This window comes from Rhodococcus sp. IEGM 1351 (genome assembly GCF_030056875.1).
Classification (GTDB): Bacteria; Actinomycetota; Actinomycetes; order Mycobacteriales; family Mycobacteriaceae; genus Rhodococcus_F; species Rhodococcus_F opacus.
This window is the reverse complement of sequence record NZ_JASHKU010000003.1, coordinates 1-57,671: the sequence shown is the minus strand read 5'-3', so window position 1 is coordinate 57,671 and position 57,671 is coordinate 1. Positions and strand designations below refer to the sequence as shown.

General features: G+C 67.8%; 50 protein-coding genes and 1 pseudogene (1 of these 51 running past the window's edge). 21 read left to right on the top strand and 30 right to left on the bottom strand.

Annotated features, from left to right (window positions below; genetic code table 11):
• Positions 1-241 carry the 3' end of an ABC-F family ATP-binding cassette domain-containing protein gene (locus QM806_RS06250; RefSeq protein ID WP_005569197.1) on the top strand. It extends 1,358 nt beyond the left edge of the window, so 241 of the gene's 1,599 nt are visible here — the last part of the coding sequence; the start codon falls outside the window, past its left edge; it ends in the stop codon at positions 239-241.
• Positions 242-273: 32 nt separating this feature from the next.
• Here QM806_RS06250 and QM806_RS06245 read toward each other — a convergent pair whose 3' ends face one another.
• Both QM806_RS06245 and QM806_RS06240 read right to left on the bottom strand, forming a co-directional pair.
• Positions 274-1,230 (bottom strand): isopenicillin N synthase family dioxygenase, encoded by a 957-nt coding sequence (locus tag QM806_RS06245; RefSeq protein ID WP_283290758.1) that lies wholly within the window; start codon positions 1,228-1,230, stop codon positions 274-276.
• Positions 1,227-1,706, bottom strand: coding sequence for a nucleoside deaminase (locus QM806_RS06240; protein WP_052024015.1), 480 nt, complete (start codon positions 1,704-1,706; stop codon positions 1,227-1,229). The genes QM806_RS06245 and QM806_RS06240 overlap by 4 nt, the downstream gene beginning before the upstream one ends.
• A gap of 104 nt (positions 1,707-1,810) precedes the next feature.
• Between QM806_RS06240 and QM806_RS06235 the strand changes: the two genes are divergently transcribed.
• On the top strand, positions 1,811-3,340 hold the full coding sequence (locus QM806_RS06235; protein ID WP_054247419.1) for a PucR family transcriptional regulator: 1,530 nt from the start codon (positions 1,811-1,813) through the stop codon (positions 3,338-3,340).
• Here the strand turns inward: QM806_RS06235 and QM806_RS06230 are convergent.
• Positions 3,305-4,729, bottom strand: a complete 1,425-nt coding sequence (locus QM806_RS06230) for a purine-cytosine permease family protein (RefSeq protein WP_269591436.1) — start codon at positions 4,727-4,729, stop codon at positions 3,305-3,307. The genes QM806_RS06235 and QM806_RS06230 overlap by 36 nt on opposite strands.
• Positions 4,730-4,868: 139 nt before the next feature.
• Here QM806_RS06230 and QM806_RS06225 point away from each other — a divergent pair, with 139 nt between their 5' ends.
• From QM806_RS06225 to QM806_RS06215, 3 genes are read left to right on the top strand one after another with little or no spacing between them, the layout of a single operon-like run.
• Positions 4,869-5,300, top strand: coding sequence for a MerR family transcriptional regulator (locus QM806_RS06225; RefSeq protein WP_005569188.1), 432 nt, complete (start codon positions 4,869-4,871; stop codon positions 5,298-5,300).
• Positions 5,297-6,310 carry an aldo/keto reductase gene (locus tag QM806_RS06220; protein ID WP_054247417.1) on the top strand — a complete coding sequence of 338 codons (1,014 nt, stop codon included), beginning with the start codon at positions 5,297-5,299 and terminating at the stop codon, positions 6,308-6,310. Before QM806_RS06225 ends, QM806_RS06220 begins: the two co-directional genes overlap by 4 nt.
• Positions 6,311-6,313: 3 nt before the next feature.
• Entirely contained in the window at positions 6,314-7,117 is an 804-nt protein-coding gene (locus QM806_RS06215; RefSeq protein ID WP_283290974.1) for an alpha/beta fold hydrolase, read from the top strand.
• A gap of 3 nt (positions 7,118-7,120) precedes the next feature.
• Here the strand turns inward: QM806_RS06215 and QM806_RS06210 are convergent, their stop codons facing one another.
• The 5 genes from QM806_RS06210 to QM806_RS06190 all read right to left on the bottom strand — a co-directional run bounded on the left by QM806_RS06210 (position 7,121) and on the right by QM806_RS06190 (position 11,328).
• Positions 7,121-7,498, bottom strand: coding sequence for a VOC family protein (locus QM806_RS06210; protein WP_005263638.1), 378 nt, complete (start codon positions 7,496-7,498; stop codon positions 7,121-7,123).
• 70 nt (positions 7,499-7,568) lie between these two features.
• Positions 7,569-8,807: an acyl-CoA dehydrogenase family protein gene (locus QM806_RS06205; protein WP_005571433.1), complete on the bottom strand. Its 1,239-nt coding sequence runs from the start codon at positions 8,805-8,807 to the stop codon at positions 7,569-7,571.
• 56 nt (positions 8,808-8,863) lie between these two features.
• The gene (locus tag QM806_RS06200) at positions 8,864-9,274 is read right to left on the bottom strand and encodes a cupin domain-containing protein (protein ID WP_005571431.1); all 411 of its coding nucleotides are present in this window, start codon (positions 9,272-9,274) and stop codon (positions 8,864-8,866) included.
• Positions 9,271-9,996 (bottom strand): ABC transporter substrate-binding protein, encoded by a 726-nt coding sequence (locus tag QM806_RS06195; RefSeq protein WP_005571429.1) that lies wholly within the window; start codon positions 9,994-9,996, stop codon positions 9,271-9,273. The genes QM806_RS06200 and QM806_RS06195 overlap by 4 nt, the downstream gene beginning before the upstream one ends.
• A 27-nt stretch (positions 9,997-10,023) precedes the next feature.
• Positions 10,024-11,328 (bottom strand): alpha/beta hydrolase, encoded by a 1,305-nt coding sequence (locus QM806_RS06190; protein ID WP_005571427.1) that lies wholly within the window; start codon positions 11,326-11,328, stop codon positions 10,024-10,026.
• A gap of 67 nt (positions 11,329-11,395) precedes the next feature.
• On the opposite strand from QM806_RS06190, the gene QM806_RS06185 reads away from it, so the two are divergent.
• Complete coding sequence (locus tag QM806_RS06185; protein ID WP_005571426.1) at positions 11,396-11,983, top strand: phosphoribosylanthranilate isomerase; 588 nt, start codon at positions 11,396-11,398, stop codon at positions 11,981-11,983.
• Position 11,984: 1 nt separating this feature from the next.
• Here the strand turns inward: QM806_RS06185 and QM806_RS06180 are convergent, their stop codons facing one another.
• From QM806_RS06180 to QM806_RS06170, 3 genes are read right to left on the bottom strand one after another with little or no spacing between them, the layout of a single operon-like run.
• Positions 11,985-12,881, bottom strand: a complete 897-nt coding sequence (locus QM806_RS06180; RefSeq protein ID WP_005571425.1) for an alpha/beta fold hydrolase — start codon at positions 12,879-12,881, stop codon at positions 11,985-11,987.
• A gap of 41 nt (positions 12,882-12,922) precedes the next feature.
• A complete protein-coding gene (locus tag QM806_RS06175) occupies positions 12,923-13,561 on the bottom strand; it encodes an alpha/beta hydrolase family protein (protein WP_005571424.1) in 639 nt (212 codons plus the stop codon).
• Positions 13,558-13,995, bottom strand: coding sequence for an alpha/beta hydrolase fold domain-containing protein (locus QM806_RS06170; protein ID WP_245371752.1), 438 nt, complete (start codon positions 13,993-13,995; stop codon positions 13,558-13,560). Before QM806_RS06170 ends, QM806_RS06175 begins: the two co-directional genes overlap by 4 nt.
• On the opposite strand from QM806_RS06170, the gene QM806_RS06165 reads away from it, so the two are divergent.
• From QM806_RS06165 to QM806_RS06135, 7 genes are all read left to right on the top strand, one after another.
• Positions 13,995-14,531, top strand: coding sequence for a hypothetical protein (locus tag QM806_RS06165; protein ID WP_005571422.1), 537 nt, complete (start codon positions 13,995-13,997; stop codon positions 14,529-14,531). The two genes, QM806_RS06170 and QM806_RS06165, sit on opposite strands and share 1 nt — an antisense overlap.
• A 72-nt stretch (positions 14,532-14,603) precedes the next feature.
• Positions 14,604-14,810: a hypothetical protein gene (locus QM806_RS06160; protein WP_005571421.1), complete on the top strand. Its 207-nt coding sequence runs from the start codon at positions 14,604-14,606 to the stop codon at positions 14,808-14,810.
• A gap of 31 nt (positions 14,811-14,841) precedes the next feature.
• Positions 14,842-14,997: a DUF6131 family protein gene (locus QM806_RS06155; RefSeq protein WP_005263616.1), complete on the top strand. Its 156-nt coding sequence runs from the start codon at positions 14,842-14,844 to the stop codon at positions 14,995-14,997.
• Between the two features lie 116 nt (positions 14,998-15,113).
• Positions 15,114-16,280: a dihydro-p-hydroxycinnamoy-CoA dehydrogenase gene (gene couH, locus QM806_RS06150; protein WP_133986183.1), complete on the top strand. Its 1,167-nt coding sequence runs from the start codon at positions 15,114-15,116 to the stop codon at positions 16,278-16,280.
• Positions 16,281-16,406: 126 nt separating this feature from the next.
• Positions 16,407-17,735, top strand: coding sequence for a p-hydroxycinnamate MFS transporter (gene couT / locus QM806_RS06145; RefSeq protein WP_007299241.1), 1,329 nt, complete (start codon positions 16,407-16,409; stop codon positions 17,733-17,735).
• A 55-nt stretch (positions 17,736-17,790) separates the two neighbouring features.
• On the top strand, positions 17,791-19,326 hold the full coding sequence (gene couL, locus QM806_RS06140; RefSeq protein ID WP_054247412.1) for a p-hydroxycinnamoyl-CoA synthetase: 1,536 nt from the start codon (positions 17,791-17,793) through the stop codon (positions 19,324-19,326).
• A 45-nt stretch (positions 19,327-19,371) separates the two neighbouring features.
• Positions 19,372-19,956 carry a DJ-1/PfpI family protein gene (locus tag QM806_RS06135; protein ID WP_005571416.1) on the top strand — a complete coding sequence of 195 codons (585 nt, stop codon included), beginning with the start codon at positions 19,372-19,374 and terminating at the stop codon, positions 19,954-19,956.
• A 43-nt stretch (positions 19,957-19,999) separates the two neighbouring features.
• Here QM806_RS06135 and QM806_RS06130 read toward each other — a convergent pair whose 3' ends face one another.
• The 5 genes from QM806_RS06130 to couR form a co-directional block, all read right to left on the bottom strand.
• Complete coding sequence (locus QM806_RS06130; RefSeq protein ID WP_210460753.1) at positions 20,000-21,769, bottom strand: CocE/NonD family hydrolase; 1,770 nt, start codon at positions 21,767-21,769, stop codon at positions 20,000-20,002.
• Positions 21,766-23,091, bottom strand: coding sequence for an MFS transporter (locus tag QM806_RS06125; protein WP_120659624.1), 1,326 nt, complete (start codon positions 23,089-23,091; stop codon positions 21,766-21,768). Before QM806_RS06125 ends, QM806_RS06130 begins: the two co-directional genes overlap by 4 nt.
• Positions 23,092-23,263: 172 nt before the next feature.
• Positions 23,264-24,172, bottom strand: coding sequence for a LysR family transcriptional regulator (locus QM806_RS06120; RefSeq protein WP_005571413.1), 909 nt, complete (start codon positions 24,170-24,172; stop codon positions 23,264-23,266).
• 6 nt (positions 24,173-24,178) lie between these two features.
• Positions 24,179-24,655, bottom strand: a complete 477-nt coding sequence (locus QM806_RS06115) for a DUF3237 domain-containing protein (RefSeq protein ID WP_005571411.1) — start codon at positions 24,653-24,655, stop codon at positions 24,179-24,181.
• Positions 24,656-24,661: 6 nt separating this feature from the next.
• Positions 24,662-25,102 carry a MarR family transcriptional repressor CouR gene (gene couR, locus QM806_RS06110; RefSeq protein ID WP_005263606.1) on the bottom strand — a complete coding sequence of 147 codons (441 nt, stop codon included), beginning with the start codon at positions 25,100-25,102 and terminating at the stop codon, positions 24,662-24,664.
• Positions 25,103-25,216: 114 nt separating this feature from the next.
• On the opposite strand from couR, the gene couN reads away from it, so the two are divergent.
• Genes couN through couM form a run of 3 tightly spaced genes read left to right on the top strand, consistent with a single transcriptional unit; the run spans position 25,217 to position 27,521 of the window.
• Positions 25,217-26,128, top strand: coding sequence for a 4-hydroxyphenyl-beta-hydroxyacyl-CoA dehydrogenase (couN, locus tag QM806_RS06105; protein WP_247252528.1), 912 nt, complete (start codon positions 25,217-25,219; stop codon positions 26,126-26,128).
• Complete coding sequence (gene couO, locus QM806_RS06100) at positions 26,125-27,015, top strand: 4-hydroxyphenyl-beta-ketoacyl-CoA hydrolase (RefSeq protein WP_005566783.1); 891 nt, start codon at positions 26,125-26,127, stop codon at positions 27,013-27,015. Before couN ends, couO begins: the two co-directional genes overlap by 4 nt.
• Positions 27,016-27,047: 32 nt before the next feature.
• Positions 27,048-27,521: a p-hydroxycinnamoyl-CoA hydratase gene (gene couM / locus QM806_RS06095; protein WP_005243848.1), complete on the top strand. Its 474-nt coding sequence runs from the start codon at positions 27,048-27,050 to the stop codon at positions 27,519-27,521.
• Positions 27,522-27,573: 52 nt separating this feature from the next.
• Here the strand turns inward: couM and QM806_RS06090 are convergent, their stop codons facing one another.
• A complete protein-coding gene (locus QM806_RS06090; RefSeq protein ID WP_005253084.1) occupies positions 27,574-27,753 on the bottom strand; it encodes a hypothetical protein in 180 nt (59 codons plus the stop codon).
• Between the two features lie 345 nt (positions 27,754-28,098).
• On the opposite strand from QM806_RS06090, the gene QM806_RS06085 reads away from it, so the two are divergent.
• The 3 genes and pseudogenes from QM806_RS06085 (at position 28,099) to QM806_RS06075 (ending at position 31,260) form a co-directional block, all read left to right on the top strand.
• Positions 28,099-28,863, top strand: a complete 765-nt coding sequence (locus tag QM806_RS06085; RefSeq protein WP_054248839.1) for a pirin family protein — start codon at positions 28,099-28,101, stop codon at positions 28,861-28,863.
• 94 nt (positions 28,864-28,957) lie between these two features.
• A pseudogene (locus QM806_RS06080) lies at positions 28,958-29,263 on the top strand (peptidase associated/transthyretin-like domain-containing protein); the annotation flags it as partial.
• 47 nt (positions 29,264-29,310) lie between these two features.
• Positions 29,311-31,260 carry a M13 family metallopeptidase gene (locus QM806_RS06075; protein WP_283290744.1) on the top strand — a complete coding sequence of 650 codons (1,950 nt, stop codon included), beginning with the start codon at positions 29,311-29,313 and terminating at the stop codon, positions 31,258-31,260.
• A 3-nt stretch (positions 31,261-31,263) separates the two neighbouring features.
• Here QM806_RS06075 and QM806_RS06070 read toward each other — a convergent pair whose 3' ends face one another.
• The 11 genes from QM806_RS06070 to QM806_RS06020 form a co-directional block, all read right to left on the bottom strand.
• Positions 31,264-32,328, bottom strand: coding sequence for an ABC transporter ATP-binding protein (locus tag QM806_RS06070; protein WP_283290742.1), 1,065 nt, complete (start codon positions 32,326-32,328; stop codon positions 31,264-31,266).
• Between the two features lie 17 nt (positions 32,329-32,345).
• Complete coding sequence (locus QM806_RS06065) at positions 32,346-33,665, bottom strand: ABC transporter substrate-binding protein (RefSeq protein WP_005566793.1); 1,320 nt, start codon at positions 33,663-33,665, stop codon at positions 32,346-32,348.
• Positions 33,666-33,683: 18 nt separating this feature from the next.
• A complete protein-coding gene (locus QM806_RS06060) occupies positions 33,684-34,583 on the bottom strand; it encodes a carbohydrate ABC transporter permease (RefSeq protein WP_054248867.1) in 900 nt (299 codons plus the stop codon).
• Complete coding sequence (locus tag QM806_RS06055) at positions 34,580-35,551, bottom strand: carbohydrate ABC transporter permease (RefSeq protein WP_375154209.1); 972 nt, start codon at positions 35,549-35,551, stop codon at positions 34,580-34,582. The genes QM806_RS06060 and QM806_RS06055 overlap by 4 nt, the downstream gene beginning before the upstream one ends.
• 57 nt (positions 35,552-35,608) lie before the next feature.
• The gene (locus QM806_RS06050; protein ID WP_283290740.1) at positions 35,609-36,529 is read right to left on the bottom strand and encodes a L,D-transpeptidase; all 921 of its coding nucleotides are present in this window, start codon (positions 36,527-36,529) and stop codon (positions 35,609-35,611) included.
• Positions 36,530-36,698: 169 nt separating this feature from the next.
• Entirely contained in the window at positions 36,699-38,378 is a 1,680-nt protein-coding gene (locus QM806_RS06045) for an FAD-dependent oxidoreductase (RefSeq protein ID WP_043789887.1), read from the bottom strand.
• A 93-nt stretch (positions 38,379-38,471) separates the two neighbouring features.
• The gene (locus QM806_RS06040; RefSeq protein ID WP_005253074.1) at positions 38,472-38,693 is read right to left on the bottom strand and encodes a dodecin; all 222 of its coding nucleotides are present in this window, start codon (positions 38,691-38,693) and stop codon (positions 38,472-38,474) included.
• A 17-nt stretch (positions 38,694-38,710) separates the two neighbouring features.
• A complete protein-coding gene (locus QM806_RS06035) occupies positions 38,711-39,916 on the bottom strand; it encodes a serine hydrolase domain-containing protein (protein ID WP_169695349.1) in 1,206 nt (401 codons plus the stop codon).
• A 93-nt stretch (positions 39,917-40,009) separates the two neighbouring features.
• Entirely contained in the window at positions 40,010-40,525 is a 516-nt protein-coding gene (locus QM806_RS06030) for a DUF6764 family protein (RefSeq protein ID WP_133986178.1), read from the bottom strand.
• 53 nt (positions 40,526-40,578) lie between these two features.
• On the bottom strand, positions 40,579-41,607 hold the full coding sequence (locus QM806_RS06025) for a DNA polymerase domain-containing protein (RefSeq protein WP_283290737.1): 1,029 nt from the start codon (positions 41,605-41,607) through the stop codon (positions 40,579-40,581).
• A complete protein-coding gene (locus tag QM806_RS06020) occupies positions 41,608-42,651 on the bottom strand; it encodes an ATP-dependent DNA ligase (protein ID WP_005561960.1) in 1,044 nt (347 codons plus the stop codon).
• Between the two features lie 148 nt (positions 42,652-42,799).
• On the opposite strand from QM806_RS06020, the gene lppU reads away from it, so the two are divergent.
• Positions 42,800-43,396, top strand: coding sequence for an LppU family putative lipoprotein (gene lppU, locus QM806_RS06015; protein ID WP_043787480.1), 597 nt, complete (start codon positions 42,800-42,802; stop codon positions 43,394-43,396).
• A gap of 46 nt (positions 43,397-43,442) precedes the next feature.
• Here the strand turns inward: lppU and QM806_RS06010 are convergent, their stop codons facing one another.
• Positions 43,443-44,573, bottom strand: coding sequence for a magnesium and cobalt transport protein CorA (locus QM806_RS06010; protein ID WP_005253068.1), 1,131 nt, complete (start codon positions 44,571-44,573; stop codon positions 43,443-43,445).
• Between the two features lie 304 nt (positions 44,574-44,877).
• Here QM806_RS06010 and QM806_RS06005 point away from each other — a divergent pair, with 304 nt between their 5' ends.
• Positions 44,878-45,573 (top strand): 3'-5' exonuclease, encoded by a 696-nt coding sequence (locus tag QM806_RS06005; protein ID WP_133986176.1) that lies wholly within the window; start codon positions 44,878-44,880, stop codon positions 45,571-45,573.
• 6 nt (positions 45,574-45,579) lie between these two features.
• Here the strand turns inward: QM806_RS06005 and QM806_RS06000 are convergent.
• Positions 45,580-57,671, bottom strand: a 12,092-nt coding sequence (locus QM806_RS06000; protein WP_283290734.1) for a non-ribosomal peptide synthetase, incomplete at its 5' end; no start/stop codon positions are given.

Sequence of the window (57,671 nt, the reverse complement as noted above, 5' to 3'; positions counted from 1 at the left end):
GTTGCGGGCGGCGCTGGCGACCATCTTGCTGGCCGAACCCGCCCCGCGGCTGCTGTTGCTGGACGAGCCGACGAACAACCTCGACCTGCCGAGTCTCGCCCACCTCACGCAGGCGCTCCGCAGCTACCGCGGCGCGCTGATCGTGGTCAGCCACGACCGGCAGTTCCTCCACGACATCGGCGTCACCCGGTGGCTGGAACTGACCGACGAGGCCCTTCGGGCTTGTGCGCCTTTTCGGTAGCCCCGGCTACCAGAAAGGCGCACGGGCGGAGCCTAAAGCGTGATCGCGTCGAGCCGGGTCTTGATGAAGTCGGCCGACGTGACGGGCCCGAGCCCAGCCACGGTTCCGATCGGCGGTTCCAGAGGTGTCACCTGCGCGTCGTGGTTGAGTTCGTAGAAGTAGATGAGCGACACCAGGTCTTCTTCGGGGGCGTCGGCCTGCGGCGGCAGCACGCGGTGCCGGCCCGACGGCCAGCGCTTGCCGCTCCAGTACTCGAGGAGGTCGCCGATGTTGACGGTGACAGCGTCGGGGTCGTAGGGCGCGTCCTCCCAGCCGCCTTCGTCGGTGTACACCTGGAGTCCGCCTGCGCCGGGTTCCCGGTCCAGGACGGTGACGGTGCCGAAGTCGGTGTGCGGCCCGATGCGGAACTGGCCCGGCTCAGGCTCCCCCACCGACGACATCGGCGGGTAGTGGTTGATGTTGCACGTCCACGTCGGGCGGTCCGCGAGCCCGTCGAAGGGGTTGACGGGCAGCGCGAGTGCCGACGAGAACAGGGCGAGGAGGTCGTCCGAGAGCCGGCGCATCGCCTCGGTGTAGGTGGTGAGAAGGGCGCGCAGTTCCACCACTTCGGCGGGCCACACGTTGGGCTTGAACCACACGTCGTCGACGAGGGGATCCCCGGTGCACGTCTCGGCCCCGACGGCGAACGTCTCCTTGAGGTCCGGGGGCGTCTCGGTGCCCTCGGCATAGCCGTTGGCCTCCATCCCGGGCCCGATCCAGCCGCGTTCGCCCACGATCGCCGAGTACCGCGCCTTCACCTCTTCGGGAAGTGCGAAGAACCGGCGCGCTGCAGTCCGTACGTCCGCGGCCAGTTCGCGCGTCACCCCGTGGCCGCGGACGAGGAGGAAACCGGCGCGCTGCAGTCCCTCGTCGACGTCCCGGGCGACGGCCGCGGCGGAGGGTCCGCCCGCCCGCCAGAGTGCGATGTCGACGGTGGCGATCGGGGTCATTCGGCTACTCCAATGTCTTCGTTCCAGAGTTCGGGCTGGTTCTCGATGAATTCGGTCATGAGGTCGATGCAGTGTTGATCGCGCAGGACGGTCACGTCCACGCCGTTCTCGCGGAGCCATTCGTGGCCGCCGGTGAACGTGACGCTCTCCCCCACGACGATCGCGCCGATGTTGAACTGCCGGACCAGACCGCTGCAGTACCAGCACGGTGACAGGGTCGTCACCATGATCGTCGAGCGGTAGTCGCGCTGGCGCCCGGCGGCCCGGAACGCGTCCGTCTCACCGTGGACGGACGGATCGGCGTGCTGGACCCGTCGGTTGCGGCCGCTGCCCAGCAGGGTTCCGTCGCCGGCGAAGAGCGCGGCCCCGATCGGTATCCCGCCCTCGCGTTTGCCGAGTTCGGCTTCGGCGATCGCCACGGTCAGCAGTTCCTCGGGGTCGAGGGCCATCCGCGCAGAGTTCACAGAGATCGACATGCCTCTACCTTGCGTCTCGGACGGCGCGACCACAACGGACACACTGTGGTAACGAACGGGCCTTAACCTGTACAGACTGTCCGCCTCCCGAGGAGGGTTCGACGATGTCGTTGACCGTGCGCGAGTTGCTCCGGAACCAGTTCTTCAGCGCGAACCCGCAGGTTCTGGCCGGGAAGTCGCAGCTCGGCCGCACGGTGCGCTGGGTACATTCCAGTGAAATCTACGAGATCAGCCCGCTGCTGTCCGGGGACGAGTTGCTGCTGACCACCGGGCTGGGTCTGTCCGGTGTGGATCCCGGCACCCGCAGGCACTATCTCCGCGAGGTCGGGGAACGCAATGTGGCGGCCGTGGCGATCGAGTTGGGCCGGACGTTCGACGCCGTTCCGGGCGACATGATCGAGGAGGCGGCCGCCCTGGACCTGCCGCTGATCGCGCTACGGACAGTGGTCCCGTTCATCGAACTCTGCCAGAACGCCAATACGGAGATCATCTCCCGGGAGGTGTCGGCCCTGCGGACCCAGAACGAACTGTCCCGCGTCCTGGAGGCCGAACTGATGGCAGGCAACGGGGTGGCCCGGTTGCTCGAGCGCATCAGCGAGGCGAGCGGCTGCCCACTGATCGTCACCAGCGGCAGCGGGGCGCTGGTCGCGGCGCACGGCGTCGACGACGACCGCGCGGCCTGGGCAGCAGCCGACGCCGGAACCGTCACGGCCACAATCCATTCGCGGGACGGTGCGTGGGGGACGTTGACGGCCGGGCCGGGTTCCACGATGAACTCGCCCGTGTTGCGTGCGCTACTCGAACGGTCGACGGCGTCGCTCGGGCTTGCACTCACCTACTCGGGCAGCCTCGCGGGACGTCCGCAGCGCGCCGCAGCCGCGCTGGTGTCGGACTTGCTGGACCGCAACGACGTTCGGCAGATCGACCTCACCGTGCGGTCCGCCGCGGCGGGGTTCCATCCCGCGCCGGGCAACCGGGTGGTCGCGGTCGCCATCGATTCGCCGGGTTCGCGCATCGCGACCCGGTTGCTGGATTCGGCCGCCAAACTGCTCGGGCAGCCGTGCCTGCGTGCGGAGGTGCACGCGAGCACGTTCGGCCTGATCGCGGTCCCCGCACCCGTGGTCGACCCGGTGGGGACTGCCGTCGACTGCTTTCAGGAATCTTTGGCGTCCAACATCACCGACGGGGTGACGGTGGTGGTCGGCGATCCGTGCGACTTCGCTCCCGGAGACGTCGGCACCGCGCTGCACACCGCCCGCTCGGGACTGCGCCTCGCGATGTCTGCCCGGCGGTCGTGGCTGTCGGGCCGGGTAGTGACGACGACGCGGGAACTCGCCCCGGAACTCGCGCTCGATCGGCTGCCTCCCGACGTCAGGGAGCGGATGGTCGCGACAACCATTGCGCCGCTGGTGGAGTGGGATCGAACCCATTCGAGCGACCTGGTCCGTACCCTGGAGGTGCACCTTCGGCACGGGTGCAGCGCCACCAGTTCGGCGTCGGCGCTGCATCTCGGCCGGCAATCGCTGTACCAGCGACTCGAGCGTATCCGGACCCTCCTCGGATACGACCCGGGTTCGCCGTCGATGTACGGTTCGCTGCTACTTGCCCTGTGCGCCAACAGGTTGGCCACGTGAGATCTTCGCACCGTTGATCGCGAGGTACAGCGCTCCGGCCAGCACGAAGCCGACGAAGAACGTGATGTCGCCGAGTTCGGGTACCGCGCGCACCACGTAGCCGACGAACTTCTCCTGATTGGAGAACAACAGAACAGAGCCGACGAGGGCGATCACGAACGCGGTCAGACCACCCCAGTTGCTGTACTCGCGGTTGTACAGGAGGTTGTCGATCCGCTGTCCGCGGCGCAGATACTGGTCGGCGAACATGATGCCCAGCCACGGTCCGATCCAGTAGGCGACGATGAGCAGGAAGGCCTCGTAGCTCGCGGCGGCGTCGGCGAGCGCCCACCACGCCACGAGGAATCCGACGACTCCGAACATCATGGTGACCACCGCCCGCTGCGTCTTCAGCGGCAACCTCAGCCCGATGGTCACGAAGGCCATCGACCCGGAATACACGTTGAGGGCATTGGCGGCGACCGCCCCGAGTGCAATGGCGAGCAACGTCAGATTCGCCAGTGCCGAGGGCAGATTCGCGGTGAACGCGTCGGTCGGGTTGTGGGAGGACGGTGCGCCGATCGTCACGGAGGCGGCGCCGACGACCGACAATGCGACACACGAGACGAACAGCCCGGCCGAGGCGAACAGCCCGGTGCGGACCCTCGACACGGTGGCCGGCAGATACCGGGTGTAGTCGGCGGCGTACGGCGTCCAACCGGCCGCGTAGCCGAACGCCGTTCCGACGGTGAGGAGGAACCCGCCCATTCCGCCGACACCACCCTCGACCGCGGGCGCGCCCGGGTTCGACTTCGCGAGTATTACCACCGCGGTGATCGCGAAGATCACGGCCAGCACAGGGAACGCGTAACGCTCGAACGCCTGGACCAGGTTGTGCCCGAAGAACGCGAACACGGTCTGGACGACGACGATCACGAGCAGTGAGGGCAGGGGCGCCAGACCGGTCAGCGTGTTGAGTGCGAACGCGCCGCTGACGCTGTTGGTGGCGAACCAGCCGACGCCGCACATGATCGACATGAACGCCGACGGAAGGGCGTTGCCCCAATACCCGAAGCCGAGGCGTCCGAGCACCATCTGCGGAACGCCGTGCAGGGGACCGCGCGCGGACAGAACGTAATGCGCGGCAGCCCCGAGACCCGTCCCGAGGACGAGCCCGAGCGTCGCCTGCCAGAACGTCATCCCGAACACCGACACGGACAGGACGCCGATGAAGATCGTGGCGAACTCGAGGTTCGGCGACATCCACGTCCAGAAGAGTTGGCGTGGAGTTCCGTGGCGGACCTCGTGCGGAATGAACTCGTTTCCGCCCGGTTCGACGGCCAGGACGCGGTCGCCGTACTCGCGTTCGGCAGCGGTCGCATCGCTGGTGGTGCCCTCGGTAATTGCCATAGAAGCACTGTGTTCGCCCAGGCCGGCGCCGACAACCGACAATGTGTCCGTCAAACGTGCGCTCGGGGCGGACAGATCGACGGGACGCAGTCGCCCCGGGTCTTGCGTTGGAGTGCACTCCAGGTCGTACTGTTCAGTCATGGCCACCCAGTTGGAGCAGTCGCCCGGAGCGTTCGCGAGCATCTCGGAGGTCTCGGCCATCACGGGCCTCACGCAGGACACCCTTCGCTGGTATGAGCGCGAGGGGATGATTCCCAGGATCGCGCGGGGTTCGGACCGTCGTCGCCGCTACAGCGAGCGGGACGTGCGGCTCATCGAACTGCTGGTGAAACTGCGGACCACGGGCATGCCGACCAGTGACATGCAGCGTTTCGCGGTGCTGCTGACCGGGGGCGCCGAGACCCACGAGCGGCGGTTGGCGCTGCTGCTCGCGCATCGCGAACGCATCCTCGCCCAGCAGGCGAGGCTCGACGACGCCCTGGCGGCACTCGACACCAAGGTGGATCACTACCGTGCCCTCATCGCAGGGACCGACGAAGACCCTGCCCGACAACGACGAGGAGAAGCATGACCGACATCGGTACGACAACCCTGGGTGACGCGCTCACCGTCTCCGACATGGGTTTCGGAGGAATGGCTCTCACACCCGTCTACGGCGGGGTGGAACCGGGGAAGGCGCTCTCGACACTGCATCACGCGGTGGATCTCGGAGTGAGTTTCCTCGACACCGCCGACGTGTACGGGGCCGGCGACAACGAGCGGTTGATCGCGCAGTTACTGAGGGACCGGCGCGAGGAAGTCACGCTGGCAACCAAGTTCGGGATTGTGGGGGATCCGAGGAAGCGGAGCGAGGGCGGCGCCTCGACCCGCGGCGACCGCGCCTACGTCCACGAGGCGGTGGACGCCAGCCTGCGCCGACTCGGCATCGGCACGATCGACCTCTACTACCTGCACCGCCCCGACCCGTCGGTTCCGATCGAGGACACCGTCGGTGCGATGGCCGAACTGGTGGCGGCGGGCAAGGTGCGACACCTCGGACTGTCGGAGGTGACGGCCGGGGAGCTGGCGTCCGCGCACGCGGTGCATCCCATCACGGCAGTCCAGTCGGAGTGGAGCATCTGGAGCCGCGACGTCGAGGCGCGGGTCGTGCCGGCGGCGGCCGCACTGGGTGTCGGGTTCGTCCCCTACTCGCCGCTCGGCCGGGGGTTCCTCACCGGGACCGTCACCGGCGTCGACACCTTGGCGCCCAACGACTTCCGCCGGACCCTCCCCCGGTTCGCGGCGGGCACGCTGCAGCGGAATCTCGGCGTGGTGGACGCGGTGAATTCGGTCGCAGGCGACCTGGGTGCCACGCCCGCACAGGTTGCGCTGGCGTGGCTCTACGCGCAAGGCCGCGCGTTCGGACTTCCGGTCGTACCCATCCCCGGAACCCGCAGTGCGGAACGGGTGACGGAGAACGCCGGTGCTCTCGGTATCGAACTCGATGCGGCGCAGCTTGCGGTGCTGAACTCGGCCGGGGAGCATGTGGAGGGTGCGCGTTCGGAGGATCTGCAGTGGGTGTCGGAGGGCCGCGACTTCTGAGTGATGCAGACTGGGCGGGTGCAGCACGCTACCAATCCCGTCGACGGTGTCCGGATCGCGTACAAGACCGTCGGCGACGGTGAGCCGCTCGTTCTCCTTCACGGCACGGCGCTCTCCCACGCGATCTGGCGGGGTTTCGGCTACGTCGCCGCGCTGCGTGACCGGTACCGGCTGATCCTGGTCGATCTGCGGGGCCACGGGCGCAGCGACAAGCCGCACGACGAGGACGCGTACGCGATGGATCTGGTCAGCGGCGACGTCCTGGCGGTCCTCGACCACCTGGACCTTCCCAGCGCACATGTTCTCGGGTACTCGCTCGGCGGCCGGGTCGCGCTGGCGTTGGCGGTCGGGGCGCCCGAACGACTGGAGAGCCTGATCGTCGGCGGCGGCAGCAGCCGACCGCAGGCCGGCGCGTTCGACCGCCTGTTCTTCCCGGGCTGCATCGACGTCCTCGAGCGGGACGGCATGGATGCGTTCCTGGGGCAGTGGAATGCCCGGCGCGCGTGGCCGATCGACGCCGGCACCCGGGCGGCGTTCATAGCGAACGACGCGAAGGCACTCGCCGCGTACATGCGGCGTTCCGGTGTGGAGCCGGGTGTGGACGACGACGTCCTGCGCGGGATCGCCGTCCCCACCCTGCTGTTCGTCGGTTCGAACGACTCCGAGCGGATCGGCGACACCCAGCGGGTGGCGGCACTGATTCCCGGTGCGTCGCTGACGGTCCTGCCCGGGTTCGACCACTCGACGACGGTGGCCGCGAGCACCGAGGTGCTCGCGGCCGTCGAGCCGTTCCTCGCCTCGGTGTGACCCCTACATCCATTCGACCAGCTGGATGATCACCCCGTTGGGGTCGCTCATCTGGAAGTAGCGTTCGCCCCAGGGCTCGGTTTCGATGGGCGTCACGATCGGGACGCCCTCCGCCTGCAGTCGCTCGTATTCACCGTCGATACCGTCGACGACGAGCGCGATCAGCAACCCCTGGCCGGCGTCACCGGCAATCCGCGCTGGCTTGAACGTCTCCAGTCCGGTCTTCAGGAAGACCAGATTGAAGCCGACGTCCGCGCGCTTCAGTGACACGAAGCCCTCTGCGGCCATCTCCTCGACGAAGCCCAGGTGGGACTTGGCGAACTCGGCCGACGCACTGGGGTCTGCGACGTTCAGCGACAGTGCGCTCGCGGTGACCTTCACGGTGGTGTCCTTTCGTTGACGACACCCCACTAACGTACACCGTACGACATTTGTTCCCGAGGGCACGTCATCACATCGCCAGCAGACCCTTCGCGATGTGCGTCACCTGGATCTCGTTGCTGCCTGCGTAGATCATCAGCGACTTCGCGTCGCGCGCGAGTTGCTCGACCCGGTACTCGGCCATGTAGCCGTTGCCGCCGAACAACTGCACCGCCTCCATCGCCACCTCCGTAGCCGCCCGCGAGGAGTAGAGCTTCATCGCCGACGCCTCCGCGAGGCTCACCTGATCGCCCGCCGCGGTGCGCTCGATGGCGTTGAAGACCATGTTCTGCACGTTGATGCGGGCGATTTCCATCTCCGCGAGCTTGAGCTGGATGAGCTGGAACTGGGCGATCTCCTTACCCCACAACTTTCGGGACTTGGCGTAGTCGACGCACAGCCGGTGACACTCGTTGATGATGCCCAGCGACAGCGACGCGATGCCGATCCGTTCGGCCGCGAAACTCTCCTTCGCGCTCGACTTGCCGTCGGACTTGCCGCCGTCCTCGGTCTCGCCGAGCAGACGGTCGCGGGTGAGGCGCACGTTGTCGAAGAACAGTTCCCCGGTGGGTGAGGAGTTCATGCCCATCTTCTTGAACGGCGCACCCTGGGTGAGCCCCTCCATGCCCGCGTCGAGGACGAACGCGAGAACCTTCCGGTCCCGGCGGTCGACGGACGAGTCTCCCTCGTCGAGCTTCGCGTAGACGATGATGACGTCGGCGTAGGGGCCGTTGGTGATGAACGTCTTCTGCCCGTTGAGGATGTAGTCGTCGCCGTCGCGGCGCACGTACGACTTCATGCCGCCGAACGCGTCCGAGCCGGAGTCGGGCTCGGTGATGGCCCAGGCTCCGACCTTCTCGAACGTGACCAGTCCGGGTAGCCAGCGCTCCTTCTGCGCCAGCGTCCCGCGACTGCGGATGGTGCCCGCCGCCAGCCCGAGGCTGACCCCGAGCGAGGCGACGAGTCCGAGGCTGACGCCGGCCAGTTCGGCGTTCATGATGACGCCCATGCTGCCCGCACCGCCGAGGCCGCCGGACTTCTCCTCCTTCGCGCCGGACGCGGCGTCCCCACTTCGCTCGCGGTCCAGCGACTTCGTCAGCGCGTCACGAGCCATCTCGTCCAGGCCGAAGGTGGCGAAGAGTTTGCGGATGATGTCGAACGGAGGCAGCTCGCCGGTCTCCAACTTGTCGACGTGCGGTCGAATCTCCTTGTCGATGAAGCCGCGGATCGCGTCGCGGAACATCAGGTCGGTATCTGACCACTCATACATGCCGGGCACTCCAGTCACTGAGAGACAAACGGTTGCCGCAAATATAGAACACGTTCCTATTCTTGGACAGGTGTGCCGGACGGCGCACCCGTTCGGAACGGCACCGGAGCCCCTTCGGCCAGCACCACGTACGCGCGACGCCACGGGTCCGTCCCGACGAGCGTCCACTCGTGCCCGCTCCCGGCGGTGTCCTCGGCCAGCAGGACGTCGCCCTCACGGAGGCGGAACTGCTCACCGTTGCGGGTCCGGAAGTCGAGGGTGCCGCTGAGGGTCAGCACGAGTTGCCGCACCGGCGCGGTGTGCCAGTCGAAGGATCCGCCCGAAGTCGTCTCCTCGAAGCTGACGTGGGTCACGTCCACACCCGCGGTGCAGAGATCGCCGTTCCGCCCCGGGTCCATGGCGAGGAAACCCAACTCGACGTGGGATGCATCGTCCGCCCCGGTCCACAGCCGCACACATCGAATCATGCCGAGCCACCTTTCGTTTCACCGATCCCGAGCCACTTCGACCTCAGCCGGTCGAGGGTGCCGTCCGCGGCCAGGGTGCGCTGCGCCGACTCGATGCCTTCGCGCAGCGCGTGATCACCCGTGCGGACGGCGACGGCGATCTCCTCGCGGGAGATTCCCCGTTCGACCACTTCCACGTGCGGGCGGTCCCGGACGAGCCAGGTGAGGACCGGCGCGAGTTTCATGACGGCATCGCACCCGCCCGAGGACAGGTCGTCGAGGGCTTGGCCGATCCGGTCGTAGGCGTACACCCGGATCGCACCCGCGCGGCCCTCCGCGACCAGCCTCTCCACGATCGGCTGACTGGTGTTGCCGTGCTGGACACCGACGGTCAGACCACCCAGATCGTCCACCCCGCGCACTCCGGGATGCCGCGACGTGTCGACGGCGAGGGACTGACCCGACACGAGGTACGGAGCGCAGAAATCCGCGCGCCCCCGCCGCTCCGGCGTCACGGTGGTTCCCGAGGCGATGCAGTCGAATTCACCGTCCGTCAGCGCGTCGAAAATGCCGTTGAAGTCGGTGCCCCGGTACGGGACGAGCGACCATTCGACGCCGAGCACCTGCGCGACCGCCCGCGTGAACTCGACATCGAAACCCGCCGGAGCCCCACCGTCCCGGAATTCGAACGGCGGGTCGGGCAACGCCGAACCCACCCGCAGTACCCGCGCTGCCGCCGTCATGCCATCCCTCTCCGCCGTGACGAGTACCTACGAGCCGATCAGCCCCAACCGCTGTGCCAGCCAAGGCAATTCCTTCTCCAGTCCCGCAGACCACACCGCGAAGCTGTGCCCGCCCGGCACTTCCACGTACTGCACGTCCATGCCCGCGTCCTTCGCGGCCTGATAGACCTTCTGGGCACCCGGCTTGTATGCGTCGTCGTCACTGCCGATCACGAAGACCCCGGCCGAATCCGGGTACTGCTTCGACGCCATCAGATCGAGCGGGTTGACCCGCTTGAACGCCGCCTCGTCACCGCCGAATCCGTCGTCGAGGGTGCGCTGGTGGTCGCCGAGCGTGGGTTCTTCCTGACCCGAGATGTCGAGGAACGTCGGGTACACGTCGGGATAGTTGGTGGCCATCTGGAGCGAACAGGTGCCGCCGTAGGAGAGGCCGCCGATCGCCCACGCCTTGGGGTCCGGGTTGACCTGCAGGTTCGACTTCACCCAGGACGGAACGTCCTTCGCCAGATACGTGGCCACGTTGCCCAGCTTCGAATCGACACACAGGGGGTTCGCGATCTGCGAGCCGGTGCCGTCCGCCACCACCACGATCGGGGCCAGTCCCCCGTGCTTCGCGGCGAACTCGTTCATCGTGGTGGCGAGCTTGCCTCCGGCGAACCAGTCCTCCGGCGAACCGGGCTGACCGGCCAGCATCACGAGCACCGGCAACAGGGGGCGTGGGTTGGCGAAGTAGGCGGGCGGGAGGTAGATCTCGGCGTCGCGGGCGGCGAAACCCGACGCCGTCCCGGGAACGCCCGCCGTCAGGACCCGCCCCTCGCTCGGCATTCCGGGCGGGGCGGTCCACGACGCGTCGAGAGGCGTTCCCGTCACCACGGTCTCGGTGGTGCTGCCGAGGTCGTTCATCTGAACCCGGTCGAACGGCTCCGCCCCGAATGCCGTGCCCACCGTGGGATAGGCATCGAACACCAGGTTGATCTGCGTCGCGGACGCGAGAAGGACGGCGAATACCGCGAGAACCGACACGACGGCGGCTTTCACCGTCCGGCCGGCGCGGATCCTCGGCACGAGCAGGACGATCGCGAAGAGCCCCAGACCGATCCACACGTAGATGGAAATCTCGATGGGATCTGGGAACGGCCGGAGCACCTTCTCGACCATCACGTACAGGACGACGGTGACCACCACCGACACGGCCAGGCAGATCGGAATCGCTTTCCTGGGGTACCAGGGTGCGCGGGCGGCGAGCAGCCACACGCCGCCGAGCACACCGATCACCGTGAGGATCCAGGGCAGAGGCCCTGAGATCACGCTGAGGTCGCTGAGCCATTCCACGTCACGAAGCCTAGAGCGCGAACCCGCACTACGTCGGCGACTCGGAACGACCGGTAAAATTGCGCGGGTGACATTCATCAAGGTGTGCGGTCTGCGAGACGTGGCCTCCGTCGATCTGGCCGTGCGACTCGGCGTCGACGCCGTGGGGTTCGTGTTCGCCGACAGCGTCCGCCGGATCTCCCCCGAGGACGCCGCGCCGCTGGTCCGCCGGGTCACCGGTCACACCGTCGCGGTGGGCGTGTTCAAGGGGAGTCCCGTGTCGGAGGTGATCGAGGTCGCCGCCACCGCAGGTCTCGGAACCGTTCAGATGCACGACCTGAAGTCCGCCGACGACGTGGCCCGGTTGCGGGAGGCGGGGCTCGGCGTGATCCGTGCCGTGGTCGCCGGTGACACGTCGGGCGATTTCGGCGCCGACCGCATCCTGGTCGACGGAGCGACCGCCGGGGCAGGCGTGCCCTGGGACTGGGCGAACCAGAGCCGACCCGACGGCGAGTGGATCCTGGCCGGCGGACTTCATCCGGGCAACGTGCGGGCTGCCGTCGACGCGACCGGCGCGTGGGGTGTCGACGTGTCGAGCGGTGTCGAATCCTCGCGTGGTGTGAAGGATGCGGCGCTGATCGAGCAGTTCGTCGCCGCCGTCCGATCCGGCGACTGAGTCAGCCCGGCATCCCGGCCACTGAATCTTCGACGTCCCACGACGCGAGCACCGTCCGGATACCCACGACCAGCGCGAGCGGCTGGTCGATCATCACGTGGTGTCCGGCGTCGGGGATCTCGACCACCACCGCAGTGGGCCCGAACCGGCGGCGCATGCCGTCCATCATGGTGTCGGTGACGATGCCGTTCTCGGCGCGGAAGTAGGCGATCCGGCAGCGTGGGTCGGATCCGCCCAGGTGATCGCTGCCGTGACGCGCGAAGAACGCGGAGTCGAACTTCCACGCCCAGCCGCCGTCCACCTCCTCCATCGAGTTCTCGGCGACGTGCCGCAGGACCGCGGGCACCGCGGTGTCCTGCGGCGGGACGAACCGGAACCGCTCGAGCGCCTCGGCCCTGGACGGGTAGACCTTCTTCGGACCGAAGGCACGCTGCTTCCGCGCTTCTTCCTCCTCCGGTGTGCGGGCGAGGACGGGCGAATCGATCAGCGCGACACCCGCCAGATCCTCGCCGAACAGCTGCGCGGCCACGTAGGACACCATGCCGCCCATGCTGTGCCCGACGAACACCGGCGCCCCCGAGATACCCGCCGGCTTCGCCACCGCCAGGGCTTCTTCCGCCCACTGCTCCAGGCCGTACTCCGCGCGCCGGTCGCTGTCGCCGTGCCCGGTGAGGTCGAGGGCGACGACGCGACGGTCCGTGGCCAGCATGGGTGCCACATGGTCCCACCACCGGCTGTGGGCGGCGCCGCCGTGAACGAGCACGATTCCCGGTGATCCCGACGGCCCCCACGCACGGTAGTGAACCTGTGCACCGGCGACGTCGACCCGGCCGGTGTCGACCGGCGACGCCAACGCCGTGGTGAACCAGCGGGGCGCGTCCGTCTGCACGTTGCTCATTCACCGAACATACCGACCACGTGTGGCCGTCCCCGACCGCCCTACAGAAGGTCGAGCATGGCTGTGACCGCGCGTTCGACCACCGGGAACCGGTCCGGGGCCAGATCGTGGCGGGCTCCCTCGAGTTCGACGAGCGTCGTCGGTGCGGGGATCAGTTCGACCGCCGACCGCATCTCGTCGGTGCTCGCGAACGGGTCCTTCGAACCGTGCACCACCACGGACGGGGTGCGGAGACCGGGCAGGTGCTCGGTGCGGAGCTTCTCCGGCTTGGCCGGCGGATGCAGCGGGTACGACAGCAACAACAGGGCGTCGACGAGACCCGGTCGCTCCGAAGCGAACATGGACGCCTGCCGCCCGCCGTACGAGTGCCCGCCGGCCCACACCGGCGCCGTCACCAGCTCCCGCATCACGGCCACCGCGGCCGCGATGCCGTCCCGGTCCTCCGCCGCCTTCGACGGATGCGGCGGACCCGACGCGCGGCGCTGACGGAACGGGAGATCGAACCGCAGCACGACGACCCCCCGCTCCACGAACCCGTCGGTCACGGCGCGCAACAGCTTTGTGTCGCAGTCACTTCCCGCTCCATGCGTCAGGACCAGCCCCGCCACCCCGTCACCCTCGGGGTGATGGAGATGTCCGCGCACACCGTCACGTTCCAGCAACTCGCTCATGCGGTTCACGGTAGTGGAATGTCGGCCTGCTCCGGCGCGTGCAACTCCGCCAGTTCTTCGCACGGCTGGTCCGCGAGTTCGTTGGCGCGTGGCACGACGCCCGTGCTCCAGTACCCGTGCAGCATGCCCGGGGAGATCCGGAGTCGAACCGGCACGCCGGCGGCCTCCAGCACAGCGGCGTACGCGGGGGCGTGATCTCGGAGGGGATCACATCCGGCCCCGCACACGATGGCGGGTGCCACTGCCGTCAGGTCGCCCTCGATCGGTGAGACGCGGGGGTCGAGAGACAGGCTGCGGTCTGGGAGGTAGCCGGCCCCCATGTCCTCATTCGCCCGCACCCTCTGTCGTGCCGAAATCCGACGGTTGATTGCGATTGGCTCTCGGTCTGTTTGCCGGGTTTCGGTGCGGGGTACCTTAACAACACGACTGCTGGGAGTAGCCAATGGACACCATGACCATCATCTGGATCATCGTCGCGATCGTCGTCGTGCTCGCCGTCATCGCGCTGCTCGTTGCGGCATCACGCAAGCGCAACGAGCGCCGCCACCAGGAGGCCGACAGCATCCGCGCGAGGGCACAGGAGCAGACATCCGTCGTCGAGAAGCGTGAGGCGATCGCGGAGGAGACTGCGGCCGACGCCAGAAGGGCTCAAGCGGAAGCAGAGGCCAAGGCGGCCGAGGCCAAGAGACTGCAGGTCGACGCGCAAACGCACCAGAACACGGCGACCACGTCTCGGGACGACCTGAAGCACGAGTGGCAGCGGGCCGACGAGCTCGATCCCGACGTCAAGACGACGGACACTCCGCCGAACGACGCCAGAGCCACCGACGCTCGGACCACTGGAACGGGGCCGACGAACGCTCGCGCCACCGATGCCCGAACCACGGGTGCAGGGCCTGCCAACGGTCGGCCCACCGGCACGGACTCCACGAATACCCATGGAGCACACGCGAAGCCGACCGACACGTCGTCGACATAGCGTTCGAGGACATAGCGTTCGAGTACGACACGTGCATCGGCCTTGCGCCGGTGCCCACACGGGAGGTCGGAAATGCGTATCGGACGGCTCGTGACGCTCATCGTGATCATTTGGCTGATCATCGGCGCCGTTGCCGTGTGGCAGCGCGGTTACTTCAAGGACACGACGGCCGATTGCGCCAGCGCCGGAACGATCGCGGTCACCGTGATCGCCGGACCACTCAACTACGCGGGTGTGAACCCGAAGATCGATTGTGAAGTGCCGCAACCGAGTCAGTAGTTCCAGACCGTCAACCGAAAGAGGGAAGACCGTGATCGTTCTCGGGATCATCCTGCTCGTCATCGGCCTCGTCGCGGGGATTTCCATCCTCACGACGATTGGAATCATCCTTCTCGTCATCGGCCTCGTGCTGCTACTGCTGGGCACGACGGGCCGCGCGGTCGGCGGGCGGAAGTACTGGTATTGACGTCGGCGCTCATCCGTTCGACATAATCAATCATTGACATTATCAATGATTGATAGTTAGGTTCCTTTCGAGTATGCATGCGTGCGCCGCACGCGTGCCGTCGAAAGGAACCTCGCATGTCTTCGGTTGCACTGGAACGGACCATTTTCGACGCCGATCACGATGCGTTTCGGGAAACGGTGCGCCGGTTCGCCGAACGTGACGTCGCCCCGCATCTTCGCGACTGGGCCGACGCGGGACAGGTCGACCGGGACGTCTTCCGCCAGGCCGGCAAGCTCGGGCTCCTCGGGATCAATGTCGAGGAGCGATTCGCCGGCGGCGGAATCGACGACTTCCGTTTCAACGCCATCGTCATCGAAGAACTCTGCCGCGTCGGGGCCCCTGCCGTGGTGATGGGCCTGGCGGGCATCAACGACCTCGTCACCCCTTACCTCGTCTCGCTGGCGAACGAGGAGCAGAAGCATCGGTTCCTGACGCCCTTGTGCACCGGCGAGAAGATCGGTGCCATCGCCATGACGGAGCCCGGTGCGGGCAGCGACCTGGCCGCGATCTCCACGACCGCCCTCCCCGACGGGAACGATCTGGTCCTCAACGGCACCAAGATCTTCATCAGCAACGGAATGCTCGCCGACTTCGTGATAGTCGTAGCCAAGACGGATCCGGCAGCGGGCAAGAAGGGCGTGAGCCTGCTGGTGGTCGAGGACGGGACGGCCGGCTTCACCCGCAACGGGCCGCTGCACAAGGTCGGCCTGACCGCCCAGGACACCGCCGAGCTCGTATTCGACGACGTCCGCATCCCCCGCGAGAACGTCCTGGGTGAACTGAACGACGGCTTCGGCTACCTGGGAGACAATCTGCCCCAGGAGCGCCTCAGCGTGGCCGTCACGTCCATGGCGTCGATGCGACGCACGTTCGACCAGGCCCTGACGTACAGCTGCGATCGGACCGCGTTCAGCCAGAGGGTGGCCGACTTCCAGGCCAACCGCTTCTACCTCGCGGAACTCGCCACCGAGATCGAGATCGCGCAGTGCTTCACCGACCGCTGCATCCTCGACGCCGCACACGGCACCCTCGACGAGGTGACCGCGGCGATGGCCAAATGGTGGATCACCGAGCTGCAGCAGCGGGTCGTCCAGCGCGCGGTTCAACTGCACGGCGGCTACGGATACATGCGCGAGTACGACGTCGCCCAGGACTACCTCGACTGCCGCGGCGGGCCGATCTACGCCGGCACCACCGAGATCATGAAGGAAATCATCGGGCGCAAGCTCACGCGTGCCTGACGGGTCCGATTCAGCCGAAGCGTTGGCGATCTCTTCCATTGACAACTTCAATGATTAATGTTTAATTGTGATCCGCGCTACACGCGCGATCCGCTCTGTTGTCCCACGCTCGGCCAAGGAGTATCGATGACGGTCACCGCCACCGCCGGCACCATGTCGGCCACCCAACGCAAGAAGGAAGTTCGCAGGGTGATCCTGTCGAGCTACCTGGGCAGCACCATCGAGTTCTACGACTTCCTGCTCTACGCCACCGCAGCGTCCCTCGTCTTCGGTCCGGTGTTCTTCGCCGATCTGGACCCTCTGGCCGCGAGCATCGCATCGATGGGAACGTTCGCCGCCGGCTACGTCGCGCGCCCCCTGGGCGGAATCGTCTTCGGTCACTTCGGGGACACCGTCGGCCGCAAGGCCATGCTGCTGATCTCGATGACCGTCATGGGCATCGCGTCGTTCGCGATCGGGCTCATTCCGCCGCCGGAGATGATCGGGTCCTGGGCCGCGGTGATCCTCGTACTGCTCCGCGTCTGCCAGGGACTCGCCGTCGGCGGCGAATGGGGTGGCGCAGCGCTGATGTCGCTCGAGCACGCCGAATCCGGCAAGCGCGGATTCGCAGCGGCGTTCACCAACGCGGGCGCCCCCACCGGCGCGCTGCTCGGCACGCTCGCGCTGGCGGCCGTGTCGCTTCTCCCCGACGAGCAGTTCCTGACGTGGGGCTGGCGCATCCCGTTCCTGATCTCGGCATTCATGCTGGCTCTCGGCCTGTTCATCCGGTCCAAGGTGTCGGAGAGCCCGCTGTTCACGGCGGCGCTGAAGGAATCCGCGAAGAAGGAGACCACCCCGCCCATCGTCACCATCCTGAAGCGGCCCCGCGCGGTCGTCGTGGCGTCGATGAGCTGCATCGCGAGCTTCGGAATGCAGACTGCATTCACCACGTTCGCCATCACCTACGCCGTGTCGAGCGGCGCCCCGCGGTCCGACGCGCTGCTGGCGTTCTCCTTCTGCCAGTTCTGTGCGATCTTCCTGGTCCTCGGATCTGCGCGACTGTCCGACCGGATCGGCCGCCGCCCGGTCATGCTCGCGGGACTCGGCGCGATGATCCTCAGCGTCTACCCACTGTTCCTGCTGCTCAGCACGGGACAGTTCCCGTTCGTCGCGCTCGCCTTCGTCGGCTACACCCTCTGCCACTCGGCCACCTACGGTCCGATGGCCGCGTTCATCTCCGAGCAGTTCGGCACCCGGGCGCGCTACACCGGAGCGTCGCTCGGATACCAGCTGGCCACCCTCATCGGCGCGGGATTCACCCCCGTCATCCTGGCGTCGCTGTTCGCCTCGTCCGGCAAGTCGATCCTCCCGGTCGGGTTGTTCATCATCGCACTGTGCGTGGTCAGCGCCGTCTTCCTCGTCGCGACGAAGGAGAGCAAGGACAACGACCTGAGCGCCGAGACCCCGTCGGCCTGACGCACCCATCCCGCCACAAGCTCGAGAGTAGCTTCGAAGAGAACGAGGAGTCACCATGGACAACGAAGGCATCGGCTCGTGGCTCGAGCGCCGCATCACCATGACGCCGAAGAACGAGGCGCTCGTCTTCGACGGACGGGCCGTCACGTACGAGGAGATGGCCCTGCGGACCCGCCGACTCGCCCACGGCCTGCGCGCCCTCGGCGTCGAGAAGGGTGACTGCGTCGGCTTCTTCGGTTTCAACGACCCCGCGGCGCTCGAGGTGATGTTCGCGGCCGGGCTGCTCGGTGCCACGTATCTCCCGCTCAACGCACGCCTCACCGCCGAGGAAGCTCGCTACGTGCTCGTCGATTCACGCTGCACCACAGTGATATTCGGCGATCAGCAGGCCGACGTCGCGCAGAAGCTGGCGAAGTCGGACACCCCGGTCACCACCTGGATCGGCCTGGGCAACTCGTGGTCCACCCACACGTACGAGGGCGTGCGCGCCGGGCAGCCGGACACCCGCATCGACGAGCAGGTGGGCCTCGACGACCTGTCCGTGCTGATGTACTCGTCGGGCACCACCGGAGCACCGAAGGGTGTCATGCTCAGCCACGGCAACATGCTGTGGAACGCGCTGAACCAGCTTCTCGCCCAGGACATGACGTCGAAGGAACGCACGCTGTCGGTGGCGCCGCTGTTCCACATCGGCGGGATCGGCGGCGCCGTCACACCGACACTGCTCAACGGCGGCACCGTGGTGCTGCTGCGCAAGTTCGATGCCGGCGTCGTCCTCGACACGATCGAGAAGGAACGCATCACCACGTTCTTCGCGGTCCCCACGATGATCCAGGAACTCTGGCACCACCCCCGGTTCGCGGACGCCGACGTGTCCAGTCTGCGGGCCATCTGCGTCGCCGGGGCTCCGCTACCCGAAGCGTTGATCTCCCCGTGGCAGGACCGGGACGTCGCGATCACGCAGGCGTACGGCCTGACGGAGACCGCGCCGTCGGTGACCATGCTGTCGAGCGCGGACGTGCGCACCAAGATCGGGTCCGCCGGCAAACGGACGTTCTTCACCGACGTCGACGTCGTGCGTCCGGACGGGTCGAGCGCCGAACCGCACGAGATCGGCGAGATCGTCGCCAAGGGCCCGAACGTGATGCTCGGCTACCTGAATCAGCCCGAGGCGACCGCCCGCACGATCGTCGACGGCTGGCTGCACACCGGCGACGCCGGCTACTTCGACGACGAAGGTTTCCTCTTCATCTGCGACCGCTACAAGGACATGTACATCTCGGGCGGCGAGAACGTCTACCCCGCCGAGGTCGAGGCGGCACTGCTGAGACTGGAGGGCATCCGGGAGGCGGCGGTGATCGGCGTCCCCCACGAGAAGTGGGGTGAGACCGGTATGGCCTTCGTCGTCGCCGCCGACGGCACGACCCTCGACGAGGAGACGGTGCGCGTCCGGCTGCGAGAAAAGCTCGCGGGCTTCAAGATTCCCACGTTCATCCAGATCGCGGAGGCACTCCCCCGCACCGCCACCGGCAAGATCCGCAAACCTGACCTGCGCAAGCTTGCCGCTTCGCAGCCTGTGAGTACTTCTTAACCGCGGGCGGTTAACAAGTACTCACGAGCGTGCTTGCATTATGGAATGAAGCACATCGGGATCGTGTTGTTCGACGGCGTCGAGGAGTTGGACGCCGTCGGGCCGTGGGAGGTGCTGTCCGCGTGGACGCGCATGTACCCGGACGACGGATACACCGTGTCCTGCCTCTCCGCGTCGGGCGGGAGTGTGCAGTGCGCCAAGGGCCTCGTCCTGGGCGCTCATCATTCCCACGCCGACGCGCCGCCCCTCGACGTGCTGCTCCATCCCGGCGGTCAGGGCACGCGGCCACAACTGCTCGACGACGCCCATCTCGACTGGGTGCGCCGCCAGCGCGCCGTCGTTCCGTTGATGACCAGCGTGTGCACGGGTTCCCTGGTCTACGCGAAAGCCGGCCTGCTGAAAGACAGGCCGGCTACGACGCATTGGGCGTCGTTGGCGTTGCTGGCGGAGATCGATCCGACCATCGACGTGCGCCCGGACGATCGATTCGTCGACGACGGCGACGTGATCACGTCGGCCGGTGTCTCCGCGGGTATCGACATGGCACTGCACCTCGTCGCCCGCTTCGCCGGAGCGGAGCGGGCGCGCGAGGTGCGCCGCTATATCCAGTACGACCCTCGCCCCCTGTGAGTACTTGTTAACCACCCGCGGTTAATAAGTACTCACGGGCGCGTCAGCGCACCACGGAGAGCGACACGCGGCTGGGGTACCGCTCCCCCGTGTGCACGGTCTGGTGGGCGACCACGAATTCCGAGGATTCGTAGGCAGATTCGCCGGTGTTCAGGTTGCGGTCCCAGCGGGGATGGTTGCTGGACGTCACGTGGACCCGGATCCGCTCGCCGGGCTGGAAGGTGACGGCCGTGGACCACAGGTCGATCGCGTACTCGTACACCTCCCCGGGCACGAGCGGGCTCGGTTCGGCGGACGTGTACGTCCCGGGCGTCCGGTAGGAGTCGCGGTAGCGGGCCCGCACCATGCCGTCGGTGAGCGTGATCGACGTGCCGTCCGCGGTCACCCGGCACAGTCGCACGACGAAATCGGTGTCGACCGCACTGGACGACGCGAACAGTGTCGCGGACACCCGGCCGATCACCGTCAACGGCTCGGTGAGTGCCTCACCGGTGAACACGAGGACGTCGTCGCGGGATTCGACGCGGCTCTGTTCCAGTGCGCCGGGCGCGAACGTTCCCGGCATCATCGTCGCCCCACCGACCGTCGGCACCGGATCCGCCGGGTCGTAGTCGTAGTCGACGCACCCGTCGGTCCGCTCCGCTTCCGCGACGAGGGTTCCGCCGGGAGCCAGGAAGAATTCGGCGGTGCGCGCGGGTTCCGGGAAGCGGTCGTACGTCCGCCACCGGTTCTCGCCCATCACGAAGATCCGGACCCGGGGCATGGCGGGTTCCTCGTCGCCGAGCACCGACGCGTACCACTGCGCGTGAACCGACGACAGGTCCTGCCCCGAGTCGAGCACCGCCTGGTTCGCGGGACTGCCGAACACCACCGAGCCACCGAGCCCGGAGAAGTTGGTGTGACTCCACGGGCCCACGATCAGGTACGGCGCGGGGGCCGCACCGGAATCACCGTGCGCCAGTTGGCCGAAGTACTGGTCGAGGGTGCTGTTCACGAAGATGTCGTACCACCCCCCGATGTGCAGCGAGGGGAGGTCGACGGCCCGGTCGCTCGCGCTGTCCCACAGGTCGCGGGTGGGGTGATCGATCGGGAATCCCAGCGATTCGACGATCGGCGACGCGAAGAACGCCGGGGCGTCCACGGCCATGTCGCGGACGGGCAGGATGTCCAAGAACGTGTCCTCGGACATCGCCCGGTCGATCCGCGCCCACGACGCCCACTCACGTTCCGCGCGGACGGGATCGGTCCGGGACAGTTTCGCGATCTCGGCCGGTCCGGCCGAGTAGTGCCCCCACCCGAGCCGGGCACCGAATTCCACCGCGCCGCCGCGCACGAGTCCACCGGACCGCGCGTTGCCGCCTGCGGAGATGCCCGGGGCGATGCCGCGCAGGGCCGGCGGCTTCTCCTGGGCTGCACGCCACTGGGTTTCGGCGAAGTACGACCGCCCCCACATGCCCACGGCGCCGGTCGAATACGGCAGTTCGGCGGCCCACTGCACCGTGTCGTAACCGTCCGGACCTTCGTTCTCGGACGGCACGAACTCGCCGTCCGAGCCGAATCTGCCGCGGACGTCCTGCATGATGACGACGAATCCGGTGGCCGCGACGGTAGCGGGGTTGAGGTAGCCCGAGTTCACGGACAGGTCGCGGCCGTACGGGGTGCGGGTGAGCAGAACCGGGAAGCGTCCGGATCCGTTCGGGCGGTACACGGTCGAGCGCAGAACCACCCCGTCCCGCATCGTCGCCTCGACGTCGTTCTCGATCAGTACATCGTGTTTCACAGGTTCGGTCACTTTCGACGGGAGTGCGGTCATTTGCCGAGGTCGGTGGTGCTGGTCCGGTAGGTTTCCCGGACCGTGAGCGTGGTGAGCGCGCTGACCAGGCAGCAGCACGCGGTGAACACGGCCACCGGAATCCAGCCGTTCGGTCCGGGCCGGACGAGCGCCGCGGCGATGGTGGGGGCGAATCCGGTGGCCACCAACGCCAGCTGCCCGGAGATCGCCATGCCCGAATACCGGATGCGCGTCTCGAACATCTCGGCGTACAGCGCGGGACCGACGGCGTTGACGAGCGAGTAGCCGGCCACCATCACGACGCACGCGGTGATCAGGATCAGGGCCGTCGAACGCTGGCTGACCGCCCAGAAGAATCCGGAGATGGCGACGGCGCAGACGAGATTGCCGGTGATGAAGATCGGCTTGCGTCCGATCCGGTCGGCGAGGATCCCCGCGGCGGGCTGGGCCACGAGCGCGAGTGCGGCGGTGAGCACGGTCGCGCCGACCATGACGGTCCGGGACACACCGGCCTCGTGGGTGCCCCACGACAGGGCGAAGGCGCTGAAGATGGTGGAGACCACCGCGAACAGGCCGCAACCCACGACCCGCAGCACGCTCGGCCAGTGGTCGCGGAAGATCACCTTCGCCGGCATTTCCTTGGGTTCGTCGGTCGACACGGCCTCCTCGAACACCTCGCTCTCGGGCAGCATCCGGCGGATGACGAGCCCGGCGAGTGCGACGAAGATGCTGAGCAGGAACGGGATACGCCATCCCCAGCTGAGGAAGGCGTCCTCGGGCAGTCCGGAGAACACGAGGACGACCAGCGATGCCAGCAGCATTCCCGCGGCGGCACCGGTGTTCACCCAGCTCGCCGCAAGCGCCCGGCGATCGGCGGGTGCGTGTTCGAGCGCCAGGGACGCGGCTCCCGCCGACTCGCCCGCCGCCGACGCACCTTGGACGGCCCGGAGCAGCACCAGCAGGATCGGCGCCGCGACGCCGATCGCTCCGTACGTCGGCAGGCAGCCGATGAGCGACGTGGCCACGCCCATCATCACGAGCGTCACCACCAGCATCCGCTTACGGCCGAGGGTGTCCCCGAAGTGGCCGAAGACGAGGGCTGCGAGAGGCCGGACGACGTACCCGATCCCGATGGTCGCCATCGACACGATGGTCCCCCAGAATGAACCGAGATCTGGGAAGAACAGGGTGTTGAACGCGAGCGCGGAGAAGGAGGCGTAGATGAAGAAGTCGTAGTACTCGAGTGTGCTGCCCACGAAGGAGGCCAGGGCTGCCCGGCGCGCGTGGGGCGACCGGACGCTCGTGTCGGCGCGTATGTCGCGGCCGTCGAATGTGGAAGTCATGTGGTTCCTACCTGAATGTGAAGGGCATCCGGGAGTTCGGAGAGGCCTCGAGGCGGGTGCGGCACCGGGGATCGGAGTTGTCCAGGTCACATCCGCTGCCGCCGAGGGAGACTCTGCCAAAGAAACCGATCACCGTCCAAGAGCAGTATCGGCACCGATTGATAAGCGATCGTTATTGCTCGTCGGGGGCGGCGTCCGACGACGGCAGCACGTCGGCGGCGAGGTCGAGAACCGTCTGCACGACGGGCGATACGGGACGGTCCGACCAGGCCAGCGCGGCCCGGACTTCGTATCGGCCGGCGTCGAGGGGAACGAGCACCACCCGATTGGGATACGTCTGGACGTCACCCGGCACGAGCGCCACACCGACCCCGGCCGCGACGAGGGCGGTCAGCACGATGCCGTCGGTGGTCTCCTGCACGATGTTCGGCGTGAACCCGACATCCCGGCACGCGGCGAGCAGATCGCGGCGGAGCGTGGATCCGGTGGCGGCGGGATTCGCGACGAAGGTTTCGTCGCGCAGTTCGGCGAGGTCGATCGACTCCCGTGCGGCGAGTGGGTGATCGCTCGGGAGCAGCGCACTGAGGTACTCCACCGAGATCTGCCGCGTGAGCACATGGGGGTGGGACACCGCGTCCGAGACGATCCCGAGGTCGAGTTGCCCCTCCCAGATTTCGTCGAGGATCTGCCCACTGACCGTCGCCCCCTCGAGGACGAGATCGATCAGCGGGTACCGACGGCGCACCGACCGTGCCAGAGAAGACAATTCGGTCTGCCCGTAGGCGCCGCTGAACCCGACCCGGACGCGACCCTCGACCGCCGGATCCGCGATCACCGCGGCATCGACGGCGCGGTCGATTCCGGCGAGCGCGTCCTTGCACGGCTGCAGGAAGCGCTCCCCCGCCGCGGTGAGCCGGACCGATCGCGTGGTGCGGTCGAACAGTTTCACGCCGAGGCGCTTCTCGAGTTGCTGCACTTGCTGACTCACGGCCGGTTGCGCGATGTGCAGCACCTCGGCCGCCCGGCCGTAGTTGAGTTCCTCGGCGACCGCGACGAACGACTTCATCCAGCGGATCTCCACGGCCGGTCAGTCCACCACGAACACCGTGAGACGCACCTCGCCGGGGAGGCGTTCGCCGGTGCCGACGAGGATCCGCGAGCGCAGCCACGACCACCGGCCCTCGGCGGCGGTGAGCCGTGGGGTGCAGCGGAAGTAGATGCGCTCGGGCGGCACGGCCTCGCCGTCGACCAGTCGGGCGATGTCTTCGGCGGTACCCGAGCGCAGCCCGAAGTTGGTGACGTAGATACGGTCGCCGTCGTCGGTCTCGATGGCGTACTTGGCCTCGAGTTCGGTGAGCGTGGACGAGCTGAGCAGCTGGAAGTCCGCCCCGACCGGCAGCACGGTGCCCCGCAGCTCGGGGCCCTCGACCCGGCCACCGAGGATGGGGATGATGCGACGTGTTCCCTCGGGCGTGGATCCGATCTCCACCGGCTCGGCAACCTCCACGACGAACGTGGCGAGGAACGACATCCCGGGCGGGGCCGGGGCGAGGAGCTCGGTCATCGCGCCCTACTCGACGAAGGCGGGAAAGGCGATGCTCTGCAACGTGTCCCGCATCTGGTTCACCACCGTGTCGGGGATGCCCTCGAAGTAGCGTCCGTGGGCCGCGTCGACACGTGCCTTGGCGTCGTCGCGGAGCCGGCGTCCCTCGTCGGTGGCCGCGATCAGTTTGTTGCGGCGATCCGAGGGGTCGAGGGTGCGCACGACGAGTCCGCGTTCCTCGAGTTCGTCGACCAGGCCCACGATCTGACTGGGGTCGAGACCCATGGTGGCGGCCACCCCGCGCTGGTTGACGCCCTCGGCCTGCTCACACGCGAGGACCAGGACCGAGTAGGAACGCACCCGCAGCCCGGTGGGAACGAGGGCCTTGTTGACCGCGCCCAGCACCATTCCGCCGACGCGCGAGAGCAGGAACCCGATGTCGTCCGATAACGCCTGCGACTCTGCCATGCGACGACCCCCTTCTGACGATTGTCGGTAGAGTAGCAGATCTTAATCATTGACATTCTCAATCATCAATGATTACGTGTGATCCAGCGAACACGACCTTAGGAGAATCACGACATGGACCTCAGCAACAAAGTCGCCGTAGTCACCGGCAGCGGACAGGGCCTCGGACTGGCCTACGCCAAGGACCTGGTGCGGCACGGCGCCGCGGTCGTGATCAACGACGTCAACCAGGCCACCGCCGACGCCGCCGTCGCCGAGATCACCGCCGCGGGCGGCCGGGCCGTCGCCGTCGTCGCCCCGGTCGGCAGCACCGAAACCGCCCAGAAGCTGGTCGCCGGCGCGGTCGACGCATTCGGACGCCTCGACGTCATGGTCACCAATGCCGGCATCCTTCGCGACAAGGTGCTGTGGAAGATGACCGACGACGACTTCGACGCCGTCATCAATGTGCACCTGCGCGGCACGTTCACCTGCGTCCGCGAAGCCGTCCTGAAGTTCCGCGAGCAGGGCGACGGTGGTCGCATCATCTGCATCGGGTCCCCCGCCGGCCAGCGCGGCAACTTTGGGCAGACCAACTACTCGGGCGCCAAGTCCGGCATCGTCGGCATGGTCCGCACCTGGGCGATGGAACTACAGCGCGCGGGCATCACCGCCAACGCCGTCTGCCCCGTCGCCGCGACCGCGATGACCGAGACCGTCCCGTTCCTCGCCCCCTACATCGAGGGCATGAAGAACGGCGAGCCGCTCCCCGACATCATCCGCCGCGAGGTGGGCCTGGGCACCCCCGAGGACGCCGCAGGCATCATCTCGTTCCTCGCGTCCGACGCGGCAGCCGAGATCACCGGCCAGGCCTTCGCCGTCGGTGGCGACCGCCTCGCGCTGTGGTCGCACCCCGACCTGACCGCGGTCGAGTACCACGACGGTGGCTGGTCGGCCGACGACATCGCTGCCCAGTGGGCCGGCACGTTCGGCGACGCCGTCCAGTCCGTCGGCGAGGAGTTCCCCGAGGAGCTGATGGCGAAATGAGCCGCTACGAATACGGCATCGACTTCGACAAGATCGACGCCATCGACATCCACACCCACGTCGAGATCGACGGCTGCGGGCACCGGTCCCTCGACGACGAACTGATGGCCGCCTCGGAGAAGTACTTCAAGTCCGGCGAGGAACGCACCCCGTCCATCGACGCGATCGCCGACCACTACCGCTCCCGCAACATGGCCGCGGTCGTGTTCACCGTCGACGCGGCCTCGGCCAGCGGACACGCCGCCAACTCGGTCGAGGAGATCGCCGAGGGCGCGGCCCGCCACAACGACGTCCTGATCCCGTTCGGATCCGTCGACCCCTGGCAGGGCAAGGCCGCCGTGCGGCGCGTGCACCGGCTCGTCGACGAATACGGTGTGAAGGGGTTCAAGTTCCACCCCAGCATGCAGGGATTCGAACCCAACGACCGGCAGTTCTACCCGCTCTACGAGGCCATCACCGAGGCCGGGGTCCCCGCCCTGTTCCACACCGGTCAGACCGGGATCGGCGCCGGGCTGCCCGGCGGCCACGGCATCAAACTGCGCTACTCCGACCCGATGCTGCTCGACGACGTCGCCGCCGACTTCCCCGACCTCACCGTGATCATGGCCCACCCGTCGGTGCCGTGGGTCGACTCGCAGATCTCCATCGCCACCCACAAGGCCAACGTCTTCATCGACCTGTCCGGGTGGTCACCGAAGTACTTCCCGCCGCAGCTGGTCAAGGCCGCCAACAGCATGCTCCGCGGCAAGGTGCTGTTCGGCTCCGACTTCCCCGTCATCCAGGTCGACCGCTGGATGAAGGACTTCGAGAACCTCGACATCAAACCCGAGGTCACGCCCCTGATCTTCAAGCAGAACGCGCTGCGCGTTCTCGGCATCAAGCACTGACCCGGCCCCACCGAACCACCAGGAGACTTAGCGTGACCACCGCAACCACCACCCGCGTCGCCACCCTGGCCGACCTCGCCGCGCTCGAGGGCCAGTCGCTGGGCACCAGCTCGTGGATCGACATCCCCCAGCAGCGGATCAACACGTTCGCCGACGCCACCGACGATCACCAGTGGATTCACGTCGACCCCGAGCGCGCCACGGCGGAGAGCCCGTTCGGCGGGCCCATCGCCCACGGCTACCTCACGTTGTCGCTGATCATCCCCATGTGGGACGAGGTACTGACCGTCGACAGCGTCACCATGGCCGTCAATTACGGTCTCAACAAGGTCCGATTCACCAACCCCGTGCCCGCGGAAGGACGCGTCCGCCTCAACGCGACGCTGCAGTCCGTCGAGGAACTGCCCAAGGGCGGCGTCCAGGTGACCGTCGCCGGACAGATCGAACTCGAGGGCAGCGAGCGTCCCGCGGTAGTCGTCGAGGCCGTGTACCGCTTCTTCGAGTGACCCACCCGTGAGTACTTGTCAACCGCCCGCGGTTGACAAGTACTCACAGGCGTTACTCGGGAGCCTGATCGTCGGGCTCGAGCTGTTCCGCCTGCTTCCGCTCGGACGCGTTTCCCGCGATTCCCTTCGCCTCACGCTCGGCCACCAGCCGGTCTTCCATGTCGTCGACGAGGTCTGCGATCCGCTGGTGCTCGGGGAGGTGCTGATCGTGTCGATCCGAATTCGCCTTCATCACGCTCCTTCCGCTGTGTGCGAACGTGCCGCAAATCCTGCGACTTCCGGACGCACAATTCGAACTGTACGCCGCGGGCCCGGCCGAAGCGGGCATTCGCGGCGGCACGAACTGGACGCCCGTCTTTCACGCTCTTCTCGCCGTCGGCGAAAGCTGTTGCCGAACACCGCCTTACGAGCGCTCAGTACTCCAATGTCGCACTGCGCAACCTCATTTCGCCTTCGATGCGGGCCCTCCACCGCTGCCGGCAGGCGATGAATTCGATGCACAATCGACACCGTCTTGCGAGTACCTGCAGCCGGCACCTCGTACTCTGGACCGGGTACCACCCGAAGGAGGACCGATATGCCAGCAGTCACCACACCTCACGTCTATGTTCATCGTGCCGGCGATCGGCTGAAAACCAAGATTTCCTGGTTGGATTCGAAACATTCGTTCTCCTTCGGCCAGCACTACGACCCCGACAACACGCACCACGGGCTGCTCCTCGTGAACAACGACGACACCGTGCTCCCCGGTCAGGGATTCGACACGCATCCGCACAAGGACATGGAGATCGTCACGTGGGTGCTGCGCGGCTCGCTCGTGCATCAGGATTCGATCGGCCACTCCGGCATCATCTATCCCGGCCTTGCGCAACGCATGAGCGCAGGCAAGGGCATCATGCATTCAGAAAAGAACGACAGCTGGCGCCTCGAGGGTGACCAGCACCACGAGCCGGTGCATTTCGTCCAGATGTGGGTGGTACCCGACGAAGCCGGCCTCACTCCGAGTTACGAACAACTCGAGATCGAGGACGAGATCCTCGAGGGCGGGCTGGTGCCTGTTGCGTCCGGAATGCCGGAATACAAGGACAATTCGGCGATCCGGATCAACAACAAGCACGCGGCCCTTCATGTCGCGCGACTCTTCCCCGGCGCACCGGTGACACTTCCCGAGGCGCCGTTCCTCCACGTCTTCGTCGCCCGGGGCACCGCCGAGATGGAGGGCGTCGGCACCCTGTACGAGGGCGACGCCGTCCGGCTGAGCGCCTCCGGTGGCCAGCAGGTCTCCTCGCACTCCGGCGCCGAGGTCCTCGTCTGGGAGATGCACGCCCGCCTCGGCGGCTGAGTTTCCGGCAAGTTCACAGCCGGACGGCACGCTGCGTGCAGGTTCGTGCGCCACGACGACGAGCGCCGAGCTCGCACTGCGGCTGCAGGACCTCACGAACGACGGCACCTACCTGCGCGGCGCCCAGACCACGGACGCGTACGGCATCGCCCAGTTCACCACGGTCTTCCCCGGCTGGTACATCAGCCGGACCACCTACATCCACCTCGAGGTGCACATCGACAAGAAGGCGTTGCTCACCACCCAGCTGTTCTTCGACGAGGCCCTGCTCGACGACGTGTACGCGACCGCGCCGTACTCCGACCACACCGGACGCGAGAACAACGTGAACAACTCCACCGACAGCATCTACGACGACGCCGGCCTGCTGACCGTCGCCGAGCAGTTTGTTTCGCCCTGAGCGCAGTGGTGGACCTCCCGGCGCGGAACGGTGTAAGGATGGAACGCATGACCACGGCTCAGCGCTCCGGCATCGACCTCACTCACCTCGACAACGACACCCGCGCCCAGGACGACCTGTTCGTCCACGTGAACGGCAAGTGGATCGACGACTACGAGATTCCCGCGGACCGGGCGATCGACGGCGCGTTCCGCACGCTGTACGACAAGGCCGAGGTCGACGTCCAGACCATCATCGAGGAGGCGGCGGACTCCGGCGCGGCGCCGGGGACCGACGCGCAGCGCATCGGCGACCTGTACGGCAGCTTCATGGACGCGGACGTGGTCGAGGCCGCGGGGCTCGCACCGATCGCCGGTGAGCTCGCCGACGTGGCCTCGGCCGCCGACCTCTCGGCGCTCGCCGCCGTCATCGGCCGCCAGCAGCGCACCGGGGTCGGCGGTGCCGTCGGTCACTACGTCGACACGGACGCGAAGAACTCCGAGCGCTACCTCGTCCACTTCAGTCAGTCGGGCATCGGCCTGCCCGACGAGTCGTACTACCGCCAGGACGACTACGCGGAGATCCGCGCGGCGTACGTGAAGCACATCGCGAAGATGTTCGCCCTCGCCGGCGTCGGCTACGACGCGCAGCGCGTGTTCGACCTGGAAACCAAGATCGCGGCCGGTCATTGGGACGTCGTGAAGCGTCGAGACGCCGAGCTGAGCTACAACCTGCTCACCCTCGACCAGCTGCCCGCCGGATTGGACTGGTCGGCGTGGATCGGCGCACTCGGCGGCACGTCCGAGCAGTTCGCCGAGATCGTGGTCCGCCAGCCCGACTTCCTCACCACCCTGACCGAGCTGTGGACGTCCGAGGACCTCGAAGACTGGAAGGCGTGGGCGACGTGGAACGTCATCCGCTCCCGCGCCCCGTACCTCACGCAGGCCCTGGTCGACGAGAACTTCGCGTTCTACGGGAAGACGCTGACCGGCGCCGAGGAGATCCGTGAGCGCTGGAAGCGCGGCGTGTCCCTGGTGCAGGATCTGCTGGGCGAGGCCGTCGGCAAGCTCTACGTCGAACGCCACTTCCCGGCCGACGCGAAGGCCCGCATGCAGGAACTGGTCGCCAACCTGCAGGAGGCGTACCGGCGCAACATCTCCGACCTGGACTGGATGAGCCCCGAAACGCGGCAGGCGGCGCTGCGCAAGCTGGAGAAGTTCACGCCCAAGATCGGCTACCCCGACAAGTGGCGCGACTACTCGGCCGTCACCATCTCCCGCGACGACCTGGTCGGCAACTACCGCAGCGGCTACGCGGCGGAGTACGACCGCGACCTCGCGAAGCTCGGTGGCCCCGTCGACCGCGACGAGTGGTTCATGACACCCCAGACGGTCAACGCCTACTACAACCCGGGCATGAACGAAATCGTCTTTCCCGCAGCCATTCTGCAGCCGCCGTTTTTCGACGCCGCAGCCGACGACGCCGCCAACTACGGCGGAATCGGTGCCGTCATCGGTCACGAGATCGGCCACGGCTTCGACGATCAGGGCGCCAAGTACGACGGCGACGGCAACATGGTCGACTGGTGGACCGACGACGACCGGACCGAGTTCGGCAAGCGCACGAAGGCGCTGATCGAGCAGTACAACGAGTTCGAGCCGAAGGCGCTGCCCGGCCACACCGTGAACGGTGAGTTCACCATCGGTGAGAACATCGGCGACCTCGGTGGCCTGTCCATCGCCATCGCGGCGTACCGGATCGCCGCGGAAGGGGCCGAGCCCGAGGTTCTCGACGGCCTCACCGGTCTCCAGCGGGTGTTCTTCGGCTGGGCGCAGGTGTGGCGCACCAAGGCCCGGGACGCCGAGGCGCTCCGCCGGCTGGCCGTCGACCCGCACTCGCCGCCGGAGTTCCGCTGCAACGGCGTGGTCCGCAACCTCGACACGTTCCACGACGCGTTCGACGTCCAGCCGGGTGACGCCCTGTATCTGGATCCGCAGGAGCGCGTCAAGATCTGGTAGCGACTACCGCAGACGGTCACCCGTCGCCGCGGAGAAGAAGTACACCTCGCCGGGTTTCGGCTGCAGGTGCACCCTCTCCCCCGCGGCGACGGTGCGCGTGCGGTCCACCCGCACCACCACCTTCCCGGATGTGCCGGACGCGTACACGAAGGACTCCGCCCCGAGTTCCTCGAGCTGGTCGGTTTCGACCGTGTACGAGTCCTTGCGCCACGACCCCACCAGTGTCCACGACTCCGGGCGCACCCCGACGATCACGGAACCGTCCCCGATCGCCGAGCGCGGCACGGGAATACGCAGGTCGCCCAGTTCGGCGACGCCGTCGCGGATCGGGGTGTCCATGAGGTTCATCCCGGGTGAGCCGATGAACCCGGCGACGAACGTGTTGACCGGGTTGTCGTAGAGATCGCGGGGCCGGGCGACCTGCTGGAGGCGCCCGCCCTGCATCACCGCAACCCGGTCACCCATCGTCATGGCCTCCACCTGGTCGTGGGTGACGTACACGGTGGTCGTACCGAGCCTGCGCTGCAGGCCCGCGATCTGCGAGCGGGTGCTCACCCGCAGCTTGGCGTCGAGGTTGCTCAGCGGTTCGTCCATGCAGAACACCTTCGGGTGCCGCACGATCGCCCGGCCCATCGCGACCCGTTGACGTTGCCCGCCGGACAGTTTCGCCGGTTTGCGATCCAGCAGCGGTTCGAGTTCGAGGATCCGCGCCGCTTCCAGCACCCGGGCGGTGCGTTCCACCTTCCCGACGCCGGCGTTGCGGAGCGCGAAACCCATGTTGTCGGCGACGGTCATGTTCGGGTAGAGCGCGTAACTCTGGAACACCATGGCCACGTCCCGCGCCCGGGGTGGCAGCGCGGTGACGTCGGTGCCGCCGATCTCGATGCGGCCCGCCTCGACGGCTTCGAGGCCGGCCAGCATCCGCAGGCTGGTCGACTTACCGCACCCGGACGGACCCACCAGGACGAGGAACTCGCCGTCCGCGATGTCGAGGTCCAGCCGATCGACCGCGGGTCGATCGGCTCCGGAATAGCGGTGGGTGACGCCTGCGAACTGCACGTGGGCCATGGATGTTCCTTCTCCTCCTACTGGGGCAGCTTGGGTGTGATCTGGCGGTCGATGATCTGCTGGAGTTGCGTCCCGACGCCGGCGAACGTCGTCGCCACGTCCGCGTTCTGCAGCGCGATCTGTTCGAGTCCGGTGCCGATGATCTGGTCGCCGCCGGGCACGAACACACGGGCGTAGTCCTGCGACCGGGTCTTCGCGAGCTGGTCGACGGCGGTGCGCGCGTTGGGGTTCGCGTCGAGGTACGCCTTCATGCCCGGGTCCTCGACAGCGGACTTGCGGACGGGCATGTACCCGACGTTCTGGGAGAAGTACGCGGTGTTCTCACCGTTCGTCACGAAGTCGATGAACGTCAGCGCGTTCTTCTTGCGCTCGTCGGAGATCCGCGCCGGAATCGCGAGGCCCGCGCCGCCGGTCGGGCAGCCCGGGGCGCCCGACGCGGGGAGGAACGCGGTGCCGAAGTCGAACGCGGCCGACTTGGTGATTCCCGACAGGTCACCGGTCGAGGCGATGGTCGACGCGAGGATGCCCGCACCGAACTCGTTGGCGATGTCGCTCGACACCGCCGCGTACTTCTTCGTGTGGATCATGTCCTTCAGGAACGTCCCCGCGGCGAGCGTTGTCTCGTCGCCGAACTTCAGGTCCCACTGGTCCGAGTACGCCCCGCCGAACGTCCAGACCGGTCCCTCGAACGTCCAGCCCAGGTAGTTCTTGGCGTCACCCCAGCCGTGGGCCAGCTTGCCGCCGCCCATCACCCGCTGCAGTTCGGGACCCCACTCGTCGAACTCCTGCCAGGTGGCGGGCCCGCGATCGGGCAGGCCGGCCTGCGCCCACACCTGCTTGTTGTAGTAGAACAGCGGCGTCGACCGCGCATACGGGAGGGCGTAGTGCGTGCCCTCGAACAGGTAGTCGGCGAGCAGCGAGTCGACGTAGTCGGAGGAGTCGACGCCGACCGTGCCGAACAGTCCGTCGAGCGGTTCGATGGCACCGGTCAGCGCGTAGTTGAACCACCAGACGTCCGATAGGACCACGACGTCGGGCAGTTCGCCGCCCGACAGGGCCGCGTTGAACTTCTGCGACACCTCCTCGTAGTTCTTTCCGCCGTCGACGAGGTTCACGGTGAGGTCGGGGTGTTTCGCCTGGAACCGGTTGATCAGTTCACGTTCGACGTCCTGCGATTTGCCGGGGTGGTTGGACCAGAACGTGATGGTGTTCGCGTCGCCGGCCGCACCGGACGCCGCCGACGAGCCCGACCCCGACCCGGCGCAGGCCGTCAGCGCGGCACCGGCGGCCACCGCGCCGGCCAGCCCGAGGAATCCTCGACGGTTCATCCGATTCATGTCTCTCCTCGTTCTCCGCTATCCCTTGACCGCACCCGATGTGAGGCCCTTGATCATGTGCCGTTGCAGCACAAGGAAAACCGCGAGAATCGGCAGCATCGTGAGTACCGTTCCCGCCATGACCGGGCCCCAGTTGGTGAGCCCGTCGTTGTTCTGGAGTTGGGTCAGCCCGATCGGCAGCGGCGCGACGGAGGCGTCGTCGGCCATCAGGAACGGCCACAGGTATTCGTTCCACTCGGTGACGACGGTGATGATCGCGAACGCCACCATGGTGGGGCCCGACACCGGCAGGACCACCCGCCACAGCAGCCGGAAGTGGCCTGCGCCGTCCATCCGGGCGGCCTCGATGATCTCGGTGGGTATCGACAGGAAGTGGTTGCGCATCAGGAACGTTCCGAACGCGACCCCGGCGAGCGGAACGATGATGCCGTGAAAGCTGTTCCGCCAGCCCCATTCGGCGACGAGTGCGTAGTTGGAGATGACCGTAATCTGGTTGGGCACCATCAACGCGGCGATGATGCCGAGGAACACGAGGTTCTTGCCCGGGAACCGCAGGAACACCAGCCCGTAGGCGCTGAACACGCCGAGCGCGAACTTCACGACGGCCAGCACCCCGGTGATGATCACCGAGTTCCGCAGGAACGTCCAGAACGGCACCGAGGTGGTGGCCTCGGAGTAGTTCTCGGGATGAAAGGTGCCGGGCCACCAGGTCACCGGCAGGGTGTAAACGTCCGGACGATCCTTGAAGGACGTCATCACGATCCAGTACAGCGGCAGGGCCACCATGACCAGCACCGCCACCATCGCGGCGTACCCCAGAGCCGTCACGAGCGCCTCCCGGCGTCGATGGTCACGGGCCGCGTCTGCTGTCACCGGCACCTCCGTGCTGCGCTGATCGCGCACGGTGTCCGCGATCACCGGACCTCACCGCGATCCATGATCCGCACCTGATAGACGGTGATCCCGAGCAGGACCAGGAACATGATCGTGGCCACGGTGGCGCCGTAGCCGGCACGGAAGTTGCGGAACGACTCGTTGTAGACCTGGTAGACCATCGTGGTGGTTCCGGTACCGAGTGGACCGCCCCGGGTCATCACGTTGATGATGTCGAACACCTGAAGGGAGCCCAGCATCACCGTGATCGAGAGGAAGTAGGTGGTCGGACGCAACTGCGGGAGGACGACCCGGCGGAACGTCGTCCACCGGCCCGCCCCGTCGATCTCCGCGGCCTCGGTCAACTCGCGCCGCGTACCCTGCAGTGCCGCAAGGTAGATCACGAACGTGTAGCCAAGGTTCTTCCACATGTAAGTGACCGTCACCATGAACAGCGCCCAGTGCGGATCCTGATAGAAGTCGGGGACGGAGTCGACCCCGGCACGGTGCAGAAGATCCTGGATCAACCCGAAACGGGGATCGAACACGAACTGGAACGCCACGCCGATCGCGGCACCCGAGATGACGAACGGCGCGAAGATCGCCGAGCGTACAAGGTTGCGGCCGTGCAGGTTACGGTCCAGCAGCACGGCGAGCGCGAGACCGGCGACCATCGATCCGACCACGGTCGCGACAGTGAACACGACGGTGTTCCCGACGATCTGCCAGGTGTCGGGCCTGCTCCACCATTCGCGGTAGTTGTCCCAGCCGACGAACGTGGCGACGGGATCGGCGATGTTCCAGTCGAAGAACGACAGCCGGATGTTGTCGACCAGGGGCCGGTAGGTGAACAGAACGAGCAGAACCAGATTGGGACCCACCAGCGCTGCGAACAGCGCGTAGTCCCGCCACGGACGCCCGAGCAATCCCTGCTTTCCCGGCGACGGCAGGGTTCGTTCCGGACTCGATCTCACTGCGGCAGTCTGACGACCGTGTACGAATAGCCGGTAAATTGCCGTAGCCCGCACATTGAACTGTGCGGGCTACGGGGACAACTGGTCAGATCAGGGTCAGCGGTTCCAGTCGCCGAGACCGTCGGAGCCGCTCAGCACGCCGCCTGCGGTGTTCTGCACGACCACGGCGTCGCCCTTCTTCGAGTTCTCGTAGAACCACTTGGCGTCGTCGGTGCTCACGTTGAGGCAGCCGTGGCTGACGTTGGTGTTGCCCTGGGCGTCCACCGACCACGGTGCGGCGTGGACGAAGATGCCGCTGTACGACATGCGGGTGGCGTACTCGACGTACGTGCGGTACCCCTCGGCCGAATCGACCGGGACACCGTACGTGGACGAGTCCATGTACATGTCACGGAACTTGTCGCCGATGATGTAGGTGCCGTTCGGCGTCTCGTGATCGGTCTTACCCATCGACGTCGGCATGGTCTTGACCACTTCGCCGTTCCGGGTGACGGTGATCTGCTTGGTGTTGTCGTCCGCGGTCGCCACCAGCGCGTCACCGATGGTGAACGTGGAGTGCGAATCGCCGGCGTCCACGGTGACCTCGGTGTTCGCGGGCCAGAACTCGGTGGGCTTCCACCGCACCTGGCTGTCGTTGATCCAGTAGAAACCGCCCTCGACCGGCTGGCTGGTGGTGACCTTGATGGCACGCTCGGCGGCAGCGCGGTCGCCGATCGCCTCGTTGAAGCGGATGATCACCGGTTGCGCGACACCCACGACCTCGCCCGCACCCGGGTTGAGGGACGGGGCCGAGAAGTTCGCGGGCGCGGGTGCCGGTTCGGGAAGCGGCAGCTGCGGCGCGCCGGGCAGACCGGGCAGGGTGGGAAGACTCGGAATCTCCGGTCCACCGGGAAAGAGCGGTGCGGCCTGTGCGGCCCCGACCAGCGCCGTTCCGGACACGACGGCCCCGGTCAGTGCGATAGCGACGCGCGAAGACCAGTGCTTGTTCCTGGAAAAACCGATTCCTGACTTGCCCATATGACCACTCTCGTTCGACGACGTGTGCAACGCGCGTCCCCGACGGACCTACCAATCGCGCACTGCCATTAACACACATCATCCGGCCGCGAGCAATTTGCCCGCAATCGTTGCCGCTCCGCGGCCTGCGGGGCGGGGGTGTCACCGAGTGGTCAAGAAGCGCTCACGATCAGGTATCGGCGCGGGCGGCGGCGAGCATGCTCTCGATGGTGATCAGCTTGGTGCGCGTCCGACCGGCAGCCTTGCCCCCGGCACGTTCGGTCTTGTCGATGCGCTGCCAGCCCTGGTAGTCGACGGCGTCGGGCGCACGCTCGGCGATCAGGCGGTCGAGAGCCTCACGTTCGGTGGGCGCGTCGAGGCGACCGGCGGAGAAATCGTCGATCAGCATCTTGACCGTCTCCGCGGAGCAGTACTTGTTGGTGCCGATCACGCCCGTCGGCCCGCGCTTGATCCAGCCCGCCACGTACACGCCGGGCACGGGTGTGCCGGTCTCCGGATCGATCACCCGGCCGTTCTCGTTGGGTATGACGCCGCGCCGGTCGTCGAAGGGGATGCCGGCCACGGGTTGACCGCGGTAACCGATCGAGCGCAGCACCAGGCCCGTGTCCAGTGTCGAGGTGACGTCGGACGGTTTGGCGCTGAGCCGTCCGGACGCGTCCGCGACCATCTCGTTCTTCGCGATGCGCACCGATTCGACGGCGTCGGTGCCGAGAATCTCCACGGGCGACGTCAGGAACCGCAATACGATCCGCTTCTTCGCCGGATCGGCGGTGCGCCGGGCGAACTCCTCGACCTGCCGCACCTTGTGGCGCTGCGACGGCTCGGCCTCGTCGCCGTCGACGAACGCGCGGCTTGCCGGGTCGAGGACCGCTTCGTCCGGGTCGACCACGATGTCCACGTCCGGCATCAGCCCGAGCGCGAGGAGTTCGGGGTTGGTGTAGGCGGCCTGAGCGGGGCCACGGCGGCCGAGAATGACGACCTCGCGGATGTTGCTCGCCCGCAGCGCCTCGAGGGCGTGGTCCGCGAGGTCCGTCTTGGCCAGGATCTCCGGATCGGTGACGAGGATGCGGGCCACGTCGAGTGCCACGTTGCCGTTGCCGACGATGACGGCCCGCTCCCCCGACAGGTCGAACGTGTGGTCGGCGTAGTCGGGGTGACCGTTGTACCAGGCCACGAACTCGGTGGCGGCGTGGCTGCCGACGAGATCCTCGCCGGGAATGCCCAGCGTGCGGTCGCCTGCCGCGCCGACCGCGTAGATGACGGCGTGGTGGTGTGCGAGCAGTTCCTCGTGGCTCACGTCCCGGCCCACTTCCACGTTGAAGTGGCAGTGCACCGTGCGCTTGCCGACGACCGAACGGAACTGGTCCGTGACGCCCTTGGTGCCCGGATGGTCCGGCGCGACCCCGGCGCGCACCAGCCCGTACGGGGTAGGAAGCCGGTCGAAGATGTCGACCTCGACGCGCGGTTTCGCGGTCAGTTCCATCGCGGCGTAGCAGGCGGCCGGACCCGACCCGACGATCGCGACGTGGAGCGTGCCGAGGGCTGCGTCGATCTGCGGCAGCGCGAGCGGCTCGGGCCAGTCGGGGCCGATGGGGTGCTTGGTGTAGTACTGCGCGTTGATGTCGAGGTACGGCTCGTCGACCTCGTCGAGGTCGTTCTCCGCGTAGATGGCCTCCACCGGGCACTCCTCGACGCAGGCCCCGCAGTCGATGCAGGTGTCCGGGTCGATGTACAGCATTTCCGTGGTAGCGAACGGCTTCTCGTCCGGTGTGGGATGGATGCAGTTGACCGGACAGACATCGACGCACGATGCGTCGTTGCAGCACGGCTGCGTGATCACATAAGTCACGGTTCTCCCCTACCTGAGTACGCGCAGTCCGACGTCGGGATGTGACACCAGACTATAACGTGTTCCAATTTTGCGCGAGAACCGTCCGCTGTGTCAGACCGCGTCGCCCGGCTCCACACGGAATCCGACCTTGACCGTGACCTGGTAGTGCGCGATCGCGCCGTTCTCGACGTGGCCCCGGGTCTCGACGACCTCGAACCACTCGACGTTGCGCACGGTCTCGTTGGTCCGCGCGATGGCGTTCTCGATGGCCGCGTCGGTGCTGTCGCTCGACGAACCGACGACCTCGACAACTCGGTACACGTGATCACTCATCAGGATTCCTTTCGTGGTTACTTGCCGTTCCGGACGATCGCCTGCGCCTCGACACCGAGCCTGGCCAGACGAAGATCACCGAGAGCCGTGAGGGAACTGCCGAGCCGATTGGTGACGAAGCCGAGGGACAGTCCGCTGTCGAGGTCCGCGTAGGCGCCGGACCCGCCGACACCGTAGTGCCCGATCGCGTTCCGTGGTTGTTCCCGGGACGCGAGGATCGGCCGGTGGTAGCCGAGGGACCACTGCGGCCGGATACCGAGAACGTAGTCCCGGTCGTAGGTCTGCACCTGCGACATCTGCGCGATGGTGGACTTGCGCAGGAACCGGTGTCCGTCCAGCCTGCCGCCGTTGGCGATGGCGCCGTACATGCGCGCGAGCGCCCGCGCGCTGAACACGCCGTTCCAGCCGGGCATCACCGCGTCGTGCACCGCGGGGTTCCGGACCAGCACGTCGAATCCCCGGGGCATCGCCGCCTCGGCGAGTCCGCGGGTGGGGCCGACGAGCGAGAGCACGTTCGACGTGAGCTCCCAGTTGAGTCCGGCCGGGTTGATGTGCGGAAACAGCTTCGCGATCCGCGGACGGTGCTGTCCGGGAACCTGATACCAGAAGTCGTCGACGCCGAGCGGGCCTGCGATTTCATCCTGCACGACCTGGACGAACGGCTTTCCGGTGACGCGTGCGATCAGTTCGGCCACCAGCCACCCGTAGGTGACGGCGTGATACCCGGGGCCGCGCAGCCTGCGCGGATCCGCCGGGGTGGCCGCGAGAGCCCCGACGACGGCGTCGTATTCGAGGAGATCGAGCGGGCTCCGCATCAGACCCCGGACCTTGTGCAGTCCGGCCCGGTGGGTGAGGAGTTCGCGGACCGTGATGTCGTCCTTGCCTGCCGCGCCGAACTCGGGCCAGTAGCGCGCGACGGGCGCGTCGTAGTCGATCAGCCGGCGTTCGGCGAGCCGGTGGACGACCGTGCTGGCCACGCCCTTTCCCGTGGAGAACGACAGGGCGACGGTGTCGCGGTCCCAGCGGCGGTCGCGGTCGGCCCAGCCCGCCCAGATGTCGAGGACTTTCTCACCCCGGAAGTACGCGGTGAGCGCCCCGCCGCCGTGCTGAGGTTGCCGGTACATCGCGAAGAACCGGTCGGCGAGCGGCAGGAACCGCGGATCGACGTGCAGCTCCGTCCGTGGCACGGACGCGGGCCGGGGAACTCGAACGCTGGTCGTCATCGACCACCTCCGATCTCGCTGCCGTATTTCCTACGGCAGTTGCGTCAGCCCATTGTGACTACCGTCACCATACGACGCGGACCGGGGTGCCGTTCAGGGAAGCCGCCACACTGTTATGCCGTCACTCAGACATGCTTGACCTGCAAGGAAATTGATCGCGAGCGACGGTCCAGCGGCGCACACCACGCCCTTGGCCGGATCCGCGACGAGCGCCTGCCCGCCCGGACCGCTCAGCACCAGGGCGGGACCGGCACTGTCGACCGTTCCGATGGCGACGCTCTCGGGCCCGACCGCCACGGCGGCGACGGCGCCACGACGTGCCTCGGCCGCACCCACACCGCCGCCCAGCCCCGCGCCGAGCGCCGCGCCCGCGTGGGCTGCGTCGGCGAAACCGACACCGTCCGTGCCGAACGCCGCCGAATTGCTGCTCGTATCGGCATTGGCACCGCACGCGGTGCGGTCGACGATCGTGGTGTCGCCCCGGCCGGGTGGTGACACACAGGAGAGGGAGACGGCCGACGCGGTGGCCGGCGCGATCATCAGGGCCCCGAGTGCCGTCGCGACGACACCGAGGGCGAGTCCGGCAGTACCGACTGTCGTACGTTCCATGGCGACCTCACATTGTTCCCGACCCGACCGTCCCGAGCCTACGTGAGCGCCGGCTATTTGCGGTCTCGGTCCCGACTCGGTTGTACCCGCTTGGGTTCCCCCGGCATCTTGGGGTAATTGGGTGGGTACGGCAGATCGCCGAGACCGTTCGCTGCGTCCCGTTCGGCCATCTCCAGCAGCACGTCCAGCGATTGCGCCACGTCGCCCATGGTCGCCATGGGATCGCCGCGCTTCTCGAGCAGCGCGGGCACGGTCGCGATGGTGAAGTCGTCGGGGTCGACGTCGACGAGTTCCTCCCAGGTGACCGGCGTCGACACGGTCGCGATCGGCGTCTTGCGGGCCGAGTAGGCGGACGCGATGGTCTTGTCCCTGGCGTTCTGGTTGAAGTCGAGGAAGATGCGTTCGCCGCGTTCCTCCTTCCACCAGGACGTGGTGGCCCGGTCGCCGCTGCGCCGCTCGATCTCCCGTGCGAGGGCGATGCCCGCGCGCCGCACCTCGATGAAATCCCAGCGCGGCTCGATGCGGAGATACACGTGCAGCCCGCGGCCGCCCGACGTCTTGGGGTAGCCGACGAGACCGAGTTCGTCGAGCAGCGGCCGGAGCACGTCCAGCGCGACCGCCCGGGCGTCGTCGAATCCGGTCCCCGGCTGCGGGTCCAGGTCGATGCGCAGTTCGTCGGGGTGATCGACGTCGGGGCACCGGACCGCCCACGGGTGGAACGTGATGTTGCCGAGGTTCGCCGCCCACACGATGTTCGCGGCGCTGCGCACGCGGAGCACGTCGGCCTTGCGGCCGGAGGGGAACGTGACCTCGCACGAGTCGACGTGATCGGGGCGCTTCGCGGGAACCCGCTTCTGGTAGATCTCCTCGCCCTCGATCCCGTCCGGGAACCGTTGCAGATGCGTCGGCCGATCGAACAGGGCGGTCAGCAGCGCACCGTTCAGCGCCACGGTCCGGTAGTACTCCACCAGGTGCCGTTTCGTGCCGCCCTCGGCACCGAGTTTCGGGTAGTAGATCTTGTCGGGATTCGACAGCCGCACGGCGATGCCGTCGACGTCGAGTTCTTCGGCAGGACTCGCCATCTAGGAACCTCCGGCCAGGACGTCGGCAAGGTCGTATCGCACAGGGACCTCCAATTGTTGGAACGTGCACTCGTCGGGCGTCCGGTCCGGGCGCCAGCGCAGGAACCGCGCGGCGTGCCGGAACCGGGCACCCTCCATCTGGTCGTACGCCACCTCGACGACGCGTTCGGGGCGCAGCGGCACCCAGGTTCGGTCGTTGCCCGACTGCCACCGCGTCGGCGCCCCGTCCGCGACGACGTCGTCTCCGACGCGCAGCTCGTCGAGTTCGGCGAGCAGTTCGATCCGCCGCGCCGCCGTGAACGCCGACGCGCCGCCGACCATCGCCATCTGGTCGCCGTCGTACAGTCCGAGCAGCATCGACCCGATCCCCGGCTGACTCTTGTGCGGCCGGTAGCCGATGACGACGCAGTCGGCGGTGCGGGCGTGCTTCACCTTCACCATTTCCCGCTTGTTCGGCAGGTACGGGCCCACCAGCTTCTTCGCCACCACCCCGTCGAGGCCGGCCCCCTCGAACGCCTCGAACCACTCGATGGCCGTCGCACTGGATTCGGTGGCCGCGGTGACGTGGCAGCTGGGTCCACCGCCGATGGTGTCGACGAGCTGCGCGCGACGTACGGAGAAGTCCTCCCGGCTGAGGTCGCGGTCGCCCAGCGCGAGCAGATCGAACGCGACGAACTGGGCCGGCGTCTTCTCCGACAGCATCGCCACCCGGCTCTCGGCCGGATGAATGCGCTCCGACAACGACTCCCAGTCGAGCCGGGTGCGGCCGTCGATGCTGCGCGGGACGACGAGTTCGCCGTCCACCACGCACCGCTCGGGCAGTTCGTCCTTCACCGCCCGGACTAGTTCGGGAAAGTACCTGGCCAGATCCTTTCCGCCGCGGGACCCGAGCACCACCTCGTCGCCGTCGCGGAAGACGAGTGTGCGGAAACCGTCCCATTTCGGTTCGTAGGACCAGGCGAGCCCGGACTCCGGTTGCGCCGGAACGGACGACGCAGCCTTCGCGAGCATCGGCTGTAACGGAGGCATCACGGGGAGATCCACCCGTCCATACTGTCACCACGATTGGCAAATCGAACAGCGATGTAATCAAATAATGCGCGACACGGCAATCGCGGTGGACACGATCGAGGTGGCAACGGTCATCTCGGAGGAACGGGTGGCGGACGGTCACCTGACGGAGGGGTCAGACATGACAGGGTTAGTTCGGCGGGTGTGTACCGCAGTCGTCGCATTGTCGGCGACGGCAGTTCTGGTGGCCGGGTGCGGTTCGGACACGACGCCCACCGCGGTGCCGGAGTCGGGTGCCTCCGCGGCCACCTCGTCCAGCGAATCGACCACCGTGATCGACGGGCAGGAAGGCGAGGACGCCGGCGGCGACGTCGACTTCGAGGTCGCGATCGGTGAATGCGTGAAGCTCGGCGGCACCGTCTCCGACGCCGAGATCGACAAGGCGGTGTGCGGCAGCGCCGATTCGAACTACAAGGTGATCGCCAAGGCCGCGAAGAACAGCCAGTGCATCAGCGACGCCGACTCGTACTACTACGAAACCCTCGGCGGCATCGAGCAGGGCGCGATCTGCCTCGACGTCGACTGGGTCGTCGGCGGTTGCATGGACGTCGGCGGCGAGGATCCCGCGCGCATCGACTGCGGCGACACCGCGGCCGTCGACGGCGTCAAGGTGACGGAGATCGTGCAGGGCGCAACGTCCGTGGACTCGTGCAGCACGTCGTCCAACGGATACGAATACCCCGAGCGCAAGTTCGTCGTCTGCGTCGACGAACTCTGACAGCAGGCGCCGGCCGGCTGCGGGCACTGCCCGCAGCCGGCCTCGCTCACAACCAGCCGCGGCGTTTGAAGATCGTGTACAGCCCGGCGCAGGTGAGCATCATCAGCGACAGGGCGAACGGATACCCACCGACCCAGTGCAGTTCGGGCATGTGGTCGAAGTTCATACCGTAGACCGTCCCGATCAGGGTGGGCGCGAACAGGATCGCCGCCCACGCCGACACCTTCTTGATCTCCTCGTTCTGTGCATAGCTGGCCTGGGTCAGGTTGCGCATCTCCTCGTTCTGCTCCTGCGACACCAGGGTGGCGTTGACGGTGAGGATGTTCCCGAGCAGCTGACGGAAGCCGTCGGCCCGCTCCACGACGACCGTGGCGTGGTCGGTGACGTCACGCAGATAACGCTGCAGTTCCTCGTCGGTGTTGTACTTCTCGAATCCCGCCGACAACCCGCGCAGCATCCCGAGCAGCGGCCTTGTGGCCCTCTGGAATTCGATGACCTCGCGGGTGAGTTCGTAGATGCGCCGCGACACGCCCGGCGCTCCGCTGAACACCTCGGTCTCGATCTCGTCGATGTCGTTCTGCAGTCCGGCGACCACCGGCGCGTACCCGTCGACCACGGCGTCGAGGATGGCGTAGAGAACCGCCTCGGGTCCGAGCCGGAGCAGGTCCGGGTTGCTCTCCATCCGCCGGCGGACCGCCGACAGGTCGGGGGATTCGCTGTGCCGGACCGTGAGCACGAACGTCGGACCGCAGAAGACGTGCAGCTCACCGAATTCGACGCGCTCGGTTTCGTCGCAGTAGCGCGCGGCGCGCAGGACCACGAACAGCGTCTTGCCGTACCGCTCCAGCTTGGGCCGCTGGTGGGCGACGATCGCGTCTTCGACAGCCAGCTCGTGCAGGTCGAATTGCTTTGCTGCCGCATACAACTGGGCGTCGTTCGGCCGGTACATCCCGATCCACGCCATCGACGACGCGTCGGGCAGGCTCGCGAGTGCCTCCGACAGCGTGGCCGGGGTGGCCGTCTTCCGGCCGTCGCGGTAGACGGCGCTGTTGACCACAGTTTCCTCCGCAGGCGTCGGTTCGACGGGCCGGCGGGTCACCGCGTGACCGGCGTCGGCGTCGGACAGACCGGCGGAGCGGCTGGGGAGGAGGGAACGGATCGGACGCAGCTGAGGCATGACACGGGGCTTTCGAGGGAAAGTGGGCAGCGCGGAACGGCGCTGAGGAACACGGACCGTGAAACCGCGCACCTACCGGTGGAACGGTTTCAGTTGGTACTCGGAGGTTGGCTTCTCATCGGATGCCACACCTCCTTGCTCTCTCGAAAAGGCAGTTCACGACCTCGGCGAACTGCAGACCGGGGGACACGATACCCCCGCCGACCGGCCACGACAACCTGGGATCCCCGCCGTGTCGGTCCCGGATCCGGCGCCTGCCGCGGCAGATACTGGGCGGGCAACGAATCACCACCGAGAGGCCCTCATGACCAGCTGGTCGGACAGACCGATCTGCGCGTTCGACCTGGAGACGACGGGACCCGACCCCACCGACGCCCGCATCGTCTCCGCGTGCATCGCCGTCGTCGACGCTCACCACTTCGAGTCGCGAACCTGGCTGCTCGACCCGGAGGTTCCCATCCCGCAGGGCGCCTCGGACGTGCACGGAATCTCCACGGAGTACGCCCGGGCTCACGGACAGGACTACGCCACCGGGTACGGCGAGATCCGCGAGGCTCTGCACGACGCGTGGACCCGCGACCATGCCGTCGTCGCGTTCAACGCCTCCTACGACCTGACCGTCATGCACACCGAGGGCCTGCGCCTCGGGCTGACCGAACTCGTCACCGGCATCGTGGTCGACCCGTACGTCATCGACCGCGAGATGGACCGGTACCGGAAGGGCAGGCGCACTCTCGGCGCGGTGTGCGAGCACTACGGCATCGCGCTGGAGGACGCCCACGAGGCCGAGGCCGACGCGATCGCCGCCGCACACCTCGCCCGGACACTCGCGCAGGAGTACCCGAATCTGCGGGCCCTGGACATCATGAGCCATCAGGCCGGCTGGCACGCGGAACGGCAACGCGACTTCGCCGACTACCTCGTCAGACAGGGCCGGGACGCATCGGACGTCAACGGTGAGTGGCCGATTCGCGGTCTCGCACAGTTCCGCATCGCCTGATCCGATTCACGGCCATTCGGCGAGCGCGCGCGACAGGACCGGCCCGATGACGGCGAGGGACTGCGGCTCGATCATCTCGTTGTGCCCGCAGTCCACGGGCCGCTCGTCGATCCGGCCGGTCACGAGCGGCCGCCACTCGTCCGCCGACCGCGCACGGGTCGCGCCGTTCCCGTCGTGCGTGGCGGGGAAGATGAGCAGGTCCCCGTCGTAGACCCGCGGCACGAAGTGGTGGGCGAGCCACCGCGAATTCTCGTATCCCGCGGTGATCCGTTCGAGATCGTGCCCGCGCACTCCGGTCTCGGTCCCGAACGACTCGTCGATCAACCGGGCCGCGTGCTCGTAGGTCATCTCACCGTCGCCCTCGGTCTGGAGTCCCAGCCCGCGCAGGAGGTCCCGGATCTCCAGCCTGCCGACCAGCGGGTCCTCGCCGCCCACGGGGTAGCTGTCCATGACGGCGAGTGTCGCTACCTCTTCGCCGGCCCTCTGCAGTTCGACCGCCATGGCGTGCGCGATGACCCCGCCGAGGGACCAGCCGAGCAGGTCGTACGGTCCGGTGGGCTGGATGGCCTGCATCTCCTCGACGTATCGGTGGGCCAGTTGCTCGATCGTCCGGTAGTCGCCGTCACCGCTGATCGTGGGCAGCTGCAGTCCGTATGCCGGCCGGTCGGGAGGGAGATACTGCACCAGACCTGCGTACCCCCAGGACAGACCGATGCCCGGATGCACGCAGAACAGCGGTCGCCCGCTTCCCTGCGCACGCAGCGGAATCACCACGGCGAGTGCCTCTTCCATACCGGCGCTCCGGTGTGGAAGGTCGAGGCGGCGGGCGATTCCCGCCGGTGTCGGGTCGAGGAACATCCACTGCAGCGGAACCCTCCGGTCCAGCGCCGCCTGCAGTGCGCTGACGATCCTGGTGGCGAGGAGCGAATTTCCACCGAGATCGAAAAAGCTGTCCGCGGTGCCCACCCGGTCCACTCCGAGTACCTCCGCGAAGGCGTCCACGACGATGCGCTCGTTGACCGTGGCCGGTGCCCGGAACGCCGCACCGGTCGAGCCGAATTCCGGGGCGGGCAACGCCTTCCGGTCGAGCTTGCCCACCGGGGTCATCGGAATCCGATCGAGAACGACCACCGCGGACGGCACCATGTGGGTGGGCAGGCGCTCGGACGCGTAGGTGCGCAGCCCCGCGGGCTCCACCTCCTGCCCGTCCTGAACCCGCACGTACGAGGCGAGCACGGTGTCACCGGACGGGCCGGTGTGACCGATGGTGGCGGCGAAGGCAACCGCCGGGTGACGGGCGAGCACGGCGTCGATCTCCCCGAGTTCGATGCGGAAACCACGGACCTTCACCTGGAAGTCGCTGCGGCCGATGTACTCGAGTGCGCTCGCCGACTTCCGCCAGCGCACCACGTCGCCGGTCCGGTACATCCGGGTGCCCGGTTCCCCGAAATTGCAGGCGACGAATCGTTCCGCGGTCAGCTCCGACCGGTTGTGGTACCCGCGTGCCATACCCGGTCCGGCGATGTACAACTCGCCCGGTACGCCGACCGGGACCGGCTGCAATCTCTCGTCGAGGACCAGGAACGCGAAACCCCTTGCGGCAGACCCGATGTTCACGACCTCACCGGGACGCATCGCGGCGCTGACGCTCGCCTGAATCGTGGTCTCCGTGGGCCCGTATCCGCTGTGCAGGCTCCGCCCCGGCGCCCACCGCGCCACCACTTCCGGCGGGCACGCCTCGCCCACCAGATCCAGGACCCGGAGCGAATCGAGTCCGTCGTTGTCGAGGGCCGCCAGCGCGGTCGGCGTGATGGTCGCATGGGTCACCTGCTCACGACGGAACAGATCCGCCAGGTCGCTGCCTCCGATGACGGCAGGCGGCACGATCACGACGCGCGCCGACGCACTGAACGCCATCATCAGCTCGAACACCGACGCGTCGAAGCTCGGGGACGCCAGCTGCGAGACCCGGGACTCGTGCGTGACCTGGAACCATTCGTGGGTCTCCGCGGTGAAATCGGCCATGCCCCGGTGGGTGACGGTCACGCCCTTCGGTCTTCCGGTCGACCCCGACGTGTAGATGAGATAGGCCGGGTGGGCGAGGTGCAACGGCCTCGTCCGCTCCTCGTCGGTGATCGGTGCCGGCGACACGTCCGCCGCCTGCGCGGCGAAGTCCTCGTCGTCGAGGACCAGCCACGGAACGGTGTCGGGCAGGGTGCTCCGGCGACTCCTCACGGTGAGGCCGAGCGCGGCCCGGCAATCGGTGAGCATGTATTCGATACGGTCGCGCGGGTAGGTGGGGTCGACGGGCACGAACGCCGCGCCCGCCTTGGTGATCGACCAGATCGAGATCACCGACTCGATCGACCGGGGCATGCCGACAGCCACGAACGTCTCCGGTCCCACCCCGCGGTCGCGGAGAACCCGGGCCACCCGGTTGGACCACTCGTCGAGTTGGCGGTAGGTCACACGCCGGTCCTCGAAGGACAGGGCCACCGAGTCCGGGTCGAGCGCGGCGGCGGCAGTCAGCAGGTCGGGCCACAGCTCGGGGCGCACCTCCGGCGCGCCGCGGGCAGGGACCATCGCCCGCAACTCCGCCTCGCCGAGGAGGGGGAGGTCGCCGATCGGCCGGTCGGGATTCACGGTGACGGCGTCGAGGATCCGCACGAAACGGTCGGCGAAGCCACGGACCGTGTCGGGGTCGAAGAGATCGGTGGCGAAGTCGACGGCGCCGTTCATCCCCGCGGGCGCACCGTTCGCGTCGAACTCCTCCGCCAGGAGGAATTCGAGATCCACCTTGACCACGGCGAGCCCGGGATCGATTCCACGGACTTCCAGTCCCGGCAGAGTCAGGGCCGGTCGCTCGTTGTTCTGGAATTCCAGCGACACCTGGACGAGCGGCGCATACGCCGTCGATCGGGTCGGCCCGACCGCCTCCACCACCCGCTCGAACGGAACGTCGGCATGCGCGAAGGCGCCGAGGTCGACGTCACGACAGTGCGCGGCCAGGGCGGTGAACGACGCGGCCGCATCCACCTGCGTGCGCAGGGCGAGCGTGCCCACGAACATGCCCACCAGATCGTCGAGTGCGGGCTCTCCCCGGCCGGCGATCGGGGTGCCGACGGCGACGTCCGGAGTCCCACCGAGGCGGCTGAGCAACACCGCGAGGGCGGCGTGCACGGTCATGAATTCGGTGGAGCCGAGACGACGCGACAACTCCCGGATGCGGCGGTGAAGGCCGCTGTCGACGGAGAAGTGGATGCGCTCGCCGCGGAAGGACTGCTGGGACGGCCGATCCCGATCGGTGGGGAGTTCCAGGAGATCGGGGGCGCCGGCCAGCGCCGTCGTCCAGTAGTCGAGTTGCCGCGAAATCAGCGACCGGGGGTCGTCGTCCGAACCCAGCGATTCCCGTTGCCACAGGGCGTAATCGGCGTACTGCACCGGCAGGGGCGCCCAGTCGGGCGCGCCGCCGGAGACGCGGGCGCCGTACGCCGTCATCACGTCGCGCACCAGCGGGACCATCGAGAACCCGTCTGCCGAGATGTGGTGCACCACCACGGCGAGTACGTGCTCGGTAGCGTTCAGTGAATACAGCCCGACCCGCAGCGGAAGCCTCACGGTGACATCGAAACCCGCCGAGACGAGCCGGGTCACTTCCTCCCGCAGCTGCTCGTCCGAGACGGTGACGGGGATCAGCGCGGGCACCGCACCCGCAGCGGGCAGGATCTGCTGAACCGGCCAGTCGCCGCGGACCGGGAACATCGTGCGCAGCGACTCGTGCCGGGCGACGACATCGGTGAGCGCCGAATTCAGTGCTCCCACATCGAGGTCCCCGCTGAGTGTCACCACGATCGGGATGTTGTAGGCGGCCGAGGTGGTGTCGAGCTGGTTGACGAACCACATTCGCTGCTGCGCGAACGACAGCGGAATGTCCTCGGGCCGGGTGCGGGCCGCGAGCACCGGTCGTCCGGACGGCTCTGCACCGGCGTGCTCGATCCGTGCCGCCAGCGCGGCGACCGTGGGCGCCTCGAACAGATCACGCACCCCGCACTCGGTGCCGAGCAGCGCTCGCAGCCGCGCCATCACCCGGGTGGCGCTCAGGGAGTTTCCGCCGATGTCGAAGAAGCCGGCGTCGGCGCCGACACGCCCCAGCCCGAGTACGTCCGCGAAGACTCCGGCCACCGTTTCCTCGATCGGACCGATCGGCACCCGGTCGTGCCCCGTCCCGGAGAGCAGGTCGGGCTCGGGCAGTGCCGTGCGGTCCAGCTTGCCGACCGCCGTCAGTGGAATGCGATCCAGAACGGTGATCGAGGTGGGCACCATGTGGGACGGCAGGCGGTCCGCCAGGTGCCGGGTGAGTACCGCCGTGTCTAGGGAGCGACCCGACGTCGGAACGACGTACGACACCAGCAGGGTGTCTCCCGCAGGACCGCGATGCGCGAGAGTGGCGGCGAATCCGACGTCCGGTTCCGACATGAGGGTGGAGTCGATCTCGCCGAGTTCGATGCGGAAACCGCGCACCTTCACCTGGAAGTCAGTGCGGCCCACGTACTCGATGCTGTGGTCTGCCGTCCACCGCACGATGTCACCGGTGCGATACATCCTCTCCCCGGGACGGACGGGGTCGGCGACGAACCGCTCGGCGGTGAGGGCCGGTCGGCGGTGGTAGCCGCGGGCCAGGCCGGCCCCGGCGAGATACAACTCGCCCGGAACCCCCACGGGGACCGGTTGCAGCCGGGAGTCGAGCACCAGTTCCGTCACCCCGCGGATCGGCCCGCCGATGGTGATCGGGTGCCCGGGGACCATCGGCTCGCTGATGTTGGACATGATCGTCGTCTCGGTCGGTCCGTACGCGTTGTACAGCCGGCGGCCCGGCGCCCAACGGGCGACGAGTTCGGGCGGGCAGGCCTCGCCGCCGAACACCAGGTCCGTGAGCTGCGCCAGCCCGGCCGGATCGAGTGACGCCAACGCAGCGGTGGTGATGAAGGCGTGGGTCACGCTCCGGTCGGCCAGAAGCCGCGCGAGTTCGTCGCCGCCGAACACGGTGGGCGGCGCGATCACCATCGTCGCGCCGGCACCGAAGGCCTGCAGGTACTCGAACACCGACCCGTCGAAACTCGGTGTGGAGAAGTGCAGAGTCCGGGACTGCGGTGTCGCACCGAAACGTTCGAGCTGGTCCAGAGCGAAGTTGTCCAGTCCGCGATGGGTGACCACCACACCCTTGGGCACACCCGTGGACCCCGACGTGTACACGGCGTACACCGCGGTGTCCAGCGTGATCGGACCGCTCCGGTCGACATCGGTCACGGCTGCCGCCGGGCGCTCGGCGCACTCGGCCGCGAAGCCGGGTTCGTCCAGGGCCAGCCAGTTCGCGGTGCCCGGGAGCCGGTCTCGGTGTTCGGTCGTGGTCACGCCGAGAGTGACTCCGGAATCGACGAGCATGTGCGTGATGCGCTCGTCGGGGTAGTTCGGATCGATCGGCACGAACGCCGCACCGGTCTTCGCCACCGCCCACACCGACAGCACCGAGTCGAGGGACCGCGGTATCCCGATGGCCACGAACGTCTCCGGGCCCGCCCCCCGCGCGATGAGTGCGCGCGCCAGGCGATTCGACCGCTCGTCCAGGTCGCCGTAGCTCACGTCGCCGTCCTCGGAGGACAGTGCGATCGCCCCCGGATCGAGCGCGGCCCCCTCTCCGAGGATCTGCGGCAGCGTGCGGGTCGACCCGCCCGGACCGCCGCGGACCGGCACCAGATCGGCGCGCTCCCGGTCGGTCAGCAGCGACAGCGCGGCCAGCGGCTGGTCCGGACGAGCGCACGCGTCGAGCACTCGCAGCACGCGTCCGGCGATGTCGTCGATGGTGTCCGCGTCGAAGACGTCCGGGAGGTACTCGAACTTCAGGCGCAGACGAGCGTCGGCGGATGCCACGAGACTCAACGGATAGTGGGCCGCATCTCGCGCGTCCACTCCGGCGACGCGCATTCCGGCGATGTCGGTCTCGGTGGAGAGCCCGGCGCGGTCGACGGGGTACGACTCGAACACCGTCAACGTGTCGAATCCGACCTCCGGTCCGGCGGCACTCTGGATTTCGGCCAGCCCGAGGTGGTGGTGATCCAGCAACGCCGCCTGCTCGTCCTGCACCCGTTCCAGCAGGGCGCCCACCGTGTCGTCGGGGCGCAGCCTCACCCGGACGGGCAGTGTGTTGATGAACAGTCCGACCATCGTCTCGATGCCGGTCAACTCGGGGGGCCGCCCCGAGACGGTGGCGCCGAACAGCACGTCGTCTCGGGCGGTCAACGTACCCAGCACAATCCCCCAGGAGACCTGAACGAGCGTGTTGACGGTCAGTCCCCGCGAACGCGCGACGTCGCGCAGGCGGGTGGTGTGGTCCTCGTCCAGGTCGAAGACGAACTCGTCGGACATCGTGGACAACCGCCGTCCCCGGTCCGAGTGGGCCAGCAACGTCGGTCCGTCCACCCCGGCGAGGGCCCGAGCCCACACCTCACGGGAGGCGCCCTGATCTCGGCGGCTCATCCACCCCAGGTAGTCGCGGTACCCGCGAACGCGGGGCAGCGGCGACGGGTCCCCGTCGGTGGCGTACAGCGTCAGCAACTCCCGGACCAGCAGCGGCATCGACCAGCCGTCGAGGAGGATGTGGTGGTTCGTCGACACCAGCCGGTAGCGGTTCGGCGCGGTAGCGATCAACAGGAACCGGATCAGCGGGGCACGCGTCAGGTCGAACGGGCGACCCCGGTCCTCGGCCAGTAGTCGCGCGACCTCGGACGCCGCAGCGTCCTCGTCGAGAGCCGTGAGATCGACCTCGCGCCAGGGCGCCTCCACCCTTCGACGGATCACCTGAACTGCGTTGCCGTCGGCGTCGTGCCGGAAGCAGGCGCGCAGATTGGCGTGCCGGTCCAGCAGGGCGTCGGCCGCGCGGCGCAGTCGATGCGGATCCACGGCGCCCTCGAGTTCGAGGCTCACCTGCACCAGGTAGGCGTCGAGGGAGTCGTCGGCGAGTTCGGAGTGGAAGAGCATGCCGGACTGCAGGGGCGACAGCGGCCACACGTCCGTCAGGTCCGGACAGATGTGTTCGAGGTCCTCGATCGCATCCTGTCGAAGTTCGACGAGATCGAGATCCGACGGCGTGAACCCACCGCCACCCGACTCCGTATGCGTGCCGAGAGCAGCGAGCGCCTGCAGCCATAGCTGCGCGAGTTCCTCGACCTCCTCGTGGGTGAGGACGCCCGGAGGGTAGGTCCACGTGGAGTTCAGCTGGGGGCCGTCGCCCGAGTCGACGGTCATCGCGTTGACGTCGACGACGGCCGCGACGGGCACCGCCGACTTCTCGCGCAGTCCGGGTTCCTCGACCGGCACCCACCCCTCGTCGGTCTCCGTGGCGGTCCGGCCCATTCTGCCGAGGTAGTTGAAGCTGACCTGAGGCGTCGGCAGCGGTGAAAGAACGTGCGCCGTCTCGTCGTTCAGGTACCGGAGTAGTCCGAAACCGATGCCGTGGTCGGGAACGGCGAGGAGTTGCTCCTTCACGGACTTGAGCGCGACCCCCGCGGACGGGCCCGCGGCGAACGCGTCGTCGAGGTCCACCCCGCTCAGATCGAGTCGCACCGGGAAGAGGGTGGTGAACCAGCCGATCGTGCGCGCGAGATCCGCGCCCGGCACCACCTGCTCCTCGCGACCGTGTCCCTCGAGACCCACCAGCGCGCCGGGGAGTTCGATCCCGCGGCGGCGCCGCCAACTCGTCAGCGCCATGGTCAGTGCCGTCAGCAGCGCATCTCCCACACCGGCGTGGAAGGCCCGCGGCACGGTTGTCAGGAGGGTCTCGGTCAACGGGGCAGAAACTCGTACCGCGAAGTGCGCGGCGGTCGCAGCGGTGTCCGACACGGTCACCGGGCGCGACCCCAGCAGCGGGTCGGGCGCGTTCAGCATTCCCCGCCACAGTTCGACCTCGGCGGTGCGCTGGGGTTCACGCGCGGCGTCGGCGAGTGCGTGTGCCCACCGGCGCATCGACGTTCCCGGTGGCTCGAGCGCCGGTTCCGCGCCGGACTGCAGTTGCGCGCACACCGCGGCGAGGTCGGGGATCAGGATCCGCCAGGACACACCGTCCATCGCCAGATGATGGACGACGATCAGCACGCGACTCGGATGGTCGCCGCCGTCCAGCCAGACCGCCTGCAGCATCACGCCCGACTCCGGGTCGAGCCGATCGAGGGCACTGTCGAGTTCGGCGCCGACATCGTCCACCCGGCCCCGGCGGAGAACGCTCGCCGCCCGCACCGATCCTTCGGCCTGCACTTCCATCGACCAGCCCTCTTCGGTGCGGGACGTGCGGTACACCCGCGCCCGCAACAGGTCGTGCCGATCCAGCACGGCCTGCAGCGCCGCCGTCAGGGTGTCGTCGTCCACCGAGGAGGGCAGCGTGAACAGTGCGGACTGCGAGTAGCGGCGGAAATCCCCACCCCGGGCGAGCATCCACCGCACGATCGGAGTCAGCGGAACCTCGCCGATCCCGGCCCCGGGCAGCTCGTCGAGAACCACCGTCCCGTCATCCGTTCCGGCCGCCGCGGCCAGCCCGGCAACGGTTTTGCGCTCGAACACCTCGCGCGGCGAAATCAGTATCCCGGCGGCCTTGGCGCGGGTGACCAGCTGGATGGACATGATCGAATCCCCGCCGAGGGCGAAGAACGAGTCGTCCACCCCCACCGAGTCGAGGCCGAGGACCTCCGCGAACAGCTCCACGAGGGTCCGTTCCGTCTCGGTGACCGGACCGCGGCCCACGGTCACTCGCTGTCCGAAGTCCGGTTCGGGCAGAGCTTTCCGATCGAGTTTGCCGTTCACCGTCCGCGGCATCTCGTCGAGAACCACCACGGCGGCCGGCACCATATGCGACGCCAATCGCTCGGCGGCCGTATCGATGATCGCCGCCGGGTCGATCGCGACACCGGTCTCCGGCACCACGTACCCCACCAACCGGTCCCCGCGTGCCGTCACCGCAGACTGCGCCACCCCCTCGCACGCGAGCAGCGCCGACTCCACCTCACCGAGTTCGATCCGGTAGCCCTTGACCTGCACCTGGAGGTCGTTGCGGCCGAGGTATTCCAGCTGTCCGTGCCCGTTCCACCTGCCCAGGTCGCCGGACCGGTACATCCGGGCCCCGGGAGTGAAGGGGTCGGCGACGAATCGGCCGGACGTGAGGGCCTGCCGGCCGAGATAGCCACGTGCGACCTGCGCCCCGGAGACGTACATCTCCCCGACCACGCCCGGCGGCACCGGATGCAGTCGTCCGTCGAGCACGTACACGCGCAGTCCGGGCAGTCCCCGGCCGATCACGGAGGCGGACTCCTCCTCGACGACGTCCCGGGCGATCGGCAGGTGGCTGACGTGCACGGTGGTTTCCGTGATGCCGTACATGTTGACCAGGACCGGCGCGGTGTCGCCCCGGCGTGCGTACCAGCGCCGCAACTGGCCGAACTCGAGGGCCTCCCCGCCGAAGATGACGTACCGCAGCGACAGGCCGGGACCACCGGCGAGACGATCGGCCTCCGCCAATTGGTAGAAGGCGGTGGGGGTTTGATTCACGACCGTGACTGCTTCGTCGCGCAATAGTTCGAGGAACTTCGCGGGTGAGCGCGCCGTGAAGTAGTCCACCAGCACCAGCCGTCCGCCGTGCGCGAGCGCTCCCCACATTTCCCACACCGAGAAGTCGAACGCGGCGGAATGGAACATGGTCCACACGTCGGCCGGTCCGAATCCGAACAGCGTCTGGGTGTTCGCCAGCAACGTGATCACGTTGCGGTGCGAGACCTGCACGCCCTTCGGCTGCCCGGTGGAACCGGACGTGTAGATCACGTACGCCACCGAGTCCAGGTGCAGCGGAGCACGGCGGTCGGTGTCGGTGACCGGCAGCGACGACAGCTGCTGCAGCGCAGTCACTGTCTCGGGATCGTCCACCACAACCACCGGAACCCCGGCGCCGCGGAAGGTCTCGGCGTCCGCGGTCGTGGTGAGCACACACTTCGGCCGGGCGTCGCCGAGCAGGAAGGCCAACCGCTCGGCAGGAGAGGCGACGTCCACCGGAAGGTACCCGGCGCCCGACTTCACCACCGCCAGCAGTGCCACGACGAGGTCGATCGACCGCGTCATCCCCACCGCCACCAGGTTTTCCGCGGCTGCCCCCTGTTCCACCAGCAGTCTCGCGAGCCGGTTGGCCCGGTCGTCGAGCTCGCGGTACGTCACCGAAGCGTCGTCGCAGCGCACCGCGACGGCATCGCCCGCGGATGCCACCATGCGATCGAACGCATCCACGAGCGACAGCGGTGGGACATCGGTCCCCGGCCGATGCGCGGCGGTGAGCAGGAGCTCGCGTTCGGGCGCGTGGAGGATGTCGACGTCCCCGACGGGTGCGGTCGGGTCGGTGGTCACGGCCACGATCACCCGCACGAAGCGCTCCGCGACACTCTCCACCGACGCGCGATCGAACACATCGGTCGCGTAGCGGAGGCCGGCGCTGATCCCGGCAGGCACGCCCTGCTCGTCGACCCGCTCCACCAGGCTCAGCTGCAGATCGAACTTCGCGACGTCCAGATCGACGTCGAGCGACCGGGCGGTCAACCCGGGCAGTTCCAGGTGGGTGCGGGTGGCGTTCTGGAATTCGAGCAACACCTGGAACAGGGGCGAGTGCGCGGTCGACCGCTCGGGTGCGAGTTCGTCCACCAGCCGCTCGAAGGGAAGGTCTGCGTGCTCGAACGCGCGGAGGTCCACCGACCGCACGGCGGTGAGCACGTCGGCGAACGACGATCCCGGCGCCACCGGTGTGCGGAGCACCAGCGTGTTGACGAACATCCCCACGACGTCGTCGAGTGCCGCGTGGCCCCGGCCCGCGACCGCGGTTCCCACCACCACGTCGTCCGATCCCGACACCCTCTCCAGCAGCACGGCCAGCGTGGCGTGCACCACCATGAACAGCGTCGAATTGTGCTGTCGTGCAAGATCGGCCAGAGCTTCGTGGACGGATGGCGGGATGTCGAACGGGACGACGGCCCCGAGGAAGGACCGGTGGACGGGTCGGGGCCGGTCCAGGGGCAGTGGCAGCACGTCCGGGATGCCCGACAATGTCCGGACCCAGTACCCGAGCTGACCGGACATCACCGAATCGGGCTGGTCTTCGGTGCCCAGTACCTGTCGCTGCCACAGGCTGTAGTCGGCGTACTGCACGGGCAGCGGCGCCCAGCCGGGTGCCTGCTGCTGTGCGCGGGCGGTGTAGGCGAGCATCAGGTCGCGCGCCAGGGGCGCCATCGAGAAGCCGTCGGCCGCGATGTGGTGCACGACGAGGGCGAGGACGTGCCGCTCGGGAGTGAGTGTCCACAGCCTCACCCGGATCGGAAGGTCCTCGGTGACGTCGAATCCCACGCCGAAGAATGCGGTGAGCGAGTCGTGAAGGGCTCCTTCGGCAACCGGGACCGGATCGAGGTCGGGGGTCGCGAGCGTGGAGTCGACGATCACCTGCCGGGGGCCGTCGGCGGAACCGGGAAACACGGTCCGCAGCGACTCGTGGCGTTCCATGACGTCGCCGAGTGCCGCTTGTAGCGCAGCCAGGTCCACCACGCCGTCCAACTGCAGGGCGACCGGGATGTTGTAGGCCGGTGAGGAGGTGTCGAACTGGTTGACGAACCACATCCGCTGTTGCGCGACGGAAAGGGGAATCCGCTCGGGCCGCGCCGTCGCGGTGAGTGCCGGGGAGCCGGAACTCGTCCTCACGTCCGAGTCGATCCGGACGGCCAGATCGGACACCACGGGTGCGTCGAACAGCGCCGCGACACCCAGAGTCGTGTCCAGTGCGCTGTTGATGCGTCCCACCACCCGGGTGGCACTGAGCGAGTCTCCCCCGAGGTCGAAGAAGCTGTCGTCGGCCCCGACGCGGTCGACTTCGAGGACGGCGGCGAAGGCGGTGGCGATCGCTTCCTCCGCGGGTGTGGTGGGGGCGCGGTAGCCGACGGTGCGCGTGCCGAATTCCGGTTTCGGCAGCGCTTTCCGGTCGAGTTTGCCGTTCACCGTCACCGGCAACTCCGCCAGCACCACCACCACCG

What these genes read in the sequence shown, in the direction of transcription:
- QM806_RS06040 (WP_005253074.1), bottom strand. Translation starts at nt 38,693, where the DNA reads ATGAGTGATCACGTGTACCGAGTTGTCGAGGTCGTCGGTTCGTCGAGC.
- QM806_RS06035 (WP_169695349.1), bottom strand. Translation starts at nt 39,916, where the DNA reads ATGACGACCAGCGTTCGAGTTCCCCGGCCCGCGTCCGTGCCACGGACG.
- QM806_RS06050 (WP_283290740.1), bottom strand. Translation starts at nt 36,529, where the DNA reads ATGGGCAAGTCAGGAATCGGTTTTTCCAGGAACAAGCACTGGTCTTCG.
- QM806_RS06225 (WP_005569188.1), top strand. Translation starts at nt 4,869, where the DNA reads ATGGCCACCCAGTTGGAGCAGTCGCCCGGAGCGTTCGCGAGCATCTCG.
- QM806_RS06215 (WP_283290974.1), top strand. Translation starts at nt 6,314, where the DNA reads ATGCAGACTGGGCGGGTGCAGCACGCTACCAATCCCGTCGACGGTGTC.
- couR (WP_005263606.1), bottom strand. Translation starts at nt 25,102, where the DNA reads ATGGCAGAGTCGCAGGCGTTATCGGACGACATCGGGTTCCTGCTCTCG.
- QM806_RS06220 (WP_054247417.1), top strand. Translation starts at nt 5,297, where the DNA reads ATGACCGACATCGGTACGACAACCCTGGGTGACGCGCTCACCGTCTCC.
- QM806_RS06200 (WP_005571431.1), bottom strand. Translation starts at nt 9,274, where the DNA reads ATGATTCGATGTGTGCGGCTGTGGACCGGGGCGGACGATGCATCCCAC.
- QM806_RS06030 (WP_133986178.1), bottom strand. Translation starts at nt 40,525, where the DNA reads ATGGAACGTACGACAGTCGGTACTGCCGGACTCGCCCTCGGTGTCGTC.
- QM806_RS06075 (WP_283290744.1), top strand. Translation starts at nt 29,311, where the DNA reads ATGACCACGGCTCAGCGCTCCGGCATCGACCTCACTCACCTCGACAAC.
- QM806_RS06130 (WP_210460753.1), bottom strand. Translation starts at nt 21,769, where the DNA reads ATGACCGCACTCCCGTCGAAAGTGACCGAACCTGTGAAACACGATGTA.
- QM806_RS06165 (WP_005571422.1), top strand. Translation starts at nt 13,995, where the DNA reads ATGGACACCATGACCATCATCTGGATCATCGTCGCGATCGTCGTCGTG.
- QM806_RS06195 (WP_005571429.1), bottom strand. Translation starts at nt 9,996, where the DNA reads ATGACGGCGGCAGCGCGGGTACTGCGGGTGGGTTCGGCGTTGCCCGAC.
- QM806_RS06160 (WP_005571421.1), top strand. Translation starts at nt 14,604, where the DNA reads ATGCGTATCGGACGGCTCGTGACGCTCATCGTGATCATTTGGCTGATC.
- QM806_RS06070 (WP_283290742.1), bottom strand. Translation starts at nt 32,328, where the DNA reads ATGGCCCACGTGCAGTTCGCAGGCGTCACCCACCGCTATTCCGGAGCC.
- QM806_RS06115 (WP_005571411.1), bottom strand. Translation starts at nt 24,655, where the DNA reads ATGACCGAGCTCCTCGCCCCGGCCCCGCCCGGGATGTCGTTCCTCGCC.
- QM806_RS06230 (WP_269591436.1), bottom strand. Translation starts at nt 4,729, where the DNA reads ATGGCAATTACCGAGGGCACCACCAGCGATGCGACCGCTGCCGAACGC.
- QM806_RS06235 (WP_054247419.1), top strand. Translation starts at nt 1,811, where the DNA reads ATGTCGTTGACCGTGCGCGAGTTGCTCCGGAACCAGTTCTTCAGCGCG.
- couO (WP_005566783.1), top strand. Translation starts at nt 26,125, where the DNA reads ATGAGCCGCTACGAATACGGCATCGACTTCGACAAGATCGACGCCATC.
- QM806_RS06025 (WP_283290737.1), bottom strand. Translation starts at nt 41,607, where the DNA reads ATGGCGAGTCCTGCCGAAGAACTCGACGTCGACGGCATCGCCGTGCGG.
- QM806_RS06205 (WP_005571433.1), bottom strand. Translation starts at nt 8,807, where the DNA reads ATGTATGAGTGGTCAGATACCGACCTGATGTTCCGCGACGCGATCCGC.
- QM806_RS06135 (WP_005571416.1), top strand. Translation starts at nt 19,372, where the DNA reads ATGAAGCACATCGGGATCGTGTTGTTCGACGGCGTCGAGGAGTTGGAC.
- lppU (WP_043787480.1), top strand. Translation starts at nt 42,800, where the DNA reads ATGACAGGGTTAGTTCGGCGGGTGTGTACCGCAGTCGTCGCATTGTCG.
- QM806_RS06090 (WP_005253084.1), bottom strand. Translation starts at nt 27,753, where the DNA reads ATGAAGGCGAATTCGGATCGACACGATCAGCACCTCCCCGAGCACCAG.
- couH (WP_133986183.1), top strand. Translation starts at nt 15,114, where the DNA reads ATGTCTTCGGTTGCACTGGAACGGACCATTTTCGACGCCGATCACGAT.
- QM806_RS06240 (WP_052024015.1), bottom strand. Translation starts at nt 1,706, where the DNA reads ATGTCGATCTCTGTGAACTCTGCGCGGATGGCCCTCGACCCCGAGGAA.
- couT (WP_007299241.1), top strand. Translation starts at nt 16,407, where the DNA reads ATGACGGTCACCGCCACCGCCGGCACCATGTCGGCCACCCAACGCAAG.
- QM806_RS06085 (WP_054248839.1), top strand. Translation starts at nt 28,099, where the DNA reads ATGCCAGCAGTCACCACACCTCACGTCTATGTTCATCGTGCCGGCGAT.
- couL (WP_054247412.1), top strand. Translation starts at nt 17,791, where the DNA reads ATGGACAACGAAGGCATCGGCTCGTGGCTCGAGCGCCGCATCACCATG.
- QM806_RS06125 (WP_120659624.1), bottom strand. Translation starts at nt 23,091, where the DNA reads ATGACTTCCACATTCGACGGCCGCGACATACGCGCCGACACGAGCGTC.
- couN (WP_247252528.1), top strand. Translation starts at nt 25,217, where the DNA reads ATGGACCTCAGCAACAAAGTCGCCGTAGTCACCGGCAGCGGACAGGGC.
- QM806_RS06180 (WP_005571425.1), bottom strand. Translation starts at nt 12,881, where the DNA reads ATGAGCAACGTGCAGACGGACGCGCCCCGCTGGTTCACCACGGCGTTG.
- QM806_RS06005 (WP_133986176.1), top strand. Translation starts at nt 44,878, where the DNA reads ATGACCAGCTGGTCGGACAGACCGATCTGCGCGTTCGACCTGGAGACG.
- QM806_RS06065 (WP_005566793.1), bottom strand. Translation starts at nt 33,665, where the DNA reads ATGAATCGGATGAACCGTCGAGGATTCCTCGGGCTGGCCGGCGCGGTG.
- QM806_RS06245 (WP_283290758.1), bottom strand. Translation starts at nt 1,230, where the DNA reads ATGACCCCGATCGCCACCGTCGACATCGCACTCTGGCGGGCGGGCGGA.
- QM806_RS06010 (WP_005253068.1), bottom strand. Translation starts at nt 44,573, where the DNA reads ATGCCTCAGCTGCGTCCGATCCGTTCCCTCCTCCCCAGCCGCTCCGCC.